This window comes from Halomonas heilongjiangensis, assembly GCF_002879645.1.
Lineage (GTDB): Bacteria > Pseudomonadota > Gammaproteobacteria > Pseudomonadales > Halomonadaceae > Halomonas > Halomonas heilongjiangensis.
The window spans coordinates 1-56,765 of the sequence record NZ_PNRE01000055.1; the positions used below are offsets into that span (position 1 = coordinate 1).

51 protein-coding genes (1 of these 51 running past the window's edge) are annotated in these 56,765 nt (G+C 67.1%); 30 read left to right on the forward strand and 21 right to left on the reverse strand.

The annotated features are described in order from the left end of the window. The 4 genes from C1H66_RS12625 to doeA form a co-directional block, all read right to left on the reverse strand. The coding region (locus C1H66_RS12625; protein WP_102628244.1) for a carbon-nitrogen hydrolase family protein at positions 1-668 on the reverse strand (668 nt) is incomplete at its 3' end. 227 nt (positions 669-895) lie between these two features. Beyond that, positions 896-1,369: an Lrp/AsnC family transcriptional regulator gene (locus C1H66_RS12630; protein ID WP_102628245.1), complete on the reverse strand. Its 474-nt coding sequence runs from the start codon at positions 1,367-1,369 to the stop codon at positions 896-898. Positions 1,370-1,393: 24 nt separating this feature from the next. Further along, positions 1,394-2,407 carry a N(2)-acetyl-L-2,4-diaminobutanoate deacetylase DoeB gene (gene doeB / locus C1H66_RS12635; RefSeq protein ID WP_102628246.1) on the reverse strand — a complete coding sequence of 338 codons (1,014 nt, stop codon included), beginning with the start codon at positions 2,405-2,407 and terminating at the stop codon, positions 1,394-1,396. A 10-nt stretch (positions 2,408-2,417) separates the two neighbouring features. Further along, complete coding sequence (gene doeA / locus C1H66_RS12640; protein WP_102628296.1) at positions 2,418-3,617, reverse strand: ectoine hydrolase DoeA; 1,200 nt, start codon at positions 3,615-3,617, stop codon at positions 2,418-2,420. 216 nt (positions 3,618-3,833) lie between these two features. Here doeA and ehuR point away from each other — a divergent pair, with 216 nt between their 5' ends. The 4 genes from ehuR (at position 3,834) to C1H66_RS12660 (ending at position 8,209) form a co-directional block, all read left to right on the forward strand. Further along, the gene (ehuR, locus tag C1H66_RS12645; RefSeq protein WP_102628247.1) at positions 3,834-5,240 is read left to right on the forward strand and encodes a MocR-like ectoine utilization transcription factor EhuR; all 1,407 of its coding nucleotides are present in this window, start codon (positions 3,834-3,836) and stop codon (positions 5,238-5,240) included. Positions 5,241-5,270: 30 nt separating this feature from the next. Next, positions 5,271-6,206, forward strand: coding sequence for a 2-hydroxyacid dehydrogenase (locus tag C1H66_RS12650; protein ID WP_102628248.1), 936 nt, complete (start codon positions 5,271-5,273; stop codon positions 6,204-6,206). Between the two features lie 93 nt (positions 6,207-6,299). Beyond that, the gene (locus tag C1H66_RS12655) at positions 6,300-6,866 is read left to right on the forward strand and encodes a nicotinamidase (protein ID WP_102628249.1); all 567 of its coding nucleotides are present in this window, start codon (positions 6,300-6,302) and stop codon (positions 6,864-6,866) included. Continuing rightward, positions 6,863-8,209, forward strand: coding sequence for a nicotinate phosphoribosyltransferase (locus C1H66_RS12660; RefSeq protein WP_102628250.1), 1,347 nt, complete (start codon positions 6,863-6,865; stop codon positions 8,207-8,209). The genes C1H66_RS12655 and C1H66_RS12660 overlap by 4 nt, the downstream gene beginning before the upstream one ends. Before the next feature lie 76 nt (positions 8,210-8,285). On the opposite strand, the gene C1H66_RS12665 is transcribed toward C1H66_RS12660, so the two are convergent. After that, positions 8,286-8,843 (reverse strand): DJ-1/PfpI family protein, encoded by a 558-nt coding sequence (locus C1H66_RS12665; protein ID WP_102628251.1) that lies wholly within the window; start codon positions 8,841-8,843, stop codon positions 8,286-8,288. Between the two features lie 186 nt (positions 8,844-9,029). On the opposite strand from C1H66_RS12665, the gene C1H66_RS12670 reads away from it, so the two are divergent. The 13 genes from C1H66_RS12670 to C1H66_RS12730 all read left to right on the forward strand — a co-directional run bounded on the left by C1H66_RS12670 (position 9,030) and on the right by C1H66_RS12730 (position 24,343). Further along, positions 9,030-9,743, forward strand: a complete 714-nt coding sequence (locus C1H66_RS12670; RefSeq protein WP_102628252.1) for a hypothetical protein — start codon at positions 9,030-9,032, stop codon at positions 9,741-9,743. Between the two features lie 115 nt (positions 9,744-9,858). After that, complete coding sequence (locus tag C1H66_RS12675) at positions 9,859-10,785, forward strand: LysO family transporter (protein WP_102628253.1); 927 nt, start codon at positions 9,859-9,861, stop codon at positions 10,783-10,785. Positions 10,786-10,985: 200 nt separating this feature from the next. After that, on the forward strand, positions 10,986-12,293 hold the full coding sequence (locus C1H66_RS12680) for an ABC transporter substrate-binding protein (RefSeq protein ID WP_102628254.1): 1,308 nt from the start codon (positions 10,986-10,988) through the stop codon (positions 12,291-12,293). 15 nt (positions 12,294-12,308) lie between these two features. Then, entirely contained in the window at positions 12,309-13,286 is a 978-nt protein-coding gene (locus tag C1H66_RS12685; RefSeq protein WP_102628255.1) for a carbohydrate ABC transporter permease, read from the forward strand. Beyond that, positions 13,283-14,125, forward strand: a complete 843-nt coding sequence (locus C1H66_RS12690) for a carbohydrate ABC transporter permease (protein WP_102628256.1) — start codon at positions 13,283-13,285, stop codon at positions 14,123-14,125. The genes C1H66_RS12685 and C1H66_RS12690 overlap by 4 nt, the downstream gene beginning before the upstream one ends. Positions 14,126-14,150: 25 nt before the next feature. Then, positions 14,151-15,782, forward strand: coding sequence for an alpha-glucosidase family protein (locus C1H66_RS12695; RefSeq protein ID WP_102628257.1), 1,632 nt, complete (start codon positions 14,151-14,153; stop codon positions 15,780-15,782). A gap of 71 nt (positions 15,783-15,853) precedes the next feature. Beyond that, positions 15,854-16,960: an ABC transporter ATP-binding protein gene (locus C1H66_RS12700; protein WP_102628258.1), complete on the forward strand. Its 1,107-nt coding sequence runs from the start codon at positions 15,854-15,856 to the stop codon at positions 16,958-16,960. Between the two features lie 105 nt (positions 16,961-17,065). Further along, a complete protein-coding gene (locus tag C1H66_RS12705) occupies positions 17,066-18,355 on the forward strand; it encodes an ABC transporter substrate-binding protein (RefSeq protein WP_102628259.1) in 1,290 nt (429 codons plus the stop codon). 73 nt (positions 18,356-18,428) lie between these two features. Further along, positions 18,429-20,078, forward strand: a complete 1,650-nt coding sequence (locus C1H66_RS12710; RefSeq protein ID WP_102628260.1) for an alpha-amylase family glycosyl hydrolase — start codon at positions 18,429-18,431, stop codon at positions 20,076-20,078. 120 nt (positions 20,079-20,198) lie between these two features. Continuing rightward, positions 20,199-21,251: a substrate-binding domain-containing protein gene (locus tag C1H66_RS12715; protein WP_102628261.1), complete on the forward strand. Its 1,053-nt coding sequence runs from the start codon at positions 20,199-20,201 to the stop codon at positions 21,249-21,251. A gap of 122 nt (positions 21,252-21,373) precedes the next feature. After that, positions 21,374-22,819, forward strand: coding sequence for an ATP-binding protein (locus C1H66_RS12720; protein WP_102628262.1), 1,446 nt, complete (start codon positions 21,374-21,376; stop codon positions 22,817-22,819). Next, positions 22,816-23,535: a response regulator gene (locus C1H66_RS12725; RefSeq protein ID WP_102628263.1), complete on the forward strand. Its 720-nt coding sequence runs from the start codon at positions 22,816-22,818 to the stop codon at positions 23,533-23,535. The genes C1H66_RS12720 and C1H66_RS12725 overlap by 4 nt, the downstream gene beginning before the upstream one ends. A 103-nt stretch (positions 23,536-23,638) precedes the next feature. Next, complete coding sequence (locus C1H66_RS12730) at positions 23,639-24,343, forward strand: Spy/CpxP family protein refolding chaperone (RefSeq protein ID WP_102628264.1); 705 nt, start codon at positions 23,639-23,641, stop codon at positions 24,341-24,343. Between the two features lie 71 nt (positions 24,344-24,414). On the opposite strand, the gene C1H66_RS12735 is transcribed toward C1H66_RS12730, so the two are convergent. The 3 genes from C1H66_RS12735 to C1H66_RS12745 all read right to left on the reverse strand — a co-directional run bounded on the left by C1H66_RS12735 (position 24,415) and on the right by C1H66_RS12745 (position 27,653). Further along, positions 24,415-25,734, reverse strand: a complete 1,320-nt coding sequence (locus C1H66_RS12735) for a TRAP transporter large permease (RefSeq protein ID WP_102628265.1) — start codon at positions 25,732-25,734, stop codon at positions 24,415-24,417. Continuing rightward, positions 25,731-26,336: a TRAP transporter small permease subunit gene (locus C1H66_RS12740; RefSeq protein ID WP_102628266.1), complete on the reverse strand. Its 606-nt coding sequence runs from the start codon at positions 26,334-26,336 to the stop codon at positions 25,731-25,733. Before C1H66_RS12740 ends, C1H66_RS12735 begins: the two co-directional genes overlap by 4 nt. Before the next feature lie 117 nt (positions 26,337-26,453). Continuing rightward, the gene (locus C1H66_RS12745) at positions 26,454-27,653 is read right to left on the reverse strand and encodes a TRAP transporter substrate-binding protein (protein ID WP_240618298.1); all 1,200 of its coding nucleotides are present in this window, start codon (positions 27,651-27,653) and stop codon (positions 26,454-26,456) included. A gap of 592 nt (positions 27,654-28,245) precedes the next feature. On the opposite strand from C1H66_RS12745, the gene betT reads away from it, so the two are divergent. The 3 genes from betT to C1H66_RS12760 all read left to right on the forward strand — a co-directional run bounded on the left by betT (position 28,246) and on the right by C1H66_RS12760 (position 32,624). After that, the gene (betT, locus tag C1H66_RS12750; protein WP_102628267.1) at positions 28,246-30,294 is read left to right on the forward strand and encodes a choline BCCT transporter BetT; all 2,049 of its coding nucleotides are present in this window, start codon (positions 28,246-28,248) and stop codon (positions 30,292-30,294) included. Positions 30,295-30,442: 148 nt separating this feature from the next. Continuing rightward, complete coding sequence (dauA, locus tag C1H66_RS12755; protein WP_240618299.1) at positions 30,443-32,188, forward strand: C4-dicarboxylic acid transporter DauA; 1,746 nt, start codon at positions 30,443-30,445, stop codon at positions 32,186-32,188. 196 nt (positions 32,189-32,384) lie between these two features. Then, positions 32,385-32,624: a hypothetical protein gene (locus C1H66_RS12760; protein WP_102628268.1), complete on the forward strand. Its 240-nt coding sequence runs from the start codon at positions 32,385-32,387 to the stop codon at positions 32,622-32,624. A 37-nt stretch (positions 32,625-32,661) separates the two neighbouring features. Here the strand turns inward: C1H66_RS12760 and C1H66_RS12765 are convergent, their stop codons facing one another. The 3 genes from C1H66_RS12765 to C1H66_RS12775 form a co-directional block, all read right to left on the reverse strand. Next, positions 32,662-33,081, reverse strand: a complete 420-nt coding sequence (locus C1H66_RS12765; protein ID WP_102628269.1) for a secondary thiamine-phosphate synthase enzyme YjbQ — start codon at positions 33,079-33,081, stop codon at positions 32,662-32,664. Between the two features lie 171 nt (positions 33,082-33,252). Continuing rightward, positions 33,253-33,696, reverse strand: a complete 444-nt coding sequence (locus tag C1H66_RS12770) for a cupin domain-containing protein (RefSeq protein ID WP_102628270.1) — start codon at positions 33,694-33,696, stop codon at positions 33,253-33,255. 35 nt (positions 33,697-33,731) lie between these two features. Further along, complete coding sequence (locus tag C1H66_RS12775; RefSeq protein WP_170064145.1) at positions 33,732-34,541, reverse strand: methyltransferase domain-containing protein; 810 nt, start codon at positions 34,539-34,541, stop codon at positions 33,732-33,734. A gap of 260 nt (positions 34,542-34,801) precedes the next feature. On the opposite strand from C1H66_RS12775, the gene C1H66_RS12780 reads away from it, so the two are divergent. The 3 genes from C1H66_RS12780 to C1H66_RS12790 are packed head-to-tail and all read left to right on the forward strand — an operon-like array spanning position 34,802 to position 36,914. Continuing rightward, on the forward strand, positions 34,802-35,431 hold the full coding sequence (locus C1H66_RS12780) for an RNA polymerase sigma factor (protein ID WP_205738660.1): 630 nt from the start codon (positions 34,802-34,804) through the stop codon (positions 35,429-35,431). Continuing rightward, entirely contained in the window at positions 35,428-35,670 is a 243-nt protein-coding gene (locus C1H66_RS12785) for an anti-sigma factor family protein (RefSeq protein ID WP_102628271.1), read from the forward strand. Before C1H66_RS12780 ends, C1H66_RS12785 begins: the two co-directional genes overlap by 4 nt. Before the next feature lie 32 nt (positions 35,671-35,702). After that, positions 35,703-36,914: a MerC family mercury resistance protein gene (locus C1H66_RS12790; protein WP_102628272.1), complete on the forward strand. Its 1,212-nt coding sequence runs from the start codon at positions 35,703-35,705 to the stop codon at positions 36,912-36,914. A 111-nt stretch (positions 36,915-37,025) separates the two neighbouring features. Here the strand turns inward: C1H66_RS12790 and exaC are convergent, their stop codons facing one another. The 4 genes from exaC to pedF form a co-directional block, all read right to left on the reverse strand. Continuing rightward, on the reverse strand, positions 37,026-38,546 hold the full coding sequence (gene exaC / locus C1H66_RS12795) for an acetaldehyde dehydrogenase ExaC (protein ID WP_102628273.1): 1,521 nt from the start codon (positions 38,544-38,546) through the stop codon (positions 37,026-37,028). 204 nt (positions 38,547-38,750) lie between these two features. Beyond that, entirely contained in the window at positions 38,751-40,532 is a 1,782-nt protein-coding gene (locus tag C1H66_RS12800) for a PQQ-dependent methanol/ethanol family dehydrogenase (protein WP_102628274.1), read from the reverse strand. A 226-nt stretch (positions 40,533-40,758) separates the two neighbouring features. After that, positions 40,759-41,691, reverse strand: a complete 933-nt coding sequence (locus tag C1H66_RS12805) for a substrate-binding periplasmic protein (protein ID WP_102628275.1) — start codon at positions 41,689-41,691, stop codon at positions 40,759-40,761. 34 nt (positions 41,692-41,725) lie between these two features. Continuing rightward, positions 41,726-42,148, reverse strand: coding sequence for a cytochrome c-550 PedF (pedF, locus tag C1H66_RS12810; protein WP_102628276.1), 423 nt, complete (start codon positions 42,146-42,148; stop codon positions 41,726-41,728). Positions 42,149-42,479: 331 nt separating this feature from the next. Here pedF and C1H66_RS12815 point away from each other — a divergent pair, with 331 nt between their 5' ends. The 6 genes from C1H66_RS12815 (at position 42,480) to C1H66_RS22640 (ending at position 48,904) form a co-directional block, all read left to right on the forward strand. Beyond that, complete coding sequence (locus C1H66_RS12815; protein WP_102628277.1) at positions 42,480-43,652, forward strand: ABC transporter substrate-binding protein; 1,173 nt, start codon at positions 42,480-42,482, stop codon at positions 43,650-43,652. Between the two features lie 49 nt (positions 43,653-43,701). Further along, on the forward strand, positions 43,702-44,670 hold the full coding sequence (locus C1H66_RS12820) for a YVTN family beta-propeller repeat protein (RefSeq protein WP_102628278.1): 969 nt from the start codon (positions 43,702-43,704) through the stop codon (positions 44,668-44,670). Continuing rightward, the gene (locus C1H66_RS12825) at positions 44,667-45,452 is read left to right on the forward strand and encodes an ABC transporter ATP-binding protein (RefSeq protein ID WP_240618300.1); all 786 of its coding nucleotides are present in this window, start codon (positions 44,667-44,669) and stop codon (positions 45,450-45,452) included. Before C1H66_RS12820 ends, C1H66_RS12825 begins: the two co-directional genes overlap by 4 nt. Beyond that, positions 45,449-46,237, forward strand: coding sequence for an ABC transporter permease (locus C1H66_RS12830; RefSeq protein WP_102628279.1), 789 nt, complete (start codon positions 45,449-45,451; stop codon positions 46,235-46,237). The genes C1H66_RS12825 and C1H66_RS12830 overlap by 4 nt, the downstream gene beginning before the upstream one ends. 134 nt (positions 46,238-46,371) lie before the next feature. Then, entirely contained in the window at positions 46,372-48,477 is a 2,106-nt protein-coding gene (locus C1H66_RS12835) for a NosR/NirI family protein (protein WP_102628301.1), read from the forward strand. Positions 48,478-48,670: 193 nt separating this feature from the next. Next, a complete protein-coding gene (locus C1H66_RS22640) occupies positions 48,671-48,904 on the forward strand; it encodes a hypothetical protein (protein WP_146010726.1) in 234 nt (77 codons plus the stop codon). Here C1H66_RS22640 and C1H66_RS12840 read toward each other — a convergent pair. The 3 genes from C1H66_RS12840 to C1H66_RS12850 are packed head-to-tail and all read right to left on the reverse strand — an operon-like array spanning position 48,864 to position 51,215. After that, on the reverse strand, positions 48,864-49,535 hold the full coding sequence (locus tag C1H66_RS12840; RefSeq protein WP_102628280.1) for an ABC transporter ATP-binding protein: 672 nt from the start codon (positions 49,533-49,535) through the stop codon (positions 48,864-48,866). The two genes, C1H66_RS22640 and C1H66_RS12840, sit on opposite strands and share 41 nt — an antisense overlap. Further along, positions 49,528-50,289 carry an ABC transporter permease gene (locus C1H66_RS12845; protein ID WP_102628281.1) on the reverse strand — a complete coding sequence of 254 codons (762 nt, stop codon included), beginning with the start codon at positions 50,287-50,289 and terminating at the stop codon, positions 49,528-49,530. Before C1H66_RS12845 ends, C1H66_RS12840 begins: the two co-directional genes overlap by 8 nt. Then, positions 50,286-51,215, reverse strand: a complete 930-nt coding sequence (locus C1H66_RS12850) for an ABC transporter substrate-binding protein (protein WP_102628282.1) — start codon at positions 51,213-51,215, stop codon at positions 50,286-50,288. Before C1H66_RS12850 ends, C1H66_RS12845 begins: the two co-directional genes overlap by 4 nt. Positions 51,216-51,527: 312 nt before the next feature. Here C1H66_RS12850 and C1H66_RS12855 point away from each other — a divergent pair, with 312 nt between their 5' ends. Then, positions 51,528-52,196, forward strand: a complete 669-nt coding sequence (locus C1H66_RS12855) for a response regulator (protein ID WP_102628302.1) — start codon at positions 51,528-51,530, stop codon at positions 52,194-52,196. A 4-nt stretch (positions 52,197-52,200) separates the two neighbouring features. On the opposite strand, the gene C1H66_RS12860 is transcribed toward C1H66_RS12855, so the two are convergent. The 3 genes from C1H66_RS12860 to fabF all read right to left on the reverse strand — a co-directional run. Beyond that, positions 52,201-54,786, reverse strand: coding sequence for a hybrid sensor histidine kinase/response regulator (locus C1H66_RS12860; protein ID WP_240618301.1), 2,586 nt, complete (start codon positions 54,784-54,786; stop codon positions 52,201-52,203). After that, complete coding sequence (nosP, locus tag C1H66_RS12865) at positions 54,761-55,948, reverse strand: nitric oxide-sensing protein NosP (protein WP_102628284.1); 1,188 nt, start codon at positions 55,946-55,948, stop codon at positions 54,761-54,763. Before nosP ends, C1H66_RS12860 begins: the two co-directional genes overlap by 26 nt. A gap of 402 nt (positions 55,949-56,350) precedes the next feature. Further along, positions 56,351-56,765, reverse strand: the end of a protein-coding gene (gene fabF, locus C1H66_RS12870) for a beta-ketoacyl-ACP synthase II (RefSeq protein ID WP_240618302.1). The gene runs 866 nt beyond the window's last position; only the last 415 of its 1,281 coding nucleotides appear in the window; the start codon falls outside the window, past its right edge — the gene reads right to left on this strand; the stop codon is at positions 56,351-56,353.

The following is a 56,765-nucleotide window of genomic DNA, read 5'->3' on the forward strand; positions in this document are numbered from 1 at the left end:
TCCTCGCCGGTGCCGGCCTGGTGAATGACGTCGCCGGAGGGGCCGACCACGATGGAGCGACCGTTGCCGATGGCGCCGGCACCGTTGATGTCGAAGAAGTAGCACTGGTTGACCGCCGCATTGGTCCGCGCGATGGACAGCTCGATGTCGCGGTCGATGGTGTCGGTCATGGTCGGGTGCAGGATCACCTCGGCGCCCATGGCAGCGAGCGTGCGGGTGGTCTCGGGGAACCACATGTCATAGCAGATCGACACCCCGAAGCGGCCGACGTTGGGCACGTCGAAGGTGACGAACTCGCCGCCGCTCTCCACCCCGGCCTCGTAGGGACAGAAGGGAAACATCTTGCGGTAGCGGGCCACCACCTGGCCGTGAGGGTTGATCACTGAGAGAGTGTTGTAGACCCGGTCGTCCACCTGCTCGAACATCGAGCCGGGAATCAACCAGATGCGGTGCTGCTCGGCGATCTGGCAGAACAGCGCCTCGGCGTTGCTGGGCATCGGTTCTGCATGGTGCGGCGAGGCGCCCATGGGCATCAGCTCGCTGAAGACTACCATCTGCACCTGGGGGAAACGGCTCATCAGCACGTCGACCCGGTGGCGCATGGCCTCGGTGTTGTCGCCGTGGTGCAGGGCATACATCTGCACACCGGCAATCGTGAAGTAGGACATCGTGGTCTCTCTGCGTCAGGCGATCTCGAAATCTTCAAGGGCGCTATCGACTATCCATCAAACATGACCGGCACCATTGGAAGATCAGTGCCGGTGGGATCGCCCGGCCTGGGTGAGCATCGGCTCACCCTCCACGACAAGCTTAAGCCAGAATCGGTCTCCGTGAAATCAACGCTGAAGTTTCGCTTGCGCGCCCGAGGCAGGATGCCATCGGCTGATCGCCGGGCTCAGGCGAAGTCGCGGGGCGCGAAACCGGGGGCGGGACGCTTCACCGTCTTGGTGACGATGTAGGTGAAATAGCGCTCGATCCCGGCCTCACCGGTCAGCCAGGTATCGAGCAGCCGCTGGTAGGCGTCGATGGTCTCGGCCTCGACCTTGATCAGGTAGTCGACGCCCCCCCCCACCGCCACGCACTCGGTGACCTCGGGGGTGTCGTGGACCAGCGCCTCGAAGCGGGCGAAGCTCTCGGCGTTGTGCGCCTTGAGCTCGACCTGCACCCAGACCGGCGTGCGCCGGACCAGTGCACCGGCATTGATCCGGGCGGTGTAGCCCTCGATGATGCCGGCCTTCTCCAGCCGCCGCACCCGCTCCCAGCAGGGGCTGACCGAGAGGTTGATCGCCTCGGCCAGCTTCGACTTGGTGATGCGCCCGTCCCGGGAGAGGATCTCGAGAATCTTCAGGTCATAGCGATCGAGCTTCATGCGTTGTCTTCCTGACGTGTCGGATCAGCCCAGCGAATCGACGACTTCGGCGATCACCGCGATGGTGTCCCCCATGTTGACCTGGGCCGGGAAGCGCCGCGCCGCCAGCACCCCGCTGCGGCCCGCCCGGTACTCCACCGGTGGGGCGCCGCTGCGGGTCAGATCGAAGACCCGGGCGATCACCTGCCCCTCTTCCACCGCCTCGCCCAGCGCCAGGGTCAGCTCGAGCAGGCCGGTGTGCTCGCTCTGCACATAGCAGCTGGCATCGGGCATGTCGAGGTAGACCTGCGGCGCGGCGGGCAGCTCCAGCTCGCCGGCGGTCAGGCCGAAGTGGATCAGGAAGTTGCGGATGCCGCGCTCGGTGATGGCCAGGCTCTGTGGCGTCGAGGTGCCGCCGCCGCCCAGTTCGGTGGCGACGAACACCTTGCCCTGGCTCTCCACCGCGGTGTCGAACAGCGCCGCGGCGTCGAGTTCGAACATCATCATCGCATAGGGGGCGCCGAAGGCCTTGGCGCCTGCCAGCGCCTGGCGCTGCTGCTCGGCGTCCTCCAGCACGTGGGAAGCGGCGAAGGGGATGATGTCCAGGGTGCGCCCGCCGGAGTGCAGGTCGAGCACCACGTCGCACATCGGCACCATCACCCGGGTGAAGTAGTCGGCGATCCTCTCGGTGACCGTGCCGTCGGGGTCGCCGGGAAAGCTGCGGTTGAGGTTGCCGCCGTCCATGGGCGACGTCCGCTTGCCGGCCATGGCCGCCGGGGTGTTCATCATCGGCACGATGATCACCCGCCCCCGCACCTGGTCGGCGGTGAGCGAGTTGGCCAGCTTGAGCAGGGCGGTGATGCCTTCGTACTCGTCGCCGTGGTTGCCGCCGGTCAGCAGGGCCGTGGGGCCCTCGCCATTCTTCACCACGGTGACGGGGATCATCACCGCCCCCCACGCCGACTCGTCGTTGGAGATCGGCAGCTTGAGGAAGCCATGCTGGACGCCATCGGCGTCGAAGTCGACGGTGGCGGAAATCGGGCTGGGTCGCTTGTTCATGGTCGTCTCCTTACTTGACGAACAGCTGACGGGGGAAGTTCGCCAGCGGCTCGGCGCCGCTCTCGGTGATCAGGATGCTCTCGGTGATCTCCAGGCCCCAGTCGTCCATCCACATGCCGGGCATGAAGTGGAAGGTCATGCCCGGCTGCAGGATGGTCTCGTCGGAGGGGCGCAGGCTCATGGTCCGCTCGCCCCAGTCCGGCGGATAGCTGATGCCGATGGGGTAGCCGCAGCGGGCACCGCCGCGGTCGAAACCGTACTTGTCCATGGCCGCGCCCAGCGCCATGGCGATGTCGGCACAGCGGTTGCCGGGCCTGGCCACCTCCAGGCCGTTCTCGATGCCCTCGAGCAGCGCCGACTCGCCGCGCACGAACTCCTGGGGCGGCTTGCCGAGGAACACCGTGCGCGACAGCGGCGCATGGTAGCGCTTGAAGCAACCGGCGATCTCGAAGAAGGTGCCCTCGCCCTGGCGGAAGGGGGTATCGTCCCAGGTCAGATGGGGGGCGGCGGCATCCGAGCCGGTGGGCAGCAGCGGCACGATGGCCGGGTAGTCGCCGCCGTAGACCTTGCCGTCCGGCGCCGTCCAGCCCTCGATGCCGACCCGGTAGATCTCCGAGACCAGCTTGCTCTTGGCGAGCCCCGGCTCGATGACCTCCAGGATCCGCGAGTGCATGCCCTCGACGATGCGGGCGGCGATACGCATGTACTCGATCTCCTGGGGCGACTTGATGGCGCGGCACCAGTTGACCAGGGCATTGGCATCGAGGAAGCGGGCGTGGGGCAGCTCGCGCAGCAGGCTCTGGTAGGCCTTGGCCGAGAAATAGTAGTTGTCCATCTCCATGCCTACCACGCCCTGGTGCCAGCCACGGTCGGGCAGGATGGTCTGGGCCAGGTAGTCCATGGGGTGCATGTCCGGATTCTGCACATAGTAATCCGGGTAGTAGGTGATGTTGTCCGGATCCATCCAGCAGGTGCGCAGGGCACCGTTGCTGTCCTGGCGCCGGCCATACCACACCGGCTCGCCCTCCAGGCCGAGCAGCACGCACTGGTGCACGTAGAACGACCAGCCGTCATAGCCGGTCAGCCACGCCATGTTGGAAGGGTCGCTGATGATCAGCACGTCGATCCCTCGACCGGCCATCTCGGCACGCACCTTCCACAGGCGGCTGGCATATTCCTCACGAGTGAAGGGCAGGGAAACCTGAATCATGTGGCCACTCGCCATCGCATCACATCACCAAGAACCGGCCGTCTCCCGCCGGGGAGAGGGCCGGGCCGCAGGGGTACCGGTCACTGGCACGATTGATCCGCCGTCGTGATAATTGTCATGATGCTTTGTGATATCAACCATGACAATTGCCAGTCAATGCCGCTAGGAGGATACTAGCACCACCCATTGGCTGGCGGTCAAAGGCTTTATTGCATCATGACAATTGATCTGACCCCCTACCTGACCGACGCAGGCCCCAAGTACCTGGCCATCGCCAGGGCGCTGTCGGAAGCGATCCGCCAGGGCGAACTCACGCCCGGCACCCGCCTGCCGCCCCATCGCCAGCTGGCCGAGACCCTCGGCGTCAGCGTGCAGACGGTGTCCCGCGCCTACGCCCAGGCCGAGAAGATGGGCCTGGTCCAGGCACGCATCGGCAGCGGGACCTGGATCAATGCCCTGGACGATGCCAAGGAGTCGGCCTACCTGCGCGGCCATGAGCCGCGTCAGGAGCACCCGTTGATCGACCTCTCCATCGCCCACCCCGTCTGCCCGCCGGGCCATCACCTGCGCTTTCGCCAGGCCCTGGCCGAGCTGGCCGAGCACGCCAGTCCCGAGGTGATCACGGCCAACCGGCCGATCGCCGGGCTCCTGCACCAGCGTGAGCGCGCCAGCACCTGGCTCACCACCCGGCTCGGGGTGCCCGCAGAGGTCGACGATCTCATCCTCTGCAACGGCGCCGCCCACGGCCTGATGCTGGCGATCTCCACGGTGGTCCAGCACGGCGACCTGGTGCTCACCGAGGCGCTCACCGACCACGGGCTGATCGCCCTGTCGCGCACCCTCGGCTTCCAGCTGCGCGGCGTGACCATCGACGACGAGGGCGTGGTCCCCGAGGCGCTCGACGTCGCCTGTCGTCGCTTCAAGCCCCGCGCCGTCTGCCTGACGCCCACCCAGCTCAACCCCACGGGCGCGACCATGAGCGAGGCGCGCCGCGATGCCGTGGCCGAGGTGCTCGAGCGTCACGGCGTATGGCTGATCGAGGACGATGTCCACGCCCTGCTGGAAGCGCCGGGGCTGACGCCGCTGACGGCCAGGCTTCCCCAGCTCGGCTTCCACGTCACCAGCCTGACCAAGGTCACGGTACCGGGACTGCGGGCGGGTTACCTGACGGTGCCCCGCAGCCAGCTGCATCACACCCTGCCGCGGATGCGCGCCACCACCTGGATGGCCACCCCGCTGGTCTTCGAGCTCGCCCACCTGTGGCTGGCGGACGGCAGCGTCGAGGCCCTGGCGGCCGAGCAGCGCGAGCTGCTCGGCGAGCGACAGCGGCTCGCCACCCGCCGGCTGGGGCGCCACCCCTTCGTCTCGCGGCCCAGCAGCCTGCACCTGTGGATCACGCTGCCCGGTGCGTGGCGCGCCGAGGAGCTCCAGCAGCATGCCGAGCAGGAGGGGCTGGCCATCACCACGGCGGTGCCCTTCATGGTGGAACAGACCCCACCGCCACGGCGCATCCGCGTCAGTCTCGGCGCCGAGCCCGACACCGCCCGGCTCGGCGAGGGGCTGGCCCGCCTGGCCGGCTTGCTCGACGAGGCGCCACCGCCCATGATGCAGATCGTGTACTGAAGCCACCGCGACCCAGCAGAGGGAGCCGACATGCGCGTACTGCTCCATATCGACGACGCCGAGACCTGGCGCGAGGCGCTGGTCGAGCGCCTGCCGGACGCCGAGATCGTCACCAGCGACGCCCCCGCCGAGGCGCGCCGCGATGTTGACTACCTGGCGGTGTGGAAGCCCCCCGCCGAGCTGCTGCGCGAGCAGACCCGGCTGAAGGGCATCGTCAACCTGGGGGCCGGGGTCGATGCCCTGCTGGGCAACCCCGGCCTGCCCGCGGGCGTGCCCATCGTCAAGCTGCGCGACGCGGGCATGAGTGACCTGATCGGCGACTACGTGCGCTACGGCGTGCTGCACTTCCAGCGCGACTTCGACCGCTACCGCCGCCAGCAGGCACACCGGGAGTGGCGCGAACACGCCGTGACCGACAAGGGCGACTGGCCGGTGGGAGTGCTGGGCCTCGGCGCCATCGGCGCCAAGGTGGCCGAGACGATCGCCGCCGACGGCTTTCCCGTGCACGGCTGGAGCCGCACGCCCAAGTCGCTCGAGGCCATCACCTGCCACCATGGCGACGACGGGCTCGTCGCGTTGCTCGGCCGGGTGCGCACCCTGGTGCTGTTGCTGCCCGACACCCGGGAGACCCGGCATCTCATCGACGCCGAGGCGCTGGGCGCGCTGCCCGAGGGGGCCAGCCTGATCAACCCCGGCCGCGGCACCCTGATCGACGAGCAGGCGCTGCTCGAGGCGCTGGGGGAAGGCGAACGGGAGGGCCGGCTGCGCGGCGCCCTCCTCGACGCCTTTGCCGAGGAGCCGCTGCCGGCCGACAGCCCCCTCTGGTCGCATCCACGCATCTGGATCACGCCCCATATGGCCGGGCCGACACCGCTCTCGGCGGCACTCGACCAGGTGGCCGATACGCTGCGCGCCTTCGAGGCCGGCGAGCCGGTGGCGACCGTCGACCCCGACGCCGGCTATTGAATCATCGCGGCATCGACCTCATCCCTGCCTACAAGAAAGGCGGTACAGGCGATAGGCTGAAGGTGAACCCATCGACCTCCCGGGAGGTGCACGATGACGACGCGAGTGGACTATGGCCCCCATGACGCCCTGCTGGTCGTGGACCTGCAGAACGACTTCTGCGAGGGTGGCGCCCTGGCGGTGACCGGCGGCTCCGCCCTGGTGCCGGGCATCAACGCCGAGATCGCCGCCGCCCGGCGCGGCGGCGCCCTGGTGGTCGCCTCCCGCGACTGGCACCCCGTCGATCACGTCAGCTTCGAACATCGCGGCGGCCCCTGGCCGGTACACTGCGTCCAGGACACCGAGGGCGCGGCCTTTCATCGCGACCTCGCCCTCCCCGAGGGCACCATCCGGGTCAGCAAGGCCACGGCCTTCGACCGCGACGCCTACTCCGCCTTCGACGATACCGGGCTCGCCGGCTACCTGAAGGAGAAGGGCGTCGAGCGGGTGGTCGTCTGCGGGCTGGCCCTGGACGTCTGTGTCCGAGCCACGGTGCTGGAGGCTCGTCGGGCCGGCTTCACCACCCTGCTGCTGGAGAGCCTGAGCGCGGCGGTGGATGCCCAGGCCGGCGAGGCCTGCCGACGCGAGTTCGAGGCCGCCGGCATCGAGGTTCGTCAATGAGCGAGCCGATCCCCGTCCAGGTCGACGACAGCGAGCTGGCGCTGCTCACCGACCTCTACCAGCTCACCATGCTCCAGGCCTACTGGAAGGAGCGGATGCACGAGCGGGCCACCTTCAGCCTCTACTTCCGCAAGCTGCCGCCGACCCGGCGCTTCATGCTCGCCTGCGGCCAGCAGCATGCCGCCGCCCTGGCCAGCCGAATCCGCTTCACGCCGTCGGCGCTGGAACGGCTGGCCGGCACCGGCACCTTCGACGACGCCTTCCTCGACTGGCTCGCCGGCTGGCGCTTCAGCGGCGACATCTGGACCCTCCCCGAGGGCACCCCGGTGTTCCAGAACGAACCCTTCATGGAGGTCGAGGCCCCCATCGCCGAGGCCCAGCTACTCGAGAGCCTGATCATGAACCTGGTGCAGCTCGAGACGGTGCTGGCCTCCAAGGCGGTACGCATCGTGATGGCGGCCCGCGACCGCCCGGTGGTCGACTTCGGCCTGCGCCGCATGCACGGGATCGACGCCGCCGTACGCGGGGTGCGCGCCTACCGCACCGCCGGGCTGGCCGGCACCAGCAACGTGCTCGGCGGCCTGCGCCACGACCTGGCACTCAACGGCACCATGGCCCACAGCTATATCCTCGCCCACGACCACGAGCACGAGGCCTTCCGCGCCTTCGCCCGCCACTATCCCGGCACCACCCTGCTGGTGGACACCCACGACACCCTGGAAGGGGTGCGCAAGGTGATCGAGCTGATGCGTGACGATCCCGAGGTGCGGGTGAATGCCATCCGGCTCGACTCCGGCGACCTGGGCGAGCTCGCCAGGGGGGCTCGCGCCCTGCTCGACACGGCCGGCCATGCCGAGGTGAAGATCGTCGCCAGCAGCGGGCTCGACGAGCACAAGATCGACGCCCTGCTCGAGGACGACGCCCCCATCGACGCCTTCGGCGTGGGCACCGAGATGGGGGTCTCGGCGGACGCCCCGGTGATCGACCTCTCCTACAAGCTGGTGGAGTACGCCGGCATGCCCCGGGTCAAGCACTCGCCCGGCAAGATCAACCTGCCGGCGCGCAAGCAGCTCTATCGTCGCCGGGACGCCGACGGGCGCTATGCGGGCGACATCATCGCCCTGCGCGACGAACCGATCGAGGAAGGCGAGCCGCTGCTGGCGCCGCTGGTGCGGGCGGGTCGAATCGACGAGGCGGAAATGGCCCGGGCGGACCGGGCCCGGGAACGGGTCACGGATGCCCTCGCCCGCTTCCCCGAGGACGTCAGGCGGCTCGAGGAGGGCGAGAGCGGCTACCCGGTGGAACTCAGCGCGGGCCTGGCGCGCCTGCAGTCATCGACCTGAGTGCGGCGATACGCCCCCACGCCGGCCCATGCATCGCGCCGGAGTGATCGTCTCGGCCCCCTCGACAGCGTCCATCCTACAGCAGCGCATTGAACTGGCTGAGCCAGGCCGGATGCGCCGGCCAGGCTGGCGCCGTGACCAGCTTGCCGCTCGATACGGCCTGATCGACCTCGATCTCGGCATAGTCGCCGCCGGCCAGGCGGACTTCCGGCGCACAGGCCGGATAGGCCGAGACCCGGCGCCCCTCCAGCGACACCGCCGCCGCCAGCAACTGAGCGCCGTGACAGATCGCGGCGACCGGCTTTTCATGCTCGAAGAAGTGACGGACCATCTCCAGCACCCGCTCGTCGAGGCGCAGGTACTCCGGAGCCCGACCGCCGGGGATCACCAGGCCATCGTAGTCGGCCACCTCGACCTCGGCGAAGGTGGCGTTGAGGGTGAAGTCGTGCCCCGGCTTCTCGGTGTAGGTCTGGTCCCCCTCGAAGTCATGGATGGCTGTGCGGATCCGGTCCCCCTCGCGCTTCTCCGGGCAGACGGCATCGACCTCGTGCCCCATGGCCTGCAACGCCTGGAAGGGCACCATGATCTCGTAGTCCTCGACGAAGTCACCGGCAATCAGCAAGAGTCTGGCCATGAGAGAATCCTCCTTGAAGGGTCGTGACGGAACTGTCGCGACCTGCAGGCAGAAGCGTAGCAGCCCATCGATCACCCCGCCCGAGCGTGCAACAACCGTGTAGCAGGGAACCAGAACCGTGCGCCGCGGTTCTCAGCCGTGTTGCTTCCACCATACTTGCCATGCCCTGCCACGGGGAGACCCGCCATGCCCCACCCTTCACGCCTTCTTTCCTCAGTGCTGCTCCTGCTGCTGACCCTGGCCCTGGTGGCTGCCTTGCCCGGGGCACACGCGGCGGTTCCCGGCAGGAAGGCGGTGGGACCCGAGCACAGCGCGGTGCCCCGCCCCTTCACCGCCAACTACCGGTTGGAGGTACGTGGCTGGCCCAATGCCACCATCGAGCATCGCTTGACCCGCGAAGACGACCATTGGCAGAGCCGCATGAGCGCCGCCATCGCCGTGGCCAAGGGTAGGGAGCGTAGCCGCTTCATCGTCGAGCCACAGGGCGTGCGCTCGGTGCACTACGCCAGCGGCTACTCGCTGCTGGGCCTCGGCGGCGACTACCGGCTCACCGGCGAGGCCCTTGCCGAGCGCCCCGACCGCCAGGCCGCCCTGTTCGAGCTGTCGCGTCGCGCCCTCACCGGCGACTGCCAGGACGCCGCCTGCCGGCTCGACTACCAGGACCACCGCGGCCGCGAGGAGCGGCTCGACTACCGCGTGCTCGACCGCGAGACGATCGCCCTGCCCGCCGGAGAGTTCGAGGCCGTCAGGGTCGAGGCGATCGACCCCGAGAAGCCCGAACGCCGGCTGTTGTTCAGCTTCCACCCCGAGTTCCCCGGGCTACTGCTGGCGGTGGAATACCACCGCGACGGCCAGCGCCAGAGCCGCCTGTCGCTGACCGAACTGGCGCGGCCCGATTGACATTCGTGTCGCTGATGCCCCATTCGGGAAAAGCCGTTTCCCTCTCCCGCGGGATTCTCTAGAGTAACGGGCCTCACGGCCGTCGTCGGCGGCCCTTGCAGGGAAGGGAATCTCGATGCTGTCCGGCCTGCTGATCGTGCTGTTGCCACTGGTGCTGGGCTATCTGGTACCGGTGCACCATGCCGCGACCCTGGCCCTGATCAATCGCGGGGTGAACGCCTCGGTCTATGTGATCCTGCTGCTGATGGGGGTGAGCCTTGCCGGGCTCGAGGACCTCGCCAGCCAGCTCTCGCGCATGGGCGGTCAGGCCCTGCAGTTGTTCGCAGTCATCAGCGCCCTGAACCTGGCCGGACTGTGGTGGCTCTCCCGACGGCTCGGCCTGCGCGCCGACCCGTCACGGGTGGTGCCCGGGGCCCCCACCAGCAAACTGGCCGCCATGACCGGCTCGCTCGCGCTGGTGGGCGCGGTGCTGCTGGGCGTGCTGCTGGGCCTGGCCGGTGGCAACCTGACCGGCGAGGCCCTCTTCGCCGGGGCCGAGACCCTCGCCGAGTGGGTGCTCTATGCCCTGCTGGCGCTGATCGGCTGCCAGCTGCGCAACTCCGGTATGCCCCTGCGCCAGATCCTGCTCAACCGCTTCGGCCTGGCCATCGCCATGGTGCTGGCCGTGACCTCGCTCGCCGGCGGCCTGCTGGCCGCTCCTCTGCTCGGCCTGACCTGGAACGAGGGGTTGGCCATGGCCGCCGGCTTCGGCTGGTACTCGCTGTCGGGCATCCTGATCGGCGACCGGCTCGGGCCGCTGCTCGGCGGCGTGGCCTTCTTCAACGACCTGACCCGGGAGCTGCTCGCCTTCGTGCTGATCCCCCTGGTGATCCGCCGCCACGCGGCACTCGCCATCGGCTACGGCGGCGCCACCTCCATGGACTTCACCCTGCCGGTGATCCAGCAGCACGGCGGGGTGGCCTGCGTGCCCATCGCCGTGGTCAGCGGCTTCATCCTCTCGCTGCTCTCGCCACCGTTGATCCTGTTCCTGCTCTCCCTATGATCGGAGCCACCAACCGCCGGCGCCCTCTGCTCGTAGCTCGTAGCTCGTAGCTCGTAGCTCGTAGCTCGTTAGCCCAAAGTCTAGGTTGAACTCCGCCACACGAAACGGCTAACTGAGCGCCTACGATCTTAATCGTTTAAGAAACGACTGACTGCCAACTGCCAGCGATGTCATAACAACAAGCCGACGAGGAAGCCACCATGCTCAAGAAGACCCTGATCGCCGCCATCTCCATGGCCACATCCACCCTTGCCGCAACCGGCCAGGCCCAGGCCGCCGACCTGACGATCTCATGCGGCGCCGTGGGCGCCGAGCTCACCCTCTGCCAGGAGGGCGTCGCCGCCTGGGAGGAGCAGACCGGCCATAGCGTCGACATCGTCTCCACCCCCAACTCCTCCACCGAGCGCCTGTCGCTCTATCAGCAGATCCTCTCCGCCAACTCCAGCGACATCGACGTCTTCCAGATCGACGTGATCTGGCCGGGCCTGCTCGGCAACCACCTGCTCGATCTGGGCGAGGTACTGGGCGAGGACGCCGCCGAGGGCCACTTCCCGGCCATCGTCGAGAACAACACCGTGGACGGCCGCCTGGTGGCCCTGCCCTGGTTCACCGATGCCGGGGTGCTCTACTACCGCACCGACCTGCTGGAGCAGTACGGCTTCGAACCGCCCGAGACCTGGGAGGAGCTCACCGAGATCGCCCGCAAGATCCAGAACGCGGAGCGTGAGGCCGGCAACGGGCGCATGCACGGCTTCGTCTTCCAGGGCCGCGCCTACGAAGGCCTGACCTGCAACGCCCTGGAGTGGGTGGCCAGCCACGGCGGCGGCACCCTGGTGGAGTCCGACGGCGAGGTCAGCATCGACAACGACGGCGCCGCTGCGGCCCTGGACCTGGCGGCCAGCTGGATCGGCGACATCGCCCCGAACGGCGTGCTCAACTATACCGAGGAGGAGGCCCGCGGCGTCTTCCAGGGCGGCAACGCGGTGTTCATGCGCAACTGGCCCTATGCCTGGGCCCTGGCCCAGAGCGAGGGCAGCGAGGTGCGCGGCAAGGTCGGCGTGGTCAAGCTGCCTCACGGCGGCGAGGGCGGCGATAACCAGGCCGCGGCTTCGGGCGGCGACAACCAGAGCGCCGCGACCCTGGGTGGCTGGAACCTGGCGGTCTCCCGCTACAGCGAGAATCGCGAGCTGGCCGCCGAGCTGGTGGCCTTCCTGACCGGTGAGGCGGAGCAGAAGCGCCGTGCCATCGAGGGGGCCTACAACCCGACCCTCGAAGCCCTCTACCAGGACGACGAGGTACTCGAGGCGGTCCCCTTCTTCGGCGACCTCTACGAGACCTTCGTCAATGCGGTAGCACGCCCCTCGGCGGTGACCGGCGACGCTTACGGCCGAGTCAGCAACGCCTTCTTCAGCACCACCCACGACGTGCTCTCCGGCAGCAAGAGCGGCGAGCAGGCAGTGACCGACCTGGAGCGCGAGCTGTCGCGTCTCAAGCGTCGCAACTGGTAACCCCGGGAGTCTCCCATGTCCACCACCCTCGAGAGCGCGCCCGCCGCGGCGCGCCCCCAGCAAGGCCGCTACCGCAGCACCAAGGTGCGCCGCCAGCGGGTTCGCGCCGCCTGGACCTTCCTGGCGCCGATGCTCGTCGCGCTGACCCTGGTCGCCGGTTGGCCGCTGCTGCGCACCTTCTACTTCAGCTTCACCGATGCCACCCTCTCCGACCTCAGCAACGTCTTCTTCGTCGGCCTGGAGAACTACCTGGTCTACGACGACGGCCAGTGGTACGGCGTGCTCGCCGATCCCATCTGGTGGCGCGCGGTGTGGAACACCGCCTACTTCTCGGTGGTGTCGGTGTCCCTGGAGGTGGTGTTCGGCATCATCGTCGCGCTGATCCTCAACGCCGAGTTCAAGGGCCGCACCTTCGTGCGCGCCGCGGTGCTGATCCCCTGGGCCATTCCCACCATCGTCTCGGCCCAGATGTGGGCCTGGATGCTCAACGACCAGTTCGGGATCATCAACCAGATCCTGATGGCACTGGGCATCATCGGTGCGCCCATCGCCTGGACCGCCGACGCCTCCTACTCCATGTGGGCGGTGATCATGGTCGACGTCTGGAAGACCACCCCCTTCGTCGCCCTGCTGGCGCTGGCCGCCCTGCAGATGCTGCCCAAGGACTGCTATGAAGCCGCCGAGGTCGACGGCATCCACCCGGTCACGGTGTTCTTCAAGGTCACCCTGCCGCTGATCACCCCGGCGCTGATGGTGGCGGTGATCTTCCGCCTGCTCGATGCCCTGCGCGTGTTCGACGTCATCTACGTGCTGACCTCCAACTCCACCAGCACCATGTCGATGTCGATCTACGCCCGCCAGCAACTGGTCGAGTTCCAGGACGTGGGCTATGGCAGCGCCGCCTCGACCCTGCTGTTCCTGATCATCGCGCTGGCGACCATCGCCTATCTCTACCTGGGCCGAAACCGTCTCAACCTGGGAGGTGACGCATGACCTCGCGCCAGTTCAACAAGCTCGCCACTCGCCTCGGCTTCTGGCTGCTGGTGGCCTTCGTGGTGGTCATCGCGGTGTTCCCCTTCTATTACGCCGTGATCACCTCCTTCAAGCCGTCCAGCGACCTGTTCCGGGTCGAGCTGTGGCCCAGCACCTGGAGCCTGGCCAACTACGTGCAGGTATTCACCCAGCGCAGTTTCATCCAGGCGATCTTCAACTCCATCCTGATCGCCACCAGCGTGGTGTTCATCGCCCTGCTGCTCGGCATCACCGCCTCCTACGCCCTGGGCCGGGTGCGCTTCCGCGGCCGCTCCACGGTGCTGCTGGTGATCCTCGGGGTGTCGATGTTTCCCCAGGTGGCGGTGCTCTCCGGCCTGTTCGAGGTGATCCGCGCACTGAATCTCTACAACAACCCGGGCGGCCTGATACTGAGCTACACCATCTTCACCCTGCCCTTCACCGTCTGGGTGCTGACCACCTTCATGAAGCAGTTGCCCATGGAGCTCGAGGAGGCGGCGATCATGGACGGCGCCACCCCCTGGATCACCATCACCAAGGTGTTCCTGCCGCTGATGTGGCCGGCCATGGCGACGACGGGGCTATTGGCCTTTATCGCCGCCTGGAACGAGTTCCTGTTCGCCCTGACCTTCACCCTCACCGACAGCCAGCGCACCGTGCCGGTGGCCATCGCCCTGCTCTCCGGCGGCAGCGCCTACGAGCTGCCCTGGGGCCCGATCATGGCCGCCTCGGTGGTGGTCACCGTGCCCCTGGTGATCCTGGTGATCATCTTCCAGCGACGCATCGTCTCCGGCCTGACCGCCGGCGCGGTCAAGGGCTAAACCCATGTCACCCCGGAATGCCTCAATGCAAGACAACACCCTCTGGTGGCGCGGTGGCGTCATCTACCAGATCTATCCGCGCAGCTTCATGGACACCAATCATGATGGAATTGGTGATCTGGCGGGTATCACCGAGAAGCTCGACTACGTGGCCTCGCTGGGCGTGGACGCCATCTGGCTGTCGCCCTTCTTCACCTCGCCGATGCTCGACTTCGGCTACGACGTCAGCGACTACCGCGACGTGGACCCGATGTTCGGCACCCTGGACGACTTCAAGGCGCTGCTGGCGAAGGCCCATGGCCTGGGCCTCAAGGTGATGATCGACCAGGTGATCAGCCACACCTCCGAGGCGCACCCCTGGTTCCAGGAGAGCCGCGCCGATCGCACCAACCCCAAGGCCGACTGGTACGTCTGGGCCGACCCCAAGCCGGACGGCACGCCACCCAACAACTGGCTGTCGATCTTCGGCGGCTCGGCCTGGACCTTCGACTCGCGGCGGCGCCAGTACTACCTGCACAACTTCCTGACTAGCCAGCCGGACCTCAACTTCCATCACCCGGAGGTCAGGGCGGCGCAGCTCGACAACATGCGCTTCTGGCTCGAGCTCGGCGTCGACGGCTTCCGCCTGGATACCGTCAACTTCTACTTCCACGACCAGAAACTGCGCGACAACCCGCCGGTACCGGCGGGCGAGACCAAGACCCTGGGCGCGCCGGACGCCAACCCCTACACCTGGCAGCGCCATGTCTATGACCTTAGCCGCCCGGAGAACCTCGACTTCCTCAGGGAGCTGCGCGCGCTGATGGACGCGTTCCCCGGTACCACCACGGTGGGCGAGATCGGCGACGACAATCCGCTCGAGCGCATGGCCGAATACACCGCCGGCGGCGACAAGCTGCACATGGCCTACACCTTCGACCTGCTCAACGAACCCCACTCGGCGGCCTATATCCGCGAGGTGATCGAGCGCTTCCAGCGCCTGGCCGGCGACGCCTGGCCGTGCTGGGCGCTCTCCAATCATGACGTGGTGAGAAGCGCCAGCCGCTGGGGCGCGGACGAGGACCCCATCGCCTACCCCAAGGTCGCCCTGGCCCTGCTCTTCTCCCTGCGCGGCAGCGTCTGCCTCTACCAGGGCGAGGAGCTGGGCCTGCCCGAGGCCGAGGTGCCCTTCGAGCGCATCCAGGACCCCTACGGCAAGGTGCTGTGGCCGGAATTCAAGGGCCGCGATGGCTGTCGCACCCCCATGCCCTGGGACAATGCCGAGCATGGCGGCTTCACCGCCGCGGGGGTGGAGCCCTGGCTGCCGGTGGCGTCACGCCAGCTGCCGCTCTCCGTCGCCGAGCAGCAGGACGACGCGGACTCGGTGCTCAGCGCCACCCGGCGCCTGCTCGCCCTGCGCACCGCCCATCCGGCGCTGTTCGACGGCGACCTGAGCCTGGTCGATGTCGGTGAGGCACTGCTGGGCTTCGTTCGCCAGAAGGGCGAGGAGCGCATCCTCTGCGTCTTCAACCTCACAGGCCAGGCCCAGCAGACCCGGCTGCCGCTGACGGTCGACAGGGCCCTGGACGGTCACGGCTTCACCCACGAGCGCGATGGCGAGACCCTGCGCCTGCCGCCCTACCAGGCCGCCTACTTCACCGTTGAGCCACACTCATAACAGCTACTCATAACAACCAGGCCGGCCCGCGGAGAGGCAATCCACCGCCGGGCCGGCAAGGAGACACACCCATGGCAAGCGTCAAACTCGACAAGGTCAACAAGGTCTTCGGCAGTACCCATATCATCAAGGACGTCGACCTGGAGATCGGCGACGGCGAGTTCGTGGTCTTTGTCGGGCCCTCGGGCTGCGGCAAGTCGACCCTGCTGCGGCTGATCGCCGGGCTCGAGTCGATCAGCGACGGCGAGCTCTCCATCGGCGACACCGTGGTCAACGAGCTGCCGCCCCGCGAGCGCGGCGTGGGCATGGTCTTCCAGTCCTATGCCCTCTACCCGCACATGACGGTCTACGAGAACATGGCCTTCGGGCTCAAACTCGCCAAGGCCGCCAAGGAGACGGTCCACGAGCGAGTCATGGCCACCGCGCGCATCCTGCAGCTCGAGGAGCTGCTCGAGCGCAAGCCCAAGGCGCTCTCCGGCGGCCAGCGCCAGCGCGTGGCCATGGGCCGCGCCATGGCACGTGAACCGCGCATCCTGCTGTTCGACGAGCCGCTCTCCAACCTGGATGCCTCGCTGCGGGTGCAGATGCGCAACGAGATCGCCCGCCTGCACCAGCGCCTCGAGTCCACCATGATCTACGTCACCCACGACCAGGTGGAGGCGATGACCCTCGCCGACAAGATCGTGGTGCTCAATGCCGGCCGGGTCGAGCAGGTCGGCAGCCCCCATGAGCTCTACCAGCGTCCGGCCACCCGGTTCGTGGCCGGCTTTATCGGCTCGCCGACCATGAACTTCCTGCCCGCGTCCCTGGTGGCCGGCGACAAGCGTGGCTGCCGGGTGCGCACCGCCGGCGTCGGCGAACTGGCCCTGCCCCAGGACACCGCCCAGCATAGCGCCGACGAGGCACTGACCCTGGGCGTGCGCCCCGAGCATCTGCGCCTGGCCGAGGCCACCGGCGACAACGCCTTCGAGATCGTCAACGTCGAGTACCTGGGCAACGAGGTCTACGTCTACCTGGAGCCCAAGGCCGGCGACACCCTGCTGATCCATCGCAGCGAGGCACCGAGCCCCTGGCGGGTCGGCCAGCGGGTCGCCCTGGTGCCGGATCCCGAGCATGTCCACCTGTTCGACGGCCAGAACCGGGCGCTGACCGTCGCCCCGGCCCGGGCCGTGGCCTGACGCCTCCCCGCCCCCACCGCCGGTGATCTTGCCTGGCCCCGTCGCGATGACGCCGCCTCCCCCGGGATCATACCGCCAATGACTACAACGAGAGGACGTCGCCTCATGAACTCCCGCACGCCTGCCCCCCTCGCTCGCCCCGTCCTGCTGGCCTCCCTGCTGGCCGGCGGCCTGACGCTGACCGCCACCCAGGCGCAGGCCGCCACCATCACCATCGCCTGCGGCGACGGTGGCGCCGCCGACTTCTGCCCGGTGCTCGCCGAGCAGTGGGCCGAGCAGACCGGCCACGAGGTGGCGGTGGTCACCACGCCCCAGTCGGCCACCGAGAAGCTCTCCCTCTACCAGCAGCTGCTCGGCAGCCAGTCCGGCGACATCGACGTGCTGATGATCGACACCGTCTGGCCGGGTCTGCTTGCCCCCCACCTGGTGGATCTCGCCGAGCACCTGCCCGAGGACGCCACCGAGGGCTTCTTCCCGGCGATGATCGACAACAACACCGTGGACGACCGCCTGCTGGCGCTGCCCTGGTTCACCGACGCCGGCCTGCTCTACTATCGCCGCGACCTGCTGGAGCAGTATGGCCATGAGGTCCCCGAGACCTGGGAGCAACTGACCGAGATCGCCCGGGAGATCCAGAACGCCGAGCGCGAGGCAGGCAACGAGCGCATGCACGGCTTCGTCTTCCAGGGCCGCGCCTACGAGGGCCTGACCACCAACGCCCTGGAGTGGATCGCCAGCTACGGCGGCGGCACCCTCGTCGACGCCGAGGGCAACGTCACCGTCAACAACCCCCGGGCCGCCGAGGCGCTGACCCTGGCCGCCACCTGGATCGGCGATATCGCGCCGCGAGGCGTGCGCAACTACATGGAAGAGGAGGCCCGCGGGGTCTTCCAGTCCGGCAACGCCGTGTTCATGCGCAACTGGCCCTATGTCTGGGCCCTGGGCGAGGCCGAGGGCACCGCCATCCAGGGCCGGTTCGGCGCCGCGCCGCTGCCCCACGGTCCCGAGGGCGAGTCGGTGGCCACCCTGGGCGGCTGGAGCTATGCGGTGTCGCGCTACTCCGAGCACCCCGCGGAGGCCGCCGACCTGGTGGCCTATATGACCGGCGAGGCCCAGCAGAAGGCCCACGCCATCCGCTTCGGCATGAACCCCACCCGCGAGGCGCTCTACCAGGACGCGGAGGTGCTCGAGGCCCAGCCGTTCATCGGCGAGCTCTACGACACCCTGGTGGGCGGCGTGCCGCGTCCGGCCAACGTCACCGGCGAGCACTACCCGCGGGTCTCCAACGCCTTCTTCAACCGTGTCCACGACGTGCTCTCCGGCGACCTCACCGCCGAGCAGGGCCTGGAGCAGCTGGAGCGGGAACTCGGCCGCATGAGCCGCCGCGGCTGGTAAGCCCCCCTTCCCCCCTCCCTTATCCCAACCCGCCGGGAGGGCCAGCCGGCCCTGCCGGGGGCAGGAGACCTCGATGACACTGTCACAGCAACGCCGCGAGGCAGACACCGACTGGTGGCGCGGCGCCACCCTCTACCAGATCTACCCGCGCAGCTTCATGGATGCCAATGGCGACGGCATCGGCGATCTCAAGGGCATCACCGAGAAGCTCGATTACGTCGCCTCGCTGAAGGTCGATGCCATCTGGCTGTCGCCCTTCTTCACCTCGCCGATGAAGGACTTCGGCTACGATGTCGCCGACTACCGCGATGTCGACCCGATGTTCGGCACCCTCGACGACTTCCGCGCGCTGATCGCCCGCGCCCATGCCCTGGGCCTGAGGGTGATCATCGACCAGGTGCTGTCGCACAGCTCCGATGCGCACCCCTGGTTCCAGGAGAGCCGCCGGGATCGCACCAATGGCAAGGCCGACTGGTACGTCTGGGCCGACCCCAAGCCCGATGGCACGCCCCCCAACAACTGGATGGCCGCCTTCGGCGGGCCGGCCTGGACCTTCGACGCCCGGCGCCGCCAGTACTACCTGCACAACTTCCTGCCCAGCCAGCCGGACCTCGACTTCCACCACCCGGCGGTCCAGCAGGCCCAGCTCGACAACCTGCGCTTCTGGCTGGAGCTCGGCGTCGACGGCTTCCGCTTCGACGTGGTCAACTACTTCTTCCACGACCCGGCCTTGACCGACAACCCGCCGATGCCCCGCGAACGGGTCCTGCCCGGTAACCCACAGAGCTACCAGTTCCAGCGCCACAATATCGAGCAGCCCGAGAACCTCGCCTACTTGGAGCGGATCCGCGCCCTGCTCGACGAATACCCGGGCGCCACCAGCGTGGGCGAGATCGCCGGCAACGACCAGTTGCCGATCATGGCCGCCTATACCGCCGGCGACAGCCGCCTGCATATGGCCTACACCTTCGACCTGCTGGGCAGCACCGGCAACGCCGACGAGCTGTACGGCGTCCTGGTCCGTTTCCGTGAGCTGGGCGAGGACGCCTGGCCCTGCTGGGCGCTCTCCAACCACGACGTGGAGCGCAGCGCCACCAGTTGGGGCGAGGATCGGGCCCTGCTGGCGCTGACCGTGCTCTGCTCGCTGCGCGGCAACCTGTGCCTCTACCAGGGCGAGGAGCTCGGCCTGCCCGAGGCGGAACTGGCCCACGAGGATCTCCGGGACCCCTTCGGCATCAACCTCTGGCCGGAGGTCAAGGGCCGCGACGGCTGTCGCACGCCCATGGCCTGGGAGGACGGCCCGCAGGGCGGCTTCTGCCCGGAAGGAACCACGCCCTGGCTGCCGGTTTATTCCCGGCATCGTCCCCTGGCCGTGGCGCGCCAGGAGGCCGATCCCGACAGCCTGCTGAACCGGATACGCCGGCTGCTGAAGCTGCGTGCCGACAGCGACACCCTGCGCCAGGGTGAGCAGCAGTTGCTGGCACCGGCCGCGCTTCCGGCCGACGTCTTCGGGGTGGTACGTCAGTCGGGCGGACGACACCTGCTGTGCCTGGCCCATCTCGGCCGCCAGGGTGCCGCGGCGGCACGGGTGCGGCTCGACGCCCTGGTGCCCGGTGCCGACGGCTGGTCGAGCCTGGCCCTGCCGGGCATGGCCACCCCCCGGTTGGAGGGCCGCGAACTGGGCCTCGACCCCGGGCAAGCGGCGTGGATGGCGATCAGCTGAGACGACACCGCTCGGCGACCTTTCCGAAAGGTCGTCGAGCCTGGTATCGCGCATCACGGCACGCTATGCTAGGCTGCTAACTAAATCGTTAAAGACACCCGCCCGGAGCCGAGTCGCCCTGTGTGTCCCCCACGCCGCACCACCCTCAAGGACCTGGCCCGCGAGCTCGGCGTCTCCACGGCGACCGTCTCCAACGCCTTCAACCGGCCCGACCAGCTCTCGCCCAGGCTACGCGAGCGCATCCTCGGCGAAGCCAAACGGCTCGGCTACCGCGGCCCCGACGCCAAGGCACGCAGCCTGCGCACCGGACGCTCGCGGATCATCGCGGTGATCCTCGCCGAGAGCCTCACCTACAGCATCAACGATGCCGTGGCCAGCGAGCTGTTGTCCGGTATCGCGGAGGTACTGGATGCCCATGGCCATACCCTGCTGCTGCTCTCGGGTCGCCAGCACATCTCTCAAGCGCCCGGCTCGTCGAGCATCGCCGACGGCTTCATCGCCTACGGCCTGATGCCACCAAGCCTGATGGTCTCTGCGGACCTGCCTGCCCAGCGACCGCTGGTAGCCGTGGACTTCAGCCCCGCAGGCTATCCCACCGTGCATATCGATAATGAGCCTTCAAGCTACCGTGTCGCCCGCCATGCCCTGAGCACCCCGGCACGCCGAGTGGCAATCGTCAGCCTGCGGCTCACCGAAGCCCCCTGCAATGGCCGCATCACCGAGGAGCACGAGCTGCTGCCGGCCGAACGCTCCATCACCCGCTCGCGTCTCGCCGGCTTCCACCAGGCCCTGGAGGAGCGGGGTTTCGCACCCGAGGACGTGCCGATGTGGAATATCGAGGAGAACACCTACGAGATGTGTGCCCCGGTGCTCGAGGAGATCCTCGACCTGCCCGACGCCGAGCGCCCCGACCTGCTGCTGTGCATGTCCGACCGCATCGCCCTCACCGCCCTCACCCTGGCCGAGCAGCGCGGCCTGCGCGTTCCCGAGGACCTGCGCCTGACCGGTTTCGATGGCATCGCCGAGGGCCAGTACCGCGCCCCGCGGCTGACCACGGTGCGCCAGGACAGCGTCGAGAAGGGACGCATGGCCGCCCGCATGATCCTCGGCCTGGCGCCCTCCGAGTCGACCCTGCTGCACACCGAACTGGTGATCGGCGACAGCTGCCCGTGATGCCGGCCAGGCGTCGACAGGCGCAGTTGCCAGCGCTTGCACCTTGCTTGCACAGTGCATGACCAATGGCTGCATCGCGCCGGGCGATGCTGTGGTCTTCGTTCTTCCGTCTCGAGTCGCCCATGAGCCCCCGCCTCCCCCGTCCCGCCGTGTCCCGCCTGGGCATCAAGCTGTTCGTGATCATCCTGGTGGTCAACGTGGCCATCTCGGCGCTGGTCTTCCTGGCGGTGTCCCGCAGCCTCGACCGCGGCTTCATCGAGTACCTCGACACCACCCAGGCCAATCGCGCCGAGACCCTCGCCGAGGGCCTCGGCGAGGAGTGGGCCCGGCGCGGCGACTGGCAGTGGCTGCGTCACTCCCCCGACGCCTGGCACCGCCTGGTGCGCCAGCAGCTGTGGCCGGGCGAAGGGCCACCGCCCCACGGCATCGAGCGCCGCCTGGGCGAACCCAGCGACTTCGTGCTCCACGACGCCCGCGGCCTGCCGGTGATCGGCCTGCCCCCGGCGCCGCCCGACGAGCATGAGCCCCCCCCCGAGCTGCGCTGGCTGCCCATCGTCTACGACGGCGAGCGGGTCGGCACCCTGGGGTATCGCCCCCCCGAGCAGCTGATGGCACGCATGGATCGTATCTTCCTGGCGCGCCAGCAGCGCAGCCTGGCGATCATCGTCGGCTCCCTGGGCATCGCCTCGCTGCTGCTGGCCGGGGGGCTCTCCTGGTGGCTGGGCCGGCGCACCCGCAGCATGGCGCTGGCCACCCGGCGGCTCACCGAGGGCGACTACAGCATCCGTCTTCCTGAACGGGGGCGCGACGAGCTCTCGCGGCTGGCCCGCGACTTCAACGTCCTGGCCGGCACCCTGGAGGCCAGCCGCGCGGCGCGCTCGCGCTGGGTCTCCGACATCGCCCATGAGCTGCGCACCCCGCTCGCCGTACTGCGCGGCGAGATCGAGGCGATGCAGGACGGCATCCGTGCCCTGGACCAGGACAACCTCCACTCCCTCTCCCAGGAAGTGGGCCAGCTCGAGCGCCTGGTGGCCGACCTGCGGCTGCTCTCCCAGAGCGATGCCGGGGCCCTCGAGGTCCAGCTCGCCCCGCTGGATCTGGCCGAGAGCCTCGCGAGCCGACTGGAGGACGCCCGCGGCTGGCTCGCCGACAGTGGCATCACGCTCGAGACCGATATCGCCGGCACGGCCCGGATCCGCGGTGATATCCAGCGCCTGCGCCAGCTGTGGAACAATCTGCTCGACAACACCTGTGCCTACACACGCGCCCCCGGCCGGCTCCGGGTGAGCGTGCAGCCACTGGCGAACGGAGTCCGGGTGACCTGGGAGGACAGCGCCCCGGGCGTGCCGCCATCGGAACTGCCGCGGCTGACCGAACGCCTCTACCGGGTCGAGGGCTCGCGCAGTCGCGCCAGCGGCGGCAGCGGCCTGGGGCTCTCCATCGCCTCCGCCCTGGTCAAGGCCCATGGCGGACGCATGGTGGCCTCGTCATCGGCGCTCGGTGGGTTATGCTGGACGCTGGAGTTTCCGGCACTCGACGACCCAGGCTTCAGGGAGAGACTCGCATGAACCACCACGACACCCCGGCGGATACCGTCCTGATCGTCGAGGACGAACCCAAGATCGCCCGGCTGGTCGCCGACTACCTGGCAGGCAACGGCTTCGCCACCCACCACCTGGACCACGGCGATGCAGTACTGCCCTGGCTCGAACACGCCCGGGAGGGCGGCCAGGCCCCCGACCTGGTGCTGCTCGACCTGATGCTGCCGGGCACCGACGGCCTGACCCTGTGCCGCGAGATTCGCCAGCGCTGGCCGCGGCTGGCGGTGATCATGCTCACCGCGCGGGTCGAAGAGGTGGACCGTCTGCTGGGCCTCGAGCTCGGCGCCGACGACTACATCTGCAAGCCCTTCAGTCCGCGGGAAGTGGTGGCCAGGGTCAAGGCGGTACTGCGCCGCAGCCGGGCCGTCCAGGATCCCGCCACCGCGACCGGCAGTGACCTGGTGCTCGACGACGACGGCTGGCGGGCGCTGGCCGACGGCCAGGACCTGGGCCTGACCGCGGTGGAGTTCCAGCTGCTGCGGGTGATGATGCACGCCCCCGGCCGGATCTTCTCCCGCGACCAGTTGATGGATCACATGTACCGCGACCACCGCATCGTCTCCGAGCGCACCGTGGACAGCCACGTCAAGAAGCTGCGCAAGAAGATCGGCGAGGTGTGGCCGGAGCGGGAGATCATCCGCTCGGTCTATGGCGTCGGCTACAAGTACCAGCCGGAGGAGTAGGCGAGAGGGCGCGATGCACGACCTTTGCACCTTCGCTGCATCGCCCTTGCACGGCGCCGGGCGAGACTGCCATCGTCAACTCAAGCCCTCGAGGAGTGCCACCATGAAGACATCCCTGTCGCGCAAGCTGCTGCTGCCCGCCCTGCTCGCCGTCGCCATCGCGCCACTGTCGCTTGCCGCTACCGCCGGCCTCCACGGCGAGGGTCGCCATCAGGGCTGGGAACAGTATCGGGAGCAGCGCGAAGCCCAGCGCCAGGCGCTGTTCGAGCGCGCCGGCCTCGACGAGACCACCCGCGAGGCCCTGGAAGAGGCCCACGGCGAACACCACCAGGCCATGCGCGAGCTGCACCAGCAGCACCGCGAGCGTGTCGACGGGATCCTCGACGAGGAGCAGCGTGAGGCCCTCGCGGAGGCCCGCCGTGAGATGCGCGAGGAGCAGCGCAGCGAGTGGCACGAGAGCCGTCGTGCCGCCATGCAGGAGCGCCTCGAGACGCTGGTCGACGGCTGGGAGCTCAGCGACGAGGAGCGCGAGGCCCTGCGTGAGACCCGCGAGTCGATCTATGCCGATCTCGAGGAGCTGCGCGGCCGGGATTTCGACTCCCGGGAAGAGCGTCGCGAGGCCATGCGCGAAATGCGGGCCACCCACCAGGCCAGCCTGGCCGAACTGCTCAGCGATGAGCAACTGGAGGAGTTGAAGGACGCCATGAAACCGCGCGGCGACAAGGCCCATGGCAAGCGCCACGGCCATTACCACCGGCATCACGGCGGCGACGGGCACGGCGAACGAGGCGAACGTCACAACGACTGACCCACCCGGTGCGTCCCGCGCCCCCGGCCCGACCTCCGTGTCGGGCCTTTTCGTGCCAGGCCAGCGAGCCGTCAGTTGTACAACACGCCCGGCAGCCACATGGCGATGCCGGGGAAGTTGTAGAGGATCACCATCGCCACGACCACCATCAGCAGGAAGGGCGCGATACCCAGGAAGATATCGTTCAGCTGCACGCCCTTGGGCGCGATGCCCTTGAGATAGAAGGCCGACATCGCCATGGGCGGCGTGAGGAAGGAGGTCTGGATGTTGAGGGCCACCAGCACGCCGAAGAACAGCGGGTCGATGCCGAACAGGGCCAGCAGCGGCAGGAAGATCGGCACGAAGATGATGATGATCTCGGTCCACTCCAGTGGCCAGCCGAGCAGGAAGATCATCACCTGGGCAAGGATCAGGAACTGCAACGGCGTCAGCGCGAGGCCGCTGATCCAGTGCTCGATCAGCGAGTGGCCGTCGAGCAGCGAGAACACCGAAGAGAAGATCCACGACCCGACGAACAACCAGCAGACCATGGCACTGGTACGCGCGGTGAGAAACACGGCCTCCTTGAGCCGGACGAAGGTCAGCTGCCGATAGGCCGCCGCCAACACGATGGCACCAAGCGCCCCGATGCCCGCCGCCTCGTGGGGCGTGGCCAGGCCGAACAGGATCGCCCCCAGTACCGCCATGATCAGCACGAAGAGCGGCACGAACGACGTCAGCAGCCCCCAGTAGACTTCCTTGAGCGGCACGTCGAGCTTCTCCGCGGAGAGCTTCGGCGCCACCGCCGGGTTGATCATCGCCCGGCCCATGACGTAGACGATATAGAGCCCCGCCAGCAGCAACCCCGGCAGCAGCGCCGCCGCATAGAGGCGCACCACCGAGACCCCGGCCATGGCGCCGTAGAGGATCAGCATGATGCTCGGCGGTATCAGGATGCCCAGGCAGCCGCCGGCGCAGATCACCCCGCTCGACATGCGCTTGTCGTAGCCCGCGTTGAGCATCGCCGGCAGGGCCAGCAACCCCATCAGGGTCACCACGGCACCGACGATGCCGGTGGCGGTGGCAAAGAGCGCACAGGTGATCAGACTGGCCACCGCCAACGAGGCCGGCATGCCCCGGGCGGCGAGCTGCAGGCTCGCGAACAGGCGGTCGAGGATGTTCGCTCGCTCCACCAGATAGCCCATGAACAGGAACAACGGCACGGCGATCAGCACATCGTTGGCCATGACCCCGTAGGCGCGCTGGACCAGCAGCGAGAAGATGATGTCGCCGATGACGAAATAGCCGAAGGCGACGCCCATGGCGATCAGGGTGAAGGCGATGGGGAAACCGAGCATGATCAGTACGACCAGCATGCCCAGCATCATGATGCCTACCTGCGGTTCGGTCATCGACGCGTCTCCCCGGAATCATCCTTGGCGACCTTGATCTTTTCTATCTCTTCCTGCTTGTTCAACGGAATCGCGATCTCCTCGACGTCACCCAGTCGTCGCGGCCACTTGCCCTGCCTGAGGCAGATCACGCAGCGACTGACCTCGGCGCCCCCCTGCACCGCCAGCAGCGCGGCGCAGGCCGGAATGACGAACTTGAAGGGCCAGATCGGCGGCCCGCCGGGGGTGAAGGAGCTGTGCTCGTTCTGGCGGAAGGAGAGCGCGAAGAAGTCCCAGCCGCTCCACATCAGGGCGATGATGCCGGGATAGAAGAACAGCAGGTAGAGCAGCAGATCCATGCCGGCCTGGGCCCGCGGCGAGAAATAGCGCGACACCACGTCGGCCCGCACATGGGCGTTGTGGGCCAGGGCATAGGCCCCGCTCATCATGAACAGGGTGCCGTAGAGAATGTAGCTGGTGTCGTAGGCCCAGGCCGTCGGCGCCCTCATCACGTAGCGCATGAAGACCTCGAAGCTCACCACGAAGGTCAGGATCAGGATCGCCCAGGCGAACACCTTGCCCACCCAGGTGCTGACATGATCGATGAAGAAGATGAAGCGCATGACAGCCTCTCGACGGCGGCGGCCGCCCCTTCCGGAGAGACCGCCGCGATTCGGGCCCGGCGCCGTCCTGGCACCGGGGCTGCTTGGCTCGACCGGGCCCCGAGCAGGGTACCGCCATCACAGGATGGTGGAGGTGTCGGTAGGTTCCTTGCCGTAGAAGTGGCGATAGGCCGGCTCCTTGGGGGTATTGCCCTCGAGGTGCCAACCCACTACCCGGTCGCAGTACTCGCGCTGGTGGTCGACGACCTTCTTGAAGAAGGGATCGCTGGATTCGTTCTCGATGACGGTATCCCAGGCCTGGAGCTGCGCCTCGAGGATCGAGTCCGGGGTGATGTAGGTCTGCACGCCCTGTTCCGCCCGCATGCCCTCCAGATCCCTCGGATAACGCTCCATGGCCTTCCAGTACATCTCCGACGAGGCCGCCTTGGCGGCATACTGCAGGATCGCCTGGAACTCCTCGGGCAGGCTGTCGTGCTTGGCCTTGTTGAGAATGATCTCGAAGGCTTCGCAGTCCTGATGGTAACTGCGCAGCATCCAGGTCTTGCTGACATCCGGGAAACCGAGCAGGCGGTCGGAGGACGGGTTGTTGAACTCGGCCCCGTCGAGCAGGCCGCGGTCCATGGCCGGCACGATGTCGCCGGGACCCATGATGGTCACCGCCGCGCCGAACTCGCGCATCAGGTCGGCCGCCAGGCCCACGGTGCGGTACTTCATGCCCCGCAGGTCGTCGGCGCTGCGGATCGGCTCCTTGAACCAGCCCAGCGCCTGGGTCGGCATGGGGCCGGTGAGATAACCGACCAGCGGCAGCTCGAGCAGCTCCAGCAGCTCGTTGTAGAGCTCGAGGCCGCCGCCGGTCCAGAACCAGGCCAGGAACTGGTTGGCATCCCAGCCGAAGGGCGGCGGAGTACCGAACAGCGAGTAGGCCTTGTGCTTGCCGTACCAGTAGGCGGTGACGCCGTGGCCGCCGTCGAGCGCCCCGGAGATCACCGCATCCTGCATCTGCAGGGCCCCCACCACGGCGCCGGCCGGCAGCAGGTTGAGCCGCAGGCGGCCACCGGACATCTCGTTGACGATGCGCACGTAGTCGGCGGCGAACTCATGGAAGATGTCCTGGGTGGGCCAGGTGCTCTGGAAACGCAGGGTCGTGGTCTGGGCCACGGCGATGCTGGGAAAGCCCACGGCGGCCGCGGCTCCTGCACCCACGGCGACGGCCGATCCGGTGAGAAAGCGACGACGCGAGGTGCTGGCGGGCGTGGTATCGGCGGATGTCGTATCGTTGTCGGCCTGTTGGGTGACAGGCGTCTGGTCATGAGCCATCGGACACTCCGGAATCGTTTCGTTGTTCTGTCTCCTGCGGGATGGTATGCCCACGGAAACCCATACTCCCGATTGCCTCCCAGCGGCCCACATGGCGTTGCGGCCCTTGTGCCTTCCCCGTTGGTCGTCGGTTATATCAGGTATAGCTCCAGTAACCGGTTCTGCAAAGGATGGCGGCCCATTCGTTCCACTCAGACGACACTGTATTCAACGCAGGGTTGCAGCCGACACTAGAAGTACGTATTTTATTTGAACGATCAATTAATAAAAAACATTATGCGGCACGCACCGAACCACGGCCAGCGATACCCGCTGGCGGCTCACTCTCCAGGCGACACCCGCCAGGCGAGGCCAGTGACCGTCGCCGTTCCGGTGAGCCTGGCGGTGCCGATGCTGCATCCCGTCTCATGTCCAATGGCGACACCAGGGGAGCCGGGGCTAGCCATGACGTACCGGTTGACGTTATTTTGATTGCGCGTTCAATCAAAATAACACCACGGCATCATCCGGACGCTCGCACGACAGCCCTGCCCACCCGTCGCCCGACGACGGCGTGAGACTCGACATCAACAACATTCAGGGAGTCAGCCCCATGGCGCATGACAATGCCCCCCTCGAACGACGGGATCGTCTCAACCCGGCCGTGTTCCACGGTTCGGTTGCCGGCATCCTGGTCTTCCTCGTACTGACCATGCTCTTCACTGAGCAGGCCGGTGCCTTCTTCGATGCCGGCCTGGCCTGGGTCAGCGAGACCTTCGGCTGGTACTACATGCTGGCGGTCGTGGCCTACCTGGTGTTCGTGATCGCCATCGGCGCCTCGCGCTTCGGCAGCATCCGCCTCGGCCCCGACCACTCGCGGCCGGAGTTCTCGCTGCTCTCCTGGTCGGCGATGCTGTTCGCCGCCGGCATCGGTATCGACCTGCTGTTCTTCAGCGTCGCCGAGCCGGTCGCCCACTACCTGGCACCGCCGGACCTGACGCCCGAGAGCCAGGAGGCGATGCGCGCCGCGGTGGTCCAGACCTTCATGCACTGGGGGCTCTCCGGCTGGGGGCTCTACGTACTGATGGGCATGGCACTGGCCTACTTCAGCTATCGCCACCGCCTGCCGCTGGCCATCCGCAGCGCCCTCTATCCGCTGCTGGGCAAGCGCATCCATGGCCCCATCGGCAACGCCGTGGACATCACCGCGGTGATCTCCACGGTGTTCGGCATCGCCACCAGCCTCGGTATCGGCGTGATGCAGCTGAACTACGGCCTGGCCTACATGTTCGACGTGCCCGAGAGCCTCTCGGTGCAGATCATCCTGATCGCCCTGGTGGTCGTGCTGGCGACGATCTCGGTGGTCAGCGGCGTGGAGAAGGGCATCCGCCGGCTCTCCGAGTTCAACATGCTGCTGGCACTGGCGCTGCTGCTGTTCGTGCTCTTCCAGGGTCACACCCTGAAGCTGCTCGACATGGTGGTGAACAATGCCGGCGACTACTTCTCGGGCTTCGTGGCCAAGAGCTTCGATACCTACGCCTTCGCCGGCGACGAGGCCAACGAGTGGAAGATGTGGTGGACGATCTTCTTCTGGGGCTGGTGGATCGCCTGGACCCCCTTCGTCGGCCTGTTCCTGGCGCGCATCTCCCGCGGCCGCACCATCCGCCAGTTCGTCGCCGGCGCACTCGGCATCCCGCTGGCCTTCATGATGGTGTGGATGTCGGTATTCGGTAACAGCGGCATCGAGCTGGTCGCCAACCAGGGTATCGTCGAGCTCGGCGAACAGGCGCTCAATACGCCGCAGACCACCATGTACACCCTGCTCGAGCATTACCCCTGGGTCGGCGTCACCGCCGCCGTGGTCACGGTGCTGGGCATCGTCTTCTTCGTCACCTCGGCGGACTCCGGTGCCCTGGTGCTGGCCAACTTCACCTCGATCCTGTCCGACGTGAACCACGACGCCCCGGTGCGCCTGCGCATCTTCTGGTCGGCAGTGATCGGCCTGATCACCATCGCGCTGCTGATGGCCGGCGGCCTGGCCGCCCTGCAGAGCGCCGTGGTGATCACCGCCCTGCCCTTCTCGCTGGTGATCTTCGCGATCATGGTGGGCATGTACAAGGCCCTCAAGCTGGAGGGCCGCAAGGCCGATGCCCGGCGCCGGGTCTCCGGCACCGCTCCGGGTGGCGACTGGCGCGAGCGCCTCGACCGGGCCCTGGACACTTCGACCCGCGCCGGTGCCGCCGCCACCATCGAGCACGCCATCCGGCCCGCGCTGACGCAGTTCGCCCAGGAACTGGAGAGCCGCGGCCAGGAGGCCACGGTGACCGAGGAGCCGGTAGAGGGCGAGCCGTTGCCGAGCCTGACCCTGCAGGTGCTGCTGGAGAATGCCGCCAGCTTCGTCTATCAGGTCTGTCCGCACCGCATGCGCACACCGAGCTTCCTGCCAGTGGATGACGACTACTACGTGCGACTCGACGTCTACCTGGCCGAGGGTGGCACCGGTCAGGACCTCAACGGCTATACCCGCGGCCAGGTGATCGGTGACGTGCTCTCGGAGTACGAGCGCCACCTGCACTTCCTGGCACTGGCCGGCGAGGGCGGCAACGTCCAGGCCATGCCCGGCTCCGTGGGTGAGCCGCCTGCCGAGGCCACCCAGGCCTGAACCGCGGCTCGGCATCCATCACGACAACGGCGACGCCTGCGGGCGTCGCCGTCTTGCGTCAGGGGCCGTCGTCATACCTTGGCCGCCTTGCGGCAGCGCAACGGCCGGGCGTAGCTTAAGGGGCTCGTTTCACCGGCAAGGAACCGCCATGTCCCACCCGCCACGCCCCCCTGCCTACCGTCTTCCCATGCCCGGTAGCGCCTTGCTCGCCGCCTGGCAACAGGGTTACGGCGTCGCCGAGTTGCGGCGTGACCTGATGGCGGGACTGACCATCGGCATCGTCGCGGTGCCGCTCTCCATGGCGCTGGCCATCGCCACCGGGGTGCCGCCCCAGCACGGTCTCTATACCGCCATCGTCGCCGGTGCCATCATCGCCCTCACCGGCGGGTCGCGCTTCAACATCTCCGGCCCCACCGCCGCCTTCGTGGTGATCCTGTTCCCCATCGTCGCCAGCCACGGCGTCGGCGGGCTGCTGATCGCCACCCTGATGGCGGGGCTGATCCTGGTCGCCCTGGGGCTGGCGCGGCTGGGCAGCCTGATCCAGTTCGTGCCCTACCCGGTGGTGCTCGGCTTCACCGCCGGCATCGCGGTGGTGATCGCCCTGCTGCAGCTCCCCGACTTCCTGGGCCTGGTCGGGGTCGCGCTCGGCGACAGCACCCTGCACAACCTGGCCGCCATCGCCCGTGGACTACCGAGCCTGGCGCCGGCTGAACTGGGCATCGGCCTGGTGACGCTGGCCACCCTGATCCTCTGGCCACGGCTCAAGCTGCCGGTGCCGGCGCCCCTGGTGGGCCTGGTGGTCGGTACCCTGGCCGCGCTCGCCATCGGCCCGCTGGGGGTGGAGATCGACACCATCGCCTCGCGCTTCAGCTGGGAGTTCCAGGGCCAGGCCGGCAGCGGCATCCCGCCCTTCGCCCCGAGCCTGGTGGTGCCCTGGCGGTTACCCGGGCCGGACGGCACGCCGCTCGCGGTGGACTTCGCGCTGATCCGCGAGCTGCTGGGGCCGGCACTGGCCATCGCCATGCTGGCGGCCATCGAGTCGCTGCTCTGCGCGGTGGTGGCCGATGGCCTGACCCGCACCCGCCACGACCCCAATGCCGAGCTGGTCGGCCAGGGGATCGGCAACATCGTGGTGCCCTTCTTCGGCGGCATCACCGCCACCGCCGCACTCGCCCGCACCGCCACCAACATCCGCAGCGGCGCCGCCTCGCCGCTGGCCGCCGTGGTGCACTCGCTGGTGGTGTTGCTGGCGGTGGTGGCGCTGGCCGGCGTGCTCGGCCGGGTGCCCATGGCGGCGCTGGCGGCGCTGTTGTTCATCATCGCCTGGAACATGAGCGAGGCCCGCCACTTCCTGCACACCCTGAAGAGCGCCCCGGGGAGCGACGTGGCGATCCTGGTGATCTGCTTTGCGCTCACGGTGATCTTCGACATGGTGCTGGCGGTAGCCGTAGGCATGGGGCTCGCCGCGGCGCTGTTCATCCGCCGCATGGCCGAGCTGACCCATGCCCGCCGCCTCGACGCCGAGGACAACGAACAGGCCCGCGACCTGCCGCGTCAGGTGGCACTCTACGACGTCAACGGCCCGCTGTTCTTCGGCGCCGCCGAGAAGGCGATCGCCTCGCTGCGGGTGGTGGACCCGGAGGTCAGGGTGGTGATGCTCGACATGCGCGACGTGCCGAGCCTCGATGCCACCGCCATCGTTGCCCTGCGGTCGCTGATCGAGGAGCTGCGCTCGCAGCGGGTGGGGCTGATCTTCATCGGCATGCCGGCGCGGATGGTGATGAAGCTGCGGCGCGCCGGCCTGTATCGCGAAGCCGGCCGCCTGGCCGCCGTGCGCCACCTGGACCATGCGCGGCGCCTGGCAGGGCACTGGCTCGAGCACCGTGGGGACTGAGCGCGACTCGCCGTGCCTCATTCACCCTGCAAGGGGGGCGATCAGGCGGCGAGCAGGACGTCTTCGTGCACGTCGGCACCGGGACGACCTCTTCGACCACACCCAGGGCGTGATCTGACCTGGACACAGCCACGCGAGACACTGCCAGGCCTCGACTAGACTGAGGACCATCTACCGCTCATGGAGCGAAACGACTATGAGTTACCGATTCCTCGAGGTCATCACCGACTATCCCACCACGGAAGAGGAGTACGTCCTGCTGCTGCATCTCGACCAGATCGCGCAGATTCGTCCCGAGGCCGAAGCGGAAAACGAGCCGCGCCACGAGCCGGTGGCCGTGGTCACCCTGACCAGCGGCGAGATGGTGATCCTCAAGAACAGCTTCAAGAGTGTGGTCAAGCGGCTCACCGATGCGAAGATGGTGATGCGGCCATGAGAGCTCGCCCCGGGGACTGAGCGCGACTCACCGTGCCTCATTCACCCTGCAGGGTGGCGATCAGGCGGCGAGCACCGCCGTGGTCGCGATGCTCGCCGAGCCACAGGCCCTGCCAGGTCCCCAGCGCCAGACGGCCACCGCGCACCGCCAGGGTCAGTTGGGTGCCGAGCAGGCTGGCGCAGACGTGGGCCGGCATGTCGTCGGGGCCTTCCAGGGTATGGCGGAAATAGGGCAGGTCGCCGGGAATGCGCTCGCGCAGGAAGGCGTCGAGGTCGTGGCGCACGTCCGGGTCGGCGTTCTCGTTGAGTGTCAGCGACGCCGAGGTGTGCAGCAGTTGCAGGTGCAACAGCCCCGTGGAGACTTCCCGCAGCCCGGCCAGGCCGTCGGCGACCTCGTCGGTGATCAGGTGAAAGCCGCGCGGGCGCGGCGCCAGGCGCAGTTCCTGCTGTCGCCACATGACCGGGCTCCTTTTCGTCGGGGGTCTTCCCGCCATGCTAGCGTGCTGTCCCGCTATCGCAAGAGCGCCGCACGCCATTCCCGGCGTGCAGCGCCCCTGCGATACATCGGTGGGTTCGGTTGCGCGGGGGCATCCCAGCAGCCTCGGCCCCGCCACAACCGAGCACACGGCTTACTCGCTGGCCACCGTCGTGGGCTGGCCTTCCACCCCGGCGAACACCACCAGCACCTTGGCGTCGCTATCCGAGACATTGAACAGCTGATGGTCCCGGTTGAGGGCCTCGATATAGGCCTCCCCCGACCCGTAGACCTGGGGATCGCCACCCTCGGTGCGCAACTCGATCTCGCCCTCGAGGATATAGACGAAGACCGGGACCGGGTGCTGATGCAGGGGCGTACGTCCACCGGGCTCGAGGGTGCCGATCACCGAGACGATCTCCGGCGTTCCCTGCTGCCAGACGATGGCGTCGCCGTCGCGGGTCGTGGTCGTCTTCAGAACCGGCTCGGTCTGGAAGCCTGCCGGCAAGGCATCGTCATCCTGGGCGAGTGCCGCGGCGATGGGCAGGACCGTGACCAGCCCCAGGGCCAGTGCTGACTGCTTGATGATGGCTTTCATGGTATCTCTCCTCTCTCGGATGAACGCCTGGTCGACTAGGCCTTGATGGCCAGCAGCGAGATGCTCTTGACGCCGTAGGTCTCGCTGGCACCCCGGGCCGACTCGGTCAGGAAGCGGTACTCGGGATGCTCGCGGACGGTCCGGACAGTGAGACCCGCCGCCTCGATGGCAGCGCGGTAATCGTCCTGCTGCATGGCCCCACCGATGCAGGCGGCCCACAGGGTAGCGTTGCAGGAGACCTTCTCCGGCAACGGCGACTCGGTGACGATGTCGGCGAGCGCCAGCCGCCCGCCGGGGCGCAGTACCCGGGCCGCCTCGGCGAAGACCCGTGGCTTGTCCGCCGACAGGTTGACGACGCCGTTGCTGATCACCAGGTCGACACTGCCGTCGGCGAAGGGCGGTGACTCGATGTAGCCGGCGTGGAACTCGACGTTGGTGAAGCCCGCCTCGGAGGCCAGCCGTGTCGCCTTCTCGCGCTGGGCCTCGGTCATGTCGAGCCCCAGCACCCGTCCCTCGGGTCCCACCGCGAGGGCGGCGAGCAGGCTGTCCATGCCGGAACCGCTGCCGAGATCCAGCACCGTCTCGCCGGGCTGGAGCTCGGCCAGGTCGAGGAAGTGACCGACCCCGGCGAAGGAGTCGATGGCCGCGGCGGGGATCCGGTCAAGGGCGTTCGGGTCATAGCCCAACCGCTCGGCCAGCGCCCGCCCCATCTCGAAGTGGAAGTCCCCCTCCGGCGTCTCGGCCACCTCGCGATACATCGCCTTGACCCGCGCTTCGAGTTCGCGGCGATCCACCGCGGGTGAGGTGGATGGGGCACGGGACGTGGAAGCTGCCGTGATGGTCATGCTCTCTCTCCTCTTCGGCTTGACGTGGCACGACACGGGAGTGCCGTATGTCCCCAGGACGCAGCCGCCCGCGGGATGGTTCCCGGCACGGATCGGGAACCCGGGAGCCGGCCGCCGCGTCCCTGCCATACCCTCGACTTGCCCGCCGCCGGCGCGCGTCCCATGCTCTGAAGAGGTGAGCCATGCCCCTTGCCAGCCCGTTCACCAGCCCCCCGATGCCGTGGCCCGTCATGGTCCATCGGGACGACTCGGGAGCCTTCATGAGCTACCGTGATACCGCCAGCCGCCGGCAGTGGTTCGAACAACGCCTGGAGCCGCTGATGGACCGGCTCTACGGCACGGCCCTGCGCCTCACCCGCCATCCGGACGACGCCGAGGACATCGTCGCCGAGGCGGTCGGCAAGGCCTGGATCCGGCTCGACAAGCTGCGCGACCCCGAGCGCTTCGAGGCCTGGCTGTTCCATATCCTCACCAATACCTTCATCAGCGAGTGGCGTCGGCGGCAGAGTCGCCCCCAGCCCCCCAGCGGCAACGAGTCGCCGTCCCCGGACGACCTCGACGCCGGCGACTTCACTCTCTTCCAGCAACTGCATCAGCCCTTCCTGCTCTGGTGGGGCAGCCTGGAGGAGCAGTTCTTCAACAGCCTGCTGCAGGAGGACCTGCAGCGAGCCCTGGACGCCCTCCCCGACCCCTTCCGGGTGGCGATTGTGCTGGTGGAGGTGCAGGGCTATACGTATGACGAGGTGTCTTCCCTGCTCGGCATCCCGCTGGGCACGGTGCGCTCGCGGCTGAGCCGGGCGCGTGCCCGGCTGCAGAAGACGCTCTGGGAGCAGGCCAGGGAGGCGGGCGTGACCCCCCATCACCCGGGGCAGGGAGGGCCGCGATCATGAACCCAAGGGAGCCCAGCTGCGAGGAGGTCATCGAGCGGCTCTTCGACTATCTCGACCGTGAGCTGGATCACCGGCAGGCGGACGATATCGAGCGACACCTGAGCCGCTGCCGCGACTGCTTCACTCGCGCCGAATTCGAGAAACGACTACGGGCCAGGGTGGAAGCCGCCGGCACGGTGAAGGCCCCGACGCGCCTGCGCCACCGTATCCGCGATCTGCTCGACCAGTTCGACGACTAGGCGGATCGCCCTGTCCCGGGAGGAGAATGCTCATGGTAGCCATACTCGGGTACTCGTCGCGGCAGATCAGCGATGCCGTCCAGGGCATGTACAGTGCCGTGGCCGACACGCCGGACTCCCCCTTCCACTTCCCCGTCGGGGGCTCGGCCTGCCGGGCACTGGGCTATCCCGAGGAGCAGCTGGTCGACCTGCCGCCCCCGCTGCTGGCCTCCTTCGCCGGCGTCGGCTACCCCTTCCGCGCCAGGGCCATTCACTACGGCGACCGGGTGCTCGACCTCGGCGCCGGCGCCGGCAACGACTCGCTGATCGCCGGCCGCCTCGTCGGCCCCGACGGCCGGGTCATCGCCCTGGACCTCACCGCCGCCATGACTCGCAAGCTCAAGATCACCGCCGCCGGCACCGACAATCTCAGTGTGGTCCAGGGCTCGGCGGAGCGGCTGCCGCTGCCCGATGCCAGCGTCGACAGCATCACCAGCAACGGCGCCCTCAACCTGGTACCGGACAAGCGTCGCGCCGTCGCCGAGATGTTCCGGGTGCTCAAGCCCGGTGGGCGCCTGCAGCTCGCCGACGTGGTGATCCATCGTCCGGTCTCGGTGGACTGCCACGAGGACCCGCGCCTGTGGGTCGAGTGCGTGGTGGGGGCCACCGTCAGGGAGGAGCTGCTGGCGCTGTTCGCGGAGGCCGGCTTCGAGGAGATCGAGGTGGTAGGCAGCCACGACTACTTCGCCCTGAGCCCCAGTGCCCAGACCCGGGAGGTCGCGGCGAGCTTCGGCGCCCATGCCATCGAGGTCGGCATGCGCCGCGGAGAATCGGCCCCGTCGCGCCTGCGGCAGTGGGCGCGGCGGCTCGATCCCAGGCGCTGGCTGCTGCTGCTGCGCCGCCGCGGGCTGCTCGGCATCGCGGCCCTGTGCCTGGCGCTGCTGAGCTGCTACGGCACCCTGGCGCTGGTCGGCCTGCTGCCGTTGCTGGGCATCGGCCTGGCCCTCGACGAGGGGGCCTGGGCGCTTGCCATCGCCGCCTTCGTGCTGCTGACCCTGACGATGCTGGCCGCCGGTAGCCGGCGCCATCACGCCGTCGGCCCGACGCTGCTGGCGACGGCGGGCAGCGCCACCATCCTCTACGCGCTGTTCGTCGACTATCACGCCTCGGTCGAGCTGGCCGGCTTCGTGCTGCTGGCCGCCGCCGCCCTGTGGGACCTGCGCCAGCGGCGACGCCAGGAGGCCAGGGTGCTGGGGCTGAGCTAGCAGGCTCAAATCAAAAAAGGGGCGCGACTCGCGTCGCGCCCCAAGCTTCTCACCGCTGACACTACACGGCTTGCCTTACGAAAATGTCTTCACGGCGTCATGGCCGCGGCCTCAGAAGAAGCCCAGCGGATTGGTGTCGTAGCTGACCAGCAGGTTCTTGGTCTGCTGGTAGTGCTCGAGGGCCACCTTGTGGGTCTCGCGGCCGACGCCGGACTTCTTGTAGCCACCGAAGGCGGCATGCGCCGGGTACTGGTGGTAGCAGTTGGTCCACACGCGGCCGGCCTGGATACCCCGCCCCATGCGGAAGGCGACATTGATGTCGCGGCTCCACACCCCGGCGCCGAGGCCGAACTCGGTGTCGTTGGCGATGGCCAGCGCCTCGGCCTCGTCCTTGAAGGTGGTCACCGCGACCACCGGGCCGAAGATCTCCTCCTGGAACACGCGCATGCTGTTGTTGCCCTTGAGCAGCGTCGGCTGGATGTAATACCCCTTGTCGTAGGCCGGGTCGAAGCTCTCCTTGTCGCCGCCGGTGAGGAACTCGGCCCCCTCCTCGCGGGCGATGTCCATGTAGGACATGATCTTGTCGAACTGCTCCTGGGACGCCTGGGCGCCGACCTGGACGTCGGTATCCAGCGGATTGCCGCGCTTGATCTTGCCCACCCGTTCCATGACCCTGGCCATGAAGGCGTCGTAGATGCTCTCCTGGATCAGCGCCCGCGACGGGCAGGTGCACACCTCGCCCTGGTTGAAGAAGGCCAGCACCAGCCCTTCCGCGGCCTTGTCGATGAACTCCGGCTCGGCATCCATGATGTCGGCGAAGTAGATGTTCGGCGACTTGCCGCCCAGCTCCACGGTGGAGGGGATGATGTTCTCGGCGGCGCACTTGAGGATGTGCGCGCCCACCGGGGTGGAGCCGGTGAAGGCGATCTTGGCGATACGCTTGCTGGTGGCCAGGGCCTGACCCGCCTCGGCGCCATAGCCGTTGACCACGTTGACCACCCCGGCCGGCAGCAGGTCGCCGACCAGCTCCATCAGCTTGAGGATCGAGGCCGGGGTCTGCTCGGCGGGCTTGAGGACCACGCAGTTGCCGGCGGCCAGTGCCGGGGCGAGCTTCCAGACGGCCATCAGCAGCGGGAAGTTCCAGGGAATGATCTGCCCCACCACCCCCAGCGGCTCGTGGAAGTGGTAGGCCACGGTGTTGGCGTCGATATCGGCGGCGGTGCCCTCCTGGGCGCGAATGCAACCGGCGAAGTAGCGGAAGTGATCGACCGCCAGCGGGAGATCGGCGTTGAGCGTCTCGCGCACCGCCTTGCCGTTGTCCCAGGTCTCGGCCACGGCGAGCATCTCCAGGTTCTGCTCGATGCGATCGGCGAGCTTGAGCAGGAGGTTGGAGCGCTCGGCGGCGGAGGTCTTGCCCCAGGCGGGCGCGGCGGCGTGCGCGGCGTCCAGCGCCAGCTCGATGTCCTCGGCGGTGGAGCGCGGGATCTCGCAGATCACCTCACCGTTGACCGGGCTGATGTTGTCGAAGTACTGACCCTTGACCGGGGCGACGAACTCACCGCCGATGTAGTTGCCGTAGCGTTTCTCGAAGGAAACGACCGATCCAGTGCTACCGGGATTGGCGTAGATCATGACGTGCACTCCTGCGTGTATGGAGATCTCTGGTGGCGCGGCGGCCGGCGATGTGCCGTAGTCGTTGACCGGGCCTGTGTTAGAGCGTAGCGAAATCTGACGGACGGCCCATGCTGCTATGGGGGGTAACGACGGGGGCCTTTGGTCGTAGGTCGCGAGCCTCGGGCTCGGTACCCGGCCCGGCAACACCGGGCCGGGCAGCGCTCAGCGATCGGCCAGGTCCTGACCGGCGTGCTCCGCCGGGAGCTTGAAGGTCCACAGCATGCCCCCCTGATTGAAGTCCTTGACGACCTTGGCGACCTCACCCCCCCACAGCGGCACCGCGCCTCCCCAGCCCGAGGCGACGGAGACATACTGTTCGCCGTCCATGGTCCAGGTGATGGGTGTGCCGACGACCCCGGAGCCGGTATTGAAGCGGTACAGTTCTTCACCGGTTCTGGCATCGAACGCCTTCAGGTAGCCCTCCGGGGTGCCGGTAAACACCAGGTTGCCTGCCGTGGCCATGACACCGCCCCAGAGCGGAGCACGGTTCTCATGGCGCCAGACTTCCTCACCGGTCTTCGGATCCATGGCCCTGAGTACCCCGATGTACTCCTCGTTGGCCGGCTTGATGGTGAACCCCGCCCCCAGGTAGGCCGCCCCCTTCTTGTAGGAGACCGGTTCGTTCCAGATATCCATGGCCCATTCGTTGGAGGGCACATAGAACAGGCCGGTATCCTGGCTATAGGCCATGGGCATCCAGTTCTTGCCCCCCAGGAAGGCCGGCCGGGCCAGCACGGTCTCACCCTTCTCGCCCTCCGCATCGGCGGGGTTGCCTGGCCGCCCCTCGGTAAAGATCGGCCGACCGTTCTCGTCGAGCCCCTCGGCCCAGGTGATCTCGTCGACGAACGGGAAGCCACGGATGAAGCCGCCGTCGCTACGATCGAGGACATAGAAGAAGCCATTGCGGTCGGCGGTGGCGGCCGCCTTGACGGTCGTGCCGTTCTCTTCGTAGTCGAAGGAGATCAGTTCGTTGACGCCGTCATAGTCCCAGCCGTCGTTGGGCGTGGTCTGGAAGTGCCACTTGATGCTGCCGTCATCGGGGTCGAGCGCCACCCGGGAGGAAGAGAAGAGGTTGTCCCCGGGGCGCAGGTGCGAGTTCCAGGGTGCCGGGTTGCCGGTACCGAAGAAGAGCGAGTCGGTATCCGGGTCGTAGGTCCCGCCCAGCCAGGTTGCCGCACCGCCGGTCTTCCACATGTCACCCGGCCAGGTCTTGCCGGCCTCCCCACCGGAAATCCCGTTCTCGATGGCTTCGCCATCCCGGTAGACATACCCCATGTGTCCCTCGACGGTCGGACGAGTCCAGAGCTTGTCCCCGGTAGCCGGATCATACGCCTCGACCTTGCCGACGATGCCGAACTCACCACCGGAGACACCGGTGATCAGCTTGCCCTTGACGATCATCGGGGCAGCGGTGATGGAATATCCTTCCTGATAGTCCGCCACCGGCTTGATCCACACCACCTTGCCCGTCTCCTTGTTCAGGGCGACCAGCTTGGCATCGAGGGTCGCGAAGAAGAACAGATCGCCATACAGGGCGCCGCCACGATTGATCACGTCACAGCACGGCATGATGCCATCCGGCAACCGGGCGTCGTACTGCCAGATTTCCTCGCCGGTCCTGGCGTCGATGGCATAGGCACGCGAATAGGAGGCCGTGACGTACATCACCCCATCCTCGACCAAGGGCTGGGATTCCTGGCCACGCATCTTCTCGCCACCGAAAGAGAAGGCCCAGGCTGGCTGCAGAAATTTGACGTTGTCCGCATTCAGGATATCGATGGTACTGTAGCGCTGGCCCTGCAGCCCCATGCCATAGCTGACCACGGCATCGGCCGTGTCGTGATCGTTCATGATATCCTCATCGGTAACCGCATACGCACCAGAGGACACGGCCAGCGCGAGTGCACCGAGGGCAAACTGTCGACCGACTGGATTCAATTTCATGGTTGCGCTCTCACTCTCTTGTTTTCAGGATGTCGCGGCACACCGGGAAGTCTTCCCGTCTCCCGGGCAATTCTTGTCGGCAAGGCTTCCGGCAACAATCGCACCCTCGCACGACTTCCCTCATCACTTGGTAGTAAGACCTTCAAGAGCACAAAAAAACCGCAGGGAGTGCCTGCGGTTATCGAGGGCCCGTGCGCCAGGCCAATCAGCAGTATCCAGTGTCCTGTTACGGCGAGTTCTCCTCTTCGTCACCCAGGATTTCCTCGTAGAACGCGGGCATGCCGTAGCGCAACCCATGACGCTCGAAGATCTCTGCGATCTCGCCCTCACGCACCATGCGATCCACTATCTCTTCGATCGCGTATCCCAGCTGCCGGTGCGTGTGCTTGACTGCCATGCCGACATCCCAGGCCTGCCTGCCCATGCCTGGGAAGCCATTCCCGGCCGCTTCGAAACCCTTATCAGAGTGGATGCCCAGCTCATGATCGATCTCGGCCCGCATCCCCATGACCGCGCTCACCTCACCGTCGACCATCGCCATGAAGGCCTGACGCATGCTGGCGAAATGGCGCGTATTGTCGCGCAACTGACCCGCGAAGGTAGACGTCAGGTATGTCGCCGGCAAGGTGTCGATCTCGACGCCGATGGGGTGATACTGGAATACCGCCATCGTTCCCACATCGTCCAAGACGTGGGTGTCGTAGGCGATCTGCCACTGCTCCCTCTGATAGGGCGCGAACATGACGACCTGATCGTTGATCACCTCACCGGTGGAGTCGCGCATATAGGCATACGTCTTGTCATAGGGCACCCGCAACATGACATCGGCGATGCGACGCTTGGCCAGGTAGTGACCTTTCCAGATGTGATTGCGAAGGTCGTCGTCCAGGGTTTCGTCGGGAATGATCCAGTATACGCGGAACTCGACTCCCAGGCCTTCGGCAATCTTCCTGCCGATGTCGATATCGACACCGACCGCCTCCCCTCCCTTCTCGTAGGAGTAGGGAGGAAAGTCACGATAGACCCCGACATTCAAGTGGCCCGACTCGATGACGATGTCATAGGTTCTCTCGGGAGCACGCTCGAGGATCGACTCGCTCGCATTCGAGAGTGCGCTCCATGCCAGTGTGAAAACGGCAAGCCATCGAGTCAACGACATGACTCCTCCCCCTCACTTTCATGGAAACGTGGCGTCACTCCTTGACCGACTCGACATAGGTCTTGATCGCCCAGATGGCGTTCTGGTCAAGGTTGCTCTTGAAGGATGGCATGCCCCGATCGGTCCCGTTCAGCACACGACCGATGAAATACTCGTCATCCCACTCTTCGAGTTCGCGCAAGTCCGGCGTCAGCCCCCCCGACTGCGCCTGGATACCATGGCAGCCGGCACAGTTCCCTGAGTACCCGCGCTCTCCGACCTTGATCGCCTCCTCATGATAGCCATCGTGCTCGTTACCGGCGCGGAACGGGTTCTCCATCAATGGCTCGGAGCCCAGCTCGGGAAGGCTCCCGGTATCGACTTCCTGAGGCGTCACGTCACCATGGCCCATGACCAGTGCCGCCCACCCCAACAGGCCGGCAGCAACACATGCTTTGAGGGGAAAAGGAATTGTCATACCGAATACCTCTGTTGGATAGCGGGGGGCCGATCCACCGCGATCGATGGGCGGACGGGGGATCTGCTCCCAGTCTAGAAACCCCTCCCCGTCCCCTGAATGCCACTTTCGAGCCCTCGCCCCCGTCCCTTGGTAGTAGCCTCGAGGAAGAGGCGCCAAAGCATGAGTGCACTCCTTCATCTCATCGTTGATGGCACTGTCAAGCCTGTGGCCGGGCCTCGAACGCAGGGAATAGTTCTTTCGTACAGGCGTATTGCTACTTTCTGAATATTTCCGTGCTCTCTCGCCTTCCCTATGCTCATGGGCATAACGACAAGTAGAGAGGCGCCCCATGCGAATTCATCTGAAAGCCCTCATGTTCTTGGTATTCACGTGCTGGATGTCGGCTCCGCTGACGGCCTTCGGGATGGATGTCCGCATCGGCTATATCCAATGGATTCCGGACCAGGGCCCGGTGCTGTCCAACGTCACTCCGGAACCGGAAGACGCCGGCCTGCGTGGCGCCGAGCTGGGCATCGAGGACAACAACACCACCGGCCGATTCCTGGATCATCTTTACGCCCTGACGTCGCGGGTGGTGGACTCCGAGGACCAGGCACAGGAAGCCCTTGAGCAGATGCTGGATGAAGGAATCACCCTGTTCGTGCTTCGGGTTCCGGCCGACACACTGGGCACCATGGCGAACAAGACGGTGGGTAAAGCGCTGCTGTTCAACGCCGGGGCCAGGGACGATGAGTTGCGCGTGACGGGGTGCCAGCCCCATGTCATGCACACCCAGCCCAGCTACGCCATGCTGACGGATGGCCTGGCGCAATGGCTCAACCTGCGGCGCTGGAAGAAGGTGTTCATGATCACCGGACCGACCGACAGCGACCACGCCTGGGCCGAGGCCTTTCGCCGCGCCGCCACACGCTTCGGCTTGACAATCGTTGACGACAAACCCTGGACCTTCGACGCCGATCTGCGACGCACGGCGTCACAGGAATTGCCTCTGTTCACCCAATCGGACGACTACGATGTCGTGCTGGTGGCCGATGTACGGGGAGACTTCGGTGAATACGTTCCCTTCAATACCTGGCTGCCCCGGCCGGTGGTAGGCACGCAGGGCATGTCGCCGGAGGCCTGGCACCGGGTCGTGGAAAGCTGGGGAGCCGCCCAGCTGCAGAACCGCTTCCGCGACCTGGCCGGGCGTGACATGAACGGTAATGACTATGCCGCCTGGGCCGGCGTGCGATCCCTGGGCACCGCCGTGACTCAGCTCGATACCCCGGAGTCCGGTGCGATTCGCGACTTCCTGCTCTCCGATGATTTTCAACTGGCCGCCTTCAAGGGCCGCAAGCTCAGCTATCGCCCGTGGAACGGTCAGCTTCGCCAACCGATTCCACTGGTTCACCCCCGGGGTCTCGTTGCCACCGCTCCGTTCGAAGGCTTCCTTCACCCGGTAACCGATCTCGACTCCCTGGGATATGACGAGGCGGAAAGCGACTGCCGCATCGACTCCTAGCCGGCCAGTGATCTCCCATTGCTGCATGAACAACCGAAGGAAAACTCACATGAAGAATATTCTCCGTAGTTCTGTGCTGGCGACCCTGATGGGACTCTCGGCTCCCGCCCTGGCCAGCCTGGCCTATGTGTCCAACGAGAAGGACAACAGCATCTCGGTGATCGACATCGACTCCCTGGAAGTGGTCGAGACGATTCCGGTCGGCCAGCGCCCACGAGGCATCCTGCTCTCCAAGGATAATACCAGGCTCTATATCTGTGCCAGCGACGATGATACCGTCCAGGTAATGGACCTGGAAACCCGCAAGGTCATCGATACCCTACCGTCGGGTGAAGACCCCGAACAGTTCGCCTTGCATCCCAACGATCGTTGGCTGTTCATCGCCAACGAAGACGACGCTATCGTGACCGTGGTGGACGTTCATACGAAGGACGTGCTGGCACAGATCGATGTCGGCATTGAGCCGGAAGGCATGGCCATCAGCCCGGATGGTAAATGGGCGGTAAATACCAGCGAAACCTCCAGCATGCTGCACTGGATCGATACCGAAACCTTCGAGATAAAGAAGAACATGGTGGTCGGCCAGCGCCCCCGTCACGTCGAGTTCAGCCGGGATGGCAAGATTGCCTGGGCCTCCGCGGAAATCGGTGGCACGGTCCACATCATCGATGTGGACGAGCTGGAAGAGATCACGACGCTGGACTTCAGGATCCGTGGTGTCAATCAGGACAAGGTGCAGCCGGTCGGCATCGAGCTGACCTCCGACGGTCGCTATGCCTTCGTGGCGCTCGGGCCGGCCAACCATGTGGCGGTCGTCGACGCCCAGAGCTACGAGATCCTCGACTACCTGCTGGTGGGTCGGCGGGTATGGCAACTGGCGCTGACCGAGGACGAGAGCCAGCTGCTGACCACCAACGGCGTCAGCGGAGACGTGTCCGTGATCGATGTCGACAGCCTCCAGGTTACCAGGTCCATCGAGGTCGGCCGCTATCCCTGGGGCGTGGTCGTGGCGCCATGAGCACCGCCGCTCACCTCACGGGCGAGGCCGGCCCGATGCTCGAGGTCGCCGCTGTCAGCCATTGCTACGGGGCCCACACGGCACTCGAACGGGTGGATGTCTCCCTGGCGCGGGGCGGCTTTCACGCCCTGCTCGGCCCCAACGGCGCCGGCAAGAGCACCCTGATCGCCCTGGTCACCGGGCTATTGCGTGGCCAGGACGGCGAGATCCGCGTCGCCGACCATCCAGTGTCGCGGCGTGCACGCGCGGCGCGGCGACACCTCGGCGTGGTCTTCCAGCAGCCGACCCTGGATCTCGATCTCAGCGTCCGTCAGAACCTGCTCTACCATGCGTCGCTGCATGGGCTGGGGCGACGCCAGGCCCGCGAGTGCTGCGACCGCGAGCTGGCCCGTCAACATCTCGAGGCCCGTGCCGACGACAAGGTGCGACTGCTCAACGGCGGCCATCGCCGGCGCCTGGAAATCGCCCGGGCACTGCTGCACGAGCCGGCATTGCTGATCCTCGACGAGGCCAGCGTGGGGCTGGATACCGCCAGCCGCCAGGCGCTCAACGAGCATGTGCGCACCCTGTGCCGGGAACGCGGCATGACGGTCTTGTGGACGACCCATCTGCTCGACGAGATTGCGCCTGCTGATCACGTGGTGGTGCTCTGCGCCGGTCGGGTGATCGCCGACAGCCAGGCGCAGGCGCTGTGTAGCCATACCGGCACCCAGACGCTGCAGGACGCCTTCCATCGTCTTACCACGACGTCCGGCGATACCGTCATGGAGGGGGCATCATGAACGCCGGCGCCTACCTACACTGCTTCCTGGGGGTCAGCGGTCGCGAGTGGCGGCGTTTCGTCCAGCAGCGCACGCGCTTCTTCAGCGCCCTGGTACGCCCCCTGCTGTGGCTGGTGGTCTTCGCTGCCGGCTTTCGCGCCGTGCTGGGCATCTCGATCATGGCGCCTTATGGCACCTACATCGTCTACGAGGTCTACATCACCCCGGGGCTGTGCTGCATGATCCTGCTGTTCAACGGCATGCAGGGCTCGCTGTCGATGGTCTACGACCGCGAGATGGGCAGCATGAAGGTACTGCTGATGAGTCCGCTGTCACGCCCCTTCCTGCTGCTGTGCAAGGTACTGGCGATCTCGCTGGTGTCGGTGGTGCAGGTTTACGCCTTCCTCGCCATCGCCTGGTGGTACGGCATTCGGCCACCGGCACTGGGGCTGGTCACGGCACTGCCGGCACTGCTGCTGGTCGCGCTGATGCTCAGCACCCTGGGGCTGGTACTGGCCAATGCCATTCGCCAGCTGGAGAATTTTGCCGGGGTGATGAACTTCGTGATCTTCCCGCTGTTCTTCCTCTCCTCGGCGCTCTACCCCCTGTGGAAGATGCAGGAGGCCGGGCCCTGGCTGTACTGGCTGAGCGCCTACAACCCCTTCACCCACGGTGTGGAACTGGTGCGCTTCGCGCTCTATGGGCAACTGGCGGTTGGCCCGCTGCTGTGGTGCCTGGGGCTGACCGGGCTGTTCGGCCTGGTGGCGGCCGCGACCTTCAATCTGCAGCGCGGGCAGGGCCTCTGACCGACGTCCCTGCCGCTCCTGGCACGCGCCTGTGCTGCCGAGGTGCCGGTCATGACACTCGCCAGTCGTGTCGAGCCGGACCGTTGCCGCCGGGCGACGGTTCCATCACCAGACGTCGGAGCCTGGCAATGATCATGGCAGTTGCTCGCACCCTGATGCTATTGATCGCATCGATGTTGGTGCCGGTCTCGCCGCTTCAGGCGGAACCAGCGCCCGAGATACAGGCCCGCATCCAGCAGCTCTTTCCCAAGGCCACCCGCATTGACGACAAGCGCGCGGACTACCCCGTCTATCCGGTCTACCAGCTCAACGAACTGCTGGGTTACGCCTACGAGTCCCGTGATATCAGCGACCTGCCCGGCTACTCCGGCAAGCCCATCAGCCTGCTGGTCGGCATCGACGTCGACGGCCACTTCACCGGCGTGCAGGTGATGGACCACCACGAGCCGGTCTTCCTGCATGGTCTGGGGGAAGGCCCGCTGTTCGACTTCGTCGACCAGTACCGCGGCCGCTCCCTGACCGAACACATCGTGGTCAACGGCAGGAAGGCCGGAAGCGACGGCGAGGGCGGCGTGGTGTATGTCGACGGCATCACCTCGGCCACGGTGTCGGTGATCATCATCAACGACACCGTGCTGTCGTCGGCGCTCAAGGTGGCCCGAGACCAGCTGGAGGCCTTCGCCCAGGCGCCGGCTGCCCAGCCCAGGGCGGATCTCTTCGAGCCGCTGACGTGGCAGCAGATGCTGGAACGGGGATACCTCGGTCATTGGCGCCTGTCGGTCGAGGAAGCCGAGTCCCGTCTCGGCAACGCCCTGGACGCCTACCCGGAGCTGCCTGAACCGGCGCCCGGGGAGGCCGTCATCGATATCTACTACGGCTACGCCAGCGCACCGATGATCGGACGCAACCTGCTGGGAGACGAGGCCTTCGCCCGCCTGACCGAGAACCTCAAGAGCGGCGAGCAGATGCTGGCGGTGATGTCCAACGGGCTATTCACCCACGTAGCGGATGACTTTCGTCCCGGCAGCGTGGCCGAACGCCTGTCCCTGGAGCAGAGCAACCTGGCGGTGGAGCTGCGGGACATGAACCGGCTGGACTCGGACACCCGCCTGCGGGCCGATGGCCTGCCGGAATTCGAACAGGCCCACTTGTTCAAGATGGGCGGCAGTGGCGGCTTCAACCCCGGTGCCGACGCCAGCCTGGTGATGAACCTGGCATTGCCCAGGAACCACCTAAGCGTGGATCGGGCCAGCTTCCGCACCGACTTGAACCTGCCCCAGGAACTCTTCGAGCGGGTGGCGGTGACCGCGCCGGTGGCGCAGAACCGCCTGCCGGCCTGGGTGGGCCTGTGGCGGGAGCGCTGGCTGCGGGTGACCATCCTGGTGGCCAGCCTGGTCGTGTTGACGGTGTGCTTCGCCCGCCAGCGCCATTACAGCCGCTACCCGAAACGGCTGCACCGGTTCCGCTGGGGCTTCCTGTTCTTCACCCTGTTCTTCATCGGCTTCTACGCCCAGGGCCAGCTCTCTGTCGTGAATATCTTCACCTTGCTGCTGTCCCTCCACGACGGCTTCGAGATCGGCACCTTCCTGTTGGACCCGGTGATCTTCATCCTCTGGACCTTTACCTTCATTACCCTGTTCATCTGGGGCCGCGGGCTCTTCTGCGGCTGGCTGTGCCCGTTCGGAGCGATGCAGGAGATGGCATCCTGGCTGGGCAAGACACTGCGGGTCCGCCAGCGCAGGGTGCCAGAGGCCTGGCACCGGCGCCTGATCCACCTCAAGTACCTGATCCTCGTGGGCCTGGTCGGCACCTCCTTCCACTCCCTCACCCTGGCCGAGCAGTTGGCGGAAGTGGAACCCTTCAAGACCAGCCTGACCCTCTACTTCTGGCGCTACTGGCCATTCGTGGTCTACGCCGTGGGGCTGCTGGTGGCGGGCATGGTCGTGCACAAGTTCTTCTGCCGTTACCTGTGCCCGCTGGGGGCAGGGTTGGCGGTGCTCGGCAAGTTCCGTCTGTTCAGCTGGCTTACGCGGGTCAAGCTCTGCGGCCAGCCCTGCCAGGTCTGCAAGCACCACTGTGAGATCAACGCCATCCGCACCGATGGCCGGATCGATTACAACGAGTGCATCCAGTGCCTGGAGTGTGTGGTGATCCTGCGGGACGACACCCGGTGCGTGGACGGCCTGATCCGGAAGAAACGGCAGCGTCGCGCCCGGATCCCGGCGGTGAATGTGGCGTGACGGTGACGCTCGCTCGAGGGAGACATGCCCCGCGGGCGATCCCTCCATCGGCATGGGCCCTAAGTACCGGTCAGTCGCGACCATTGGCATATAGCGGTGCCTGCCCCGGTGCGCCTAGGCTTCTCCCATGTCCCCGTTTTTCCACTGCGGCTTCTGACCGCCGGGGATGAAGCCACCGAGAGGAGTTCCTGTCATGTCCCGATTCCCCCTCACCAGCACGCCGGCCCGGGCCGCCATGCTGGCACGGTGCATGTTCGGCAACGGCAGCGCCGCAGACGACGGCACCCGACGGGACGACCCCCGCCCCGGGTCCCCCGACCCGCAGACCGGTGGTGCCGATGCCATCGCCGGCATGACAGATCCTGCAGAGAACGAGGCGCTGGACGTCAGACCACCTTGTGCTCCAGGCTGCGCAACTTCCGGGTAATGCCTGCCACGTCACCGCCGCTCGCCAGCCGCTCATCCCACTGCAGCCGCGCGGGCTGGCCATCGAGGTACCAGATCCGATTGGCCAGCTCACCGGCATCGCGGATATCGTGGGTGACGCAGATCATCGCCATGCGCGGGCGCGCTTCCAGCAGCTCGCCGATGAGCCTGCGCAGGGACTGCGCCCGCTGGGGGTCGAGCGACGCGAAGGGTTCGTCGAGCAACAGCAAATCCGGCTTGACGGCCAGGCAGCGCGCCAGGGCCGCACGACGCGCCATGCCCAGCGACAGCTGATCCGGCAAGTGATTACCACACCCGGCGAGCCCCACCTGGGCCAACAGCGGCTCCACCTCATGCGGACGCACGCCCACCAGTCGCAGGTTCTGGCGCAGCGTGCGCCACGGCAGCAGGCGGTGCTCCTGGAAGAGGTAGCCGATCCGCAGGTTCGGGGCCCGCTGCACCGCGCCGGCAGGGACCGACTCATCCAGCCCGACGATGACATTGAGCAGGGTCGTCTTGCCGATGCCCGAGGGTCCCAGCAGGCAGATGCGATCGCCTTCGGCGATGTCGGTGACGATGGTGCCCAGCACTGAACGACACGAGGTGGGGGGCTCGATACGCAAATCAAGCATGGCGGCCTCCCGCCTGGCGCCAGTACGATGCCCGGCGCTCGAGGGGCTGCAGCACGGCCAGCTCGATCACCTGCACCACGGCGATGAACGCCAGGCTATAGGCCAGCAGGCTGGCGACGTCGAACACCTGAAACGCCATGTGCAGCTGGAAGCCGACACCGTCCGAGCGACCCAGCAGCTCCACCACCAGGACGATCTTCCAGATCAGCGCCAGTCCGCCCCGGGTCGCCGCCATCAGGTAGGGGAACAGCTGCGGGGTCCATACATGGGCCAGGCGCTGCCAGCGGGTGAAATGGTACACCGCGGCCATCTGCTCCAGCCGATGGTCCAGGCTGCGGGCGCCCTCGCGCACGGTCACGGCCACATTGGGGACCTTGTTGATCACCACCGCCAGCACCGCCGCCGTTTCCACCAGGCCCAGCCAGACATAGAGCAGGATGATGGTGACCAGGGCCGGCAGGTTGAGGAACAGCACCAGCAGCGGATCGAGCAGGGCATTGACCAGCGGTGCGCGTCCCATCCAGACGCCAAGCAGCGTGCCCAGCGCCATGGCCAGCGCGAAGCTGAGCAGGACCCGGCGCAGCGTCACCCCCAGGTGGTGCTGCAGCTCACCCGCCCGTACTTCTCCCCACAGGGTCTGGAGCACGGCCAGGGGGCCGGGCAGCAGAGGGGTATCCAGCAGCGCGGCCACCAGCCCCCAGATCAGCAGCGATGTCGGCAGGGCGATCCAGTGGATCCAGGGCGCGGCTTTCATGACCCTTCGACCTCCGCCCGATAGAACAGCCGAGCGGGCATCACCCGGTCCGGCGCGGCGCCGGTCAGCACGAGCAACCGCTGCAGGTCGGCGATGCGCCGGGCGTCCAGCGCTGCCGGGGTGCCGGCAATGAAGCCCTGGCGAAGCGCCTCGAAGTCGGCCTCGTTTTCCACCCGCATCAGCGGGCGGATGGCCGCCCAGTGTGACGGCTCCTCGGCCAATTGCTGCTTGGCCTCGACCAGCGAGCCGGCGAAGCGATCCAGCAGGTCGTGGTGCTCGCGCACCCACTCCTCGCGAAACACATAGCCCAGCACCGGCAGGTCACGGTCCAGCGACAGGGCATCCAGTAGCGCGGCCATCTGCCATGCCGTGCGGACGCCGCCCGCCGCCTTGAGCCTGGCGGCAAAATGCCAGTAGGTGACCAGCACGTCGATCCGCCCCCGCCGCAAGGCCTCGTCGAGCAACGGCGGGGCCGCATAGCTGACCTCGGCTTCCCGTTCCAGGTCCAGGCCCCGGTCGGCCGCCACCCTTTTCAACAACACCCAGCCCTTGCTGTCCGGTCCTCCGGCCACGCCGATTCGCCTGCCCCGCAAGTCGACGATGGAGTCGATCTCGGAATCCTCGGCCACCAGGATTTCGCCAATCGAGGAGGAAAACGGCAGATAGAGATAAGGCTCACCCTGCTCATACCGGGCCTGGGCCCACATCAGATCGACGACGGCGCCCTGCACGTCGCCGCTGGAAACGGCGATACGGGAGGCCGGCAAATGCGCCACCAGACGTACCTCAAGCTCGAAGCCCGCCTGCCGGTCCAAGCCGTGACGCCGGATATGATCCAGCTCCCAGTGAGCCGTGCCGAACTGCAGGACACTCAGCCTCAGCACCGGCACCTCGCCCGCCATGGCCAGGGGACTGGAGAGCACCATGCCGCCTGCCCCCACCCACAGGGCAACGAGGAATCGGCACCATGCAAACCAGCAAGCACGATGCCATGACGAGGGAGTGTGTCGGTTCATGTCCTGCACGATAACGAAGGGCATTCATACGCCAGAATAGTACTTTGGTGCCTCTTCACAGAGACAATGGTGGCATTCCCACCGGTGCACGACATGTCGTTCAATGAACGGCATCACAACAACGAATCGAGGCGCCCCCCATGCTGAACGCCCACGGGAGAGGTCGTGATGAATAACATGGCCCATACTTTCGACAACAACGACGACAATCAGGCCTCCGCCATGTACAAACTGCTGATCGCCGACGATCACCCGCTCTTCCGTGAGGCCATCGGCCGGGTCATTCGCGACGGCTTCACCGATACCGAGATCCTCGAGACCCAGGATCTCGAGTCGACCCTGGCGCTGACGCAGCAGCACGACGACCTCGACCTGATCCTGCTCGATCTCAACATGCCGGGCATGCACGGGCTGTCGGGGCTGATCCAGCTGCGCAACGAGGCGCCGACCATCCCGGTGGTGATCATTTCCGCCGAGGAGGAGAAACAGGTGATCCTGCAGGCGGTGACCTACGGCGCGGTGGGTTTCATCACCAAGTCGTCGCCCCGTGAGCAGATGACCCACGCCATCGCCCAGATCCTCGACGGCAACATCTACCTGCCGTCGGACATCATCCGCGCCAGCGGTAGTGCCCAGCGCCCTTCGCCTCGCGGCGAGCACACCATCACCACTCAGCAACTCGAGACCCTGACCCGCAAGCAGCTGCAGGTCCTCGAGCACATGACCCGCGGCGAGTCGAACAAGATGATCGCCTATCACCTCGATATCGCCGAGACCACGGTCAAGGCCCATGTCTCGGCGATCCTGCGCAAGCTCGGAGTCCACAACCGGGTCCAGGCGATCCTCTCGGCCAGCGATATCGACTTCAGCGCCTATCTCCGCAAGCACTGAGCGCCTACCCCGAGAGGCGCCCGGTGACCAGCCGTGACAGTGCCATGCGCAGCTTGAGCGGCTTGACCGGCTTGTGCAGCAGCGAATAGCCCAGCTCGCGCATGCGCTGCCTGAGCTCAACGCTGTGATTGGCGGTAATCGCCATCACCGGCAACGGCCCCTGCCGCCGGGCATTGATGCGCTCGGCGAGCGCCAGCCCGGTATCGCCCCGGTCGAGATGATAGTCGACGATCAGCACATCGACGGGGGCCGTGGCCACCGCCACCTGGGCGGCCAGTGACGCTTCGCTGTCGGCCACCACGACCCGGCACCCCCAGCGCGTCAACAGCACGCGCATGGCCTCGCAGATATCGGCATCGTTGTCGACCACCCAGATCCGCCGTCCCTCCAGCACGTTCTCACCCATCGCCGCCGTCGGCGCCTGGGAAAGCTGGCTGCGCGGCGCCAGCTCGCCGTAGGGCAAGCGCACGCTGAACAGCGAACCACGCCCGGCGACCGAGGTCACCGCGAGCGGATGCTCGAGCATGCGCGAGATCTTGTCGGCGATCGCCAGGCCCAGCCCCAGGCCGCGATCCTGGCGCCGGCCGGCGGCGTGGGAACGGCGAAACTCCTGGAAGATCACCCCCAGTTCCTCGGTGGCGATCCCCATGCCGGTATCGCCGACCATGATTTCCAGGCCGTCGGCACGTCGCCGGCAACCCAGCAGGATACGCCCCTCGCCGGTATAGCGAATGGCATTGGTGAGGAAGTTGCGCACCACCCGGGTCAGCAACTGGGCGTCGCTGCGTACCACCGCGCTGCTGGGGACGTAGTCGAACCCCAACCCCTCGCTGGCCGCGACCTGGCGGTACTCGCGGGCCAGCCCATCGAGCAGTTCGGCCACCGGGAAGGCATCGACGTCCGGGGTCACCACCCCGGCATCGAGCTTGGAGATGTCGACCAGGGTGCCGAGCAGGGTCTCGACATCCTTCAGCGAGCGGCCGATCTGCTCGATCAGTTCCTGCCCCCCCGGGGCCACGTCCTGCTCGCCCAGGGCGCCGGTAAACAGCCGCGCGGCGTTGAGCGGCTGCAGCAGATCGTGACTGACCGCGGCCAGGAACTTGGTCTTCGACAGGTTGGCCGCCTCGGCCTCGGCCTTGGCCTCGCGCAGGCGCTGTTCCGCGGCGGCACGCTCGGCGATCTCCTCGCGTAACTGGCCGTTGACCTGGGTCAGCTCGGCGGTGCGCTCGCGCACCCGTTGCTCGAGGTTCTGGTAGGCCTGGTGCAGCGCCTCGGCGGTACGCCGGCGCTCGGTGATATCGCGGATCAGCACGAACAGGCCGATCACCTCGCCCTCGCCGTCGTAGTGCGGCACATAGGCGCGCAGCAGCACCCGGTGTTCGCCACTGGCGCTCTGCTCCGGGAACTCGAAGGAGACGCTCTCCCCGGCCAGGGCCCGGGTCAGATAGGGGCGCAACCGGGCACAATGCTCCTGACTGTGCAGGGCCTCCATCTCGCCGCCCAGCAGCAGGTCGCGGGGCCAGCCGTACCACTCCTCATAGACGCGGTTGGTGAACACATAGCGCAGGTCGTGGTCGAGGTAGGCGATCATCGCCGGCAGTTCGTCGGTGATGGTGCGGATCCAGTGTTCGCGTTCACGCAGGGTCTCGGCGTGACGGATACGCTCGGTGACATCGGTATAGGTCAACACCTGGCCGCCGCCGGGCATGGCGTGGCCGCGCACCTCCACCACCCGGCCGTCCTCGAGCCGGCGCTCGCAGGCCGCGGTCACCCCCTCGGCGTCCGCGGCGTCGACCAGTCGGCTGGAGTGACACAGCGCGGCGAACGGATGCGGCACCTCGAGCGACTCGAGCCCGGTCAGGTCACGAAAGCGCTGGTTGCACATCTCCAGCATGCCGCTGGCGGTGACCACCGCCACCCCCTGGGAGAGGCTGTCCACGGTGGCCTGCAGCAAGCGCGTCTTCTGCGCCAGGGCGTGTTCGCGCTGGGCGTGTTCGTGACGCTTGAGCTCGGTGATGTCGACGTAGAGGATCACGCGGCCACCGCCGCGGGTGGGCCGCTGATGTACCTGGACCCAGCGGTCGTCGTGCAGTTGATAGACGGTACGCCGGTCGCGATGCCCCATTTGCTCGCTGATCACCAGCCCCGAGCTCAGCGCCAGCCGGCGCAGCTCCTCCAGGCGCATGCCCTGGCGGATGCGGATGCCCGCCGGGCGCCAGAACTCGGCGAAACGGCTGTTGAAGCGCTGGATGCACTGGTCGGCATCGAACAGCACGAAGGCGTCGGTGATGCTCTCGATGGCATCGACCAGGTGCTGGCCGGCGGTTTCCGCCCGCTCGCGGGCTTCCGCCAGCAGGCGGTTGCTGGCCCGCAACTCGTGGGTGGTCTGGTTCAGAGCCTGGGTGCGTTCACGCACCTGCTCGGCGAGCAGCACCGAGTGTTCGAAGGCGGCATAGGGGGCGCTGCGCGGCAGGTTGCTGGCCTCGACGCGCTCGATCAGGGCGGCGTTGATGCGCTTGAGCTTGGCGATCTCGTGCTCGAGCTCCCGCTCGCGCTCGCCGCCGTCAGCCTCCGAGGCGTGACTGGCCAATGACGACTCCGGTGAAGGTCTGGTTGAGGTGCATGCCATTGCACTGCTCTCCATAGGTGTTGAAGCCCACCACGCGATAGTCGCGCAGCAGTGCCGAGGCAGCCTCGCTCTTGCCGTCCGACTCGATCTCCAGGCGACGCAGGAAACAGTCGCAGCCGATCACCAGCCGGGGCGGACCCAGCCGCGCCACGATGCCGTCGAGGACCTCCCGCAGGTCATCGAGAATCGGCGCGGCGCGCATGGCGGTCAACACGATGCCGTTCTCCACCGCGCAGTAGAAGCTCAGGCTGAGGTCCTCGTTGACCCTCTGGATCGAGCGTACATAGGCCTGATCGTGCAGGCGCACCGCCAGCGGATGACGGGCGAAGGTCTCCTCGTCGAGCTCCTCGACCCGACACCCCACCAGCCGCGCGTACTCCTCGGCGGCGGGCTCGGCATTGAGCTCGATGACCCGGCGGTTCTCGCGATCGGCCGCGGTGACCACCAGCTTGTCGGCGAGCGGCCGCAGGTGATGGGTGGTGAAGACCTCGAAGTCGAGCGCGGTATTGAGCATCACCACCACCGCGGCGCCGGTGCGGAAGCGGCCGTCGCCGTAGACATGGGTGCCGGCCAGGCGATTGTCGTCGCCGGCGCTGCCACCGAAGTGAGGGATGCTGCCGAGCGCCGCATTGAGCGTCGCCAGCACTCGCTCCTCACTGGCCGACAGGCCGTCGAGCAGCGTCAGGGCGAAGGTATGGCCCTTGATCGGGGCGATACCCACCTGCCGGCACTGATCGAGCAGGCGGTCGGTCAGCTGCTGGGCAGCCAGCAGCGAAAAGTCGTCGAGGTCGTCTATCACCGCGTAGTCGAGTGCGAAGTCGCGATGATCGAACCCGATGGCGGTGATGCCGCCACGGCAATAGCCCTCATCGGTGATCTCGCCGGCGGTGGTGCAGCCACACAGCCTCACGCCACCGAAGTGCTGCTCCAGCGCCTGCCCCAAGGCCGCGAGGTCGTACTCCGCCGAGCAGAAGAACAGCACGCCCCCCAGCCAGGGGTGCAACAGGCTGCGCGCCAGGTCCTGGGCGGCCATGTCCGGGTCCCGGGACCGCGACTGGGCGATCAGCACGGCATCCTGGCGAGCGGTAGTGTCGGCAGTCGGCGTCGGAAGGTCGATGTCCATGAGCGGGTCTCGGCGAACAAGGGCGGGGTGTCTCGCAGTATAGGAAGCCGCCCTCTCGCTGGATATGCCACTTGGGTGCCGTCCCTGGCCCCCAGTGCCACTACCAAGGTAGTAGACGCCTCACCAGGACATGGCAACGCCCAACGCCAGGGTGTCGGTCTGCTCGATCCAGTTCGAGTACATAGCTATCCATACTGAAGACCGTTAGCTACCCCTGATGCATGAGGCGGGTTGACCCTCGTCATGCATTCTCAGCTCCATGGCCAAACGCTTCGCGTTGCAGGAGGGCAGACTCCCGGCGGTCACGATGAACTACCCGTTCTTCTTTGCGCTCCGTGTAGTCCTTCTATTCATGCCCTCATTCGGCGACGTTGGGAGTGCTCGGGCGCACGATTCTCGGCATCATTGCCAGCACCGGAAAATGACGCTGGCGTTGACGCCACCGAAGCCGAAGCCATTGGATATGGCGTGTTCCATCGACAGTCGACGTGCTGTACCCCGCACCAAATCGAGCCCTTCGGCGGCAGGATCCGGGTTCTCCAGGTTGAGTGTGGGTGGCGCAATCTGGTCACGCAGCGCCAGGATCGTCAGAATGGCCTCCAAGCCCCCGGCCGCCCCGAGCAAATGACCGGTCGCCGATTTGGTCGCGCTCACTGCCACCCCGCCACCGAACACGGCCTTGATCGCCGCGAGTTCGCTCCTGTCGCCTAACGGCGTGGAGGTGGCGTGGGCGTTGAGGTGCTGGACATCCGCGGGATGCAGTCTGGCCTGCGCCAGCGCGTTTGACATGGCTCGCTGGGCGCCACTGCCGTCGTCC

What these genes read in the sequence shown, in the direction of transcription:
- C1H66_RS12630 (WP_102628245.1), bottom strand. Translation starts at nt 1,369, where the DNA reads ATGAAGCTCGATCGCTATGACCTGAAGATTCTCGAGATCCTCTCCCGG.
- doeB (WP_102628246.1), bottom strand. Translation starts at nt 2,407, where the DNA reads ATGAACAAGCGACCCAGCCCGATTTCCGCCACCGTCGACTTCGACGCC.
- doeA (WP_102628296.1), bottom strand. Translation starts at nt 3,617, where the DNA reads ATGATTCAGGTTTCCCTGCCCTTCACTCGTGAGGAATATGCCAGCCGC.
- ehuR (WP_102628247.1), top strand. Translation starts at nt 3,834, where the DNA reads ATGACAATTGATCTGACCCCCTACCTGACCGACGCAGGCCCCAAGTAC.
- C1H66_RS12650 (WP_102628248.1), top strand. Translation starts at nt 5,271, where the DNA reads ATGCGCGTACTGCTCCATATCGACGACGCCGAGACCTGGCGCGAGGCG.
- C1H66_RS12655 (WP_102628249.1), top strand. Translation starts at nt 6,300, where the DNA reads ATGACGACGCGAGTGGACTATGGCCCCCATGACGCCCTGCTGGTCGTG.
- C1H66_RS12660 (WP_102628250.1), top strand. Translation starts at nt 6,863, where the DNA reads ATGAGCGAGCCGATCCCCGTCCAGGTCGACGACAGCGAGCTGGCGCTG.
- C1H66_RS12665 (WP_102628251.1), bottom strand. Translation starts at nt 8,843, where the DNA reads ATGGCCAGACTCTTGCTGATTGCCGGTGACTTCGTCGAGGACTACGAG.
- C1H66_RS12670 (WP_102628252.1), top strand. Translation starts at nt 9,030, where the DNA reads ATGCCCCACCCTTCACGCCTTCTTTCCTCAGTGCTGCTCCTGCTGCTG.
- C1H66_RS12675 (WP_102628253.1), top strand. Translation starts at nt 9,859, where the DNA reads ATGCTGTCCGGCCTGCTGATCGTGCTGTTGCCACTGGTGCTGGGCTAT.
- C1H66_RS12680 (WP_102628254.1), top strand. Translation starts at nt 10,986, where the DNA reads ATGCTCAAGAAGACCCTGATCGCCGCCATCTCCATGGCCACATCCACC.
- C1H66_RS12685 (WP_102628255.1), top strand. Translation starts at nt 12,309, where the DNA reads ATGTCCACCACCCTCGAGAGCGCGCCCGCCGCGGCGCGCCCCCAGCAA.
- C1H66_RS12690 (WP_102628256.1), top strand. Translation starts at nt 13,283, where the DNA reads ATGACCTCGCGCCAGTTCAACAAGCTCGCCACTCGCCTCGGCTTCTGG.
- C1H66_RS12695 (WP_102628257.1), top strand. Translation starts at nt 14,151, where the DNA reads ATGCAAGACAACACCCTCTGGTGGCGCGGTGGCGTCATCTACCAGATC.
- C1H66_RS12700 (WP_102628258.1), top strand. Translation starts at nt 15,854, where the DNA reads ATGGCAAGCGTCAAACTCGACAAGGTCAACAAGGTCTTCGGCAGTACC.
- C1H66_RS12705 (WP_102628259.1), top strand. Translation starts at nt 17,066, where the DNA reads ATGAACTCCCGCACGCCTGCCCCCCTCGCTCGCCCCGTCCTGCTGGCC.
- C1H66_RS12710 (WP_102628260.1), top strand. Translation starts at nt 18,429, where the DNA reads ATGACACTGTCACAGCAACGCCGCGAGGCAGACACCGACTGGTGGCGC.
- C1H66_RS12720 (WP_102628262.1), top strand. Translation starts at nt 21,374, where the DNA reads ATGAGCCCCCGCCTCCCCCGTCCCGCCGTGTCCCGCCTGGGCATCAAG.
- C1H66_RS12725 (WP_102628263.1), top strand. Translation starts at nt 22,816, where the DNA reads ATGAACCACCACGACACCCCGGCGGATACCGTCCTGATCGTCGAGGAC.
- C1H66_RS12730 (WP_102628264.1), top strand. Translation starts at nt 23,639, where the DNA reads ATGAAGACATCCCTGTCGCGCAAGCTGCTGCTGCCCGCCCTGCTCGCC.
- C1H66_RS12735 (WP_102628265.1), bottom strand. Translation starts at nt 25,734, where the DNA reads ATGACCGAACCGCAGGTAGGCATCATGATGCTGGGCATGCTGGTCGTA.
- C1H66_RS12740 (WP_102628266.1), bottom strand. Translation starts at nt 26,336, where the DNA reads ATGCGCTTCATCTTCTTCATCGATCATGTCAGCACCTGGGTGGGCAAG.
- C1H66_RS12745 (WP_240618298.1), bottom strand. Translation starts at nt 27,653, where the DNA reads ATGGCTCATGACCAGACGCCTGTCACCCAACAGGCCGACAACGATACG.
- betT (WP_102628267.1), top strand. Translation starts at nt 28,246, where the DNA reads ATGGCGCATGACAATGCCCCCCTCGAACGACGGGATCGTCTCAACCCG.
- dauA (WP_240618299.1), top strand. Translation starts at nt 30,443, where the DNA reads ATGTCCCACCCGCCACGCCCCCCTGCCTACCGTCTTCCCATGCCCGGT.
- C1H66_RS12760 (WP_102628268.1), top strand. Translation starts at nt 32,385, where the DNA reads ATGAGTTACCGATTCCTCGAGGTCATCACCGACTATCCCACCACGGAA.
- C1H66_RS12765 (WP_102628269.1), bottom strand. Translation starts at nt 33,081, where the DNA reads ATGTGGCGACAGCAGGAACTGCGCCTGGCGCCGCGCCCGCGCGGCTTT.
- C1H66_RS12770 (WP_102628270.1), bottom strand. Translation starts at nt 33,696, where the DNA reads ATGAAAGCCATCATCAAGCAGTCAGCACTGGCCCTGGGGCTGGTCACG.
- C1H66_RS12775 (WP_170064145.1), bottom strand. Translation starts at nt 34,541, where the DNA reads ATGACCATCACGGCAGCTTCCACGTCCCGTGCCCCATCCACCTCACCC.
- C1H66_RS12780 (WP_205738660.1), top strand. Translation starts at nt 34,802, where the DNA reads ATGAGCTACCGTGATACCGCCAGCCGCCGGCAGTGGTTCGAACAACGC.
- C1H66_RS12785 (WP_102628271.1), top strand. Translation starts at nt 35,428, where the DNA reads ATGAACCCAAGGGAGCCCAGCTGCGAGGAGGTCATCGAGCGGCTCTTC.
- C1H66_RS12790 (WP_102628272.1), top strand. Translation starts at nt 35,703, where the DNA reads ATGGTAGCCATACTCGGGTACTCGTCGCGGCAGATCAGCGATGCCGTC.
- exaC (WP_102628273.1), bottom strand. Translation starts at nt 38,546, where the DNA reads ATGATCTACGCCAATCCCGGTAGCACTGGATCGGTCGTTTCCTTCGAG.
- C1H66_RS12800 (WP_102628274.1), bottom strand. Translation starts at nt 40,532, where the DNA reads ATGAAATTGAATCCAGTCGGTCGACAGTTTGCCCTCGGTGCACTCGCG.
- C1H66_RS12805 (WP_102628275.1), bottom strand. Translation starts at nt 41,691, where the DNA reads ATGTCGTTGACTCGATGGCTTGCCGTTTTCACACTGGCATGGAGCGCA.
- pedF (WP_102628276.1), bottom strand. Translation starts at nt 42,148, where the DNA reads ATGACAATTCCTTTTCCCCTCAAAGCATGTGTTGCTGCCGGCCTGTTG.
- C1H66_RS12815 (WP_102628277.1), top strand. Translation starts at nt 42,480, where the DNA reads ATGCGAATTCATCTGAAAGCCCTCATGTTCTTGGTATTCACGTGCTGG.
- C1H66_RS12820 (WP_102628278.1), top strand. Translation starts at nt 43,702, where the DNA reads ATGAAGAATATTCTCCGTAGTTCTGTGCTGGCGACCCTGATGGGACTC.
- C1H66_RS12825 (WP_240618300.1), top strand. Translation starts at nt 44,667, where the DNA reads ATGAGCACCGCCGCTCACCTCACGGGCGAGGCCGGCCCGATGCTCGAG.
- C1H66_RS12830 (WP_102628279.1), top strand. Translation starts at nt 45,449, where the DNA reads ATGAACGCCGGCGCCTACCTACACTGCTTCCTGGGGGTCAGCGGTCGC.
- C1H66_RS12835 (WP_102628301.1), top strand. Translation starts at nt 46,372, where the DNA reads ATGGCAGTTGCTCGCACCCTGATGCTATTGATCGCATCGATGTTGGTG.
- C1H66_RS22640 (WP_146010726.1), top strand. Translation starts at nt 48,671, where the DNA reads ATGTCCCGATTCCCCCTCACCAGCACGCCGGCCCGGGCCGCCATGCTG.
- C1H66_RS12840 (WP_102628280.1), bottom strand. Translation starts at nt 49,535, where the DNA reads ATGCTTGATTTGCGTATCGAGCCCCCCACCTCGTGTCGTTCAGTGCTG.
- C1H66_RS12845 (WP_102628281.1), bottom strand. Translation starts at nt 50,289, where the DNA reads ATGAAAGCCGCGCCCTGGATCCACTGGATCGCCCTGCCGACATCGCTG.
- C1H66_RS12850 (WP_102628282.1), bottom strand. Translation starts at nt 51,215, where the DNA reads ATGGTGCTCTCCAGTCCCCTGGCCATGGCGGGCGAGGTGCCGGTGCTG.
- C1H66_RS12855 (WP_102628302.1), top strand. Translation starts at nt 51,528, where the DNA reads ATGTACAAACTGCTGATCGCCGACGATCACCCGCTCTTCCGTGAGGCC.
- nosP (WP_102628284.1), bottom strand. Translation starts at nt 55,948, where the DNA reads ATGGACATCGACCTTCCGACGCCGACTGCCGACACTACCGCTCGCCAG.